The organism is Streptococcus sanguinis (assembly GCF_003943655.1).
GTDB classification, from domain to species: Bacteria; Bacillota; Bacilli; order Lactobacillales; family Streptococcaceae; genus Streptococcus; species Streptococcus sanguinis_F.
This window is the reverse complement of the sequence record NZ_RJMM01000007.1, coordinates 1-57209: the sequence shown is the minus strand read 5'-3', so window position 1 is coordinate 57209 and position 57209 is coordinate 1. Positions and strand designations below refer to the sequence as shown.

Genomic DNA, 57209 nt, shown 5'->3' with positions numbered 1-57209 from the left:
AAAATCGAAGCAGAAAAACGGGTAATTCCGACAGGGATTGAGCTGGCGAAGTTTGAGCGGCCGGAAATTTCGCGTGAGGATATCAAGAAGCTTCGTTTCAAGTTAGGTCTTGCTGAAGACGAGATTATGCTGCTCAGTCTGTCCCGTATTTCTTATGAAAAGAATATCCAGGCTATCGTTGAGGCGATGCCTGCCGTCCTTGAAGAAAATGACAAAGTCAAGCTAGTCATTGTCGGCGACGGTCCTTATGCAGAAGACTTGAAAGAATTGGTTGCCAAGCTTCAGATTGAAGAAGCTGTCATCTTTACGGGGATGATTGCTCCAAGTGATACGGCCCTTTACTATAAAGCTGCGGATTTCTTTATCTCTGCCTCAACCAGTGAGACTCAAGGTCTGACTTATCTGGAAAGCTTAGCCAGCGGCACACCGATTATTGCCCATGGAAATCCTTATCTGGATAATGTTATCAGTGACAAGATTTTTGGGACCCTTTATTACCAAGAGCGGGATTTATCAGGCGCTATTTTAGAGGCGATTATTGCGACGCCTGACATGGATGAGCAAAAGCTAGCAGACAAGCTTTACGAGATTTCAGCGGAGAATTTTGGTCGCAGAGTCTATGAGTTTTATCTAGATTTGACTATTTCCAAAGACTTCCATAACGAGCTCAGCCCAGAGGAAAGTGCTGCCAAGCGTCTGGCCAAGACAGTGGCCTATCTGCCTGGAAAAGTCATTTCTCTTCCAATCAATGGCTCCGTTCGTATCCTCAAAGCTTCGAGTAAGCAAGTGAAAAAAATCAGGAATATTACTAAATTATTAGAATAGAAACATGCCTTGCATCATTGTGGCAATAGCTATTTATGCAAGGTTTTGTTTAGAAATAGAGGAGAAATCTTATGAAAAAATATCTCAAACAGTTGCCGTGGTTGCTTTTGTTCTATGGCATTTTCATTGCTTCAGATTGGATTTGGCAAGAGCTTTGGAGATATCTTATAGACAATACAGAAAGTGTAGAAAGTGTTTTGAACTGGCTTTCAAACTTTAATATTTTGTATTATCTTTTACTGCTGCCCTTGGTTGGTGCAGGGATTTCTTATATAAATACTCGGAAGAATGGCTTCGTTTTGCCCTTCCTCCTTCTGATTCCTGGTGTCCATTATTATTATCTATTCAAAAACTTTTTTGACGGCCTTTTTTACTCAGGAGACAAGATTTATAATCCAATCACTTCCACGCTTTATAATGATAGGGATATTCATGTCTTGTTATTCCTTTCTTTGGGAGGAATGCTGTTGGCAGAGCAACACCGTAAAAAACGTCAAGCAGCTACTTTGAGTCAAGAGTCTCTCAATCGTTTTTCCGGTTTTGATGGCCAATAGCTCTTGCAAATTTTTCCAATCGTGCTATAATGTTTTCTAGAGACAAATCACCTGCAGGAAATCTTTTAGAGAGCGCGTGGAGCTGGAAATCGCGTAGAGGATGCAGTTGGGACTACTCTATTATCTTTTATGCAAACATAAAACGGTGGCTACGTTAGAGCCGATTCGAGGTGTAGGTCTTTTGACTTGCATAAATGAAGGTGGAACCACGTTGCGACGTCCTTTTGAGGATGTCGTTTTTCTTTTGTCAGAAGGAGGGAGAATGGTGCTTTATATGATTGGCGGATCGCCTTGTAGTGGGAAGTCAACAATTGCTTCACTTCTTGCTAGACAGTATCAGCTGCTTCATATCAAACTGGATGATTTGGTAGACGAGATGATGAGTCAAGCAAGTGTAGACTCACAGCCGATTTGCCTTCTTAGACAGGACAGAAATCCGGAACAAATCTTGATGAGAAATCCAGAAGAGATGGCAGATGAAGAATGGCGCTTTTACGAAGAGATTTTTCCTTATGTAAAATCTTACTTGATAAAAAATCAAGATAGACCTCTCTTGGTGGAGGGGGCAGGACTTTTGCCTCACCTGATAAAAAGTCTTGAAGAACCAGCGGTTTCCTATCTATGCTTGACTCCGACAGCTGATTTTCAGAAAAAGCATTATAAACAGAGAGAATGGGTTCCTTATGTCTTAGAGGGAACATCCAATCCTGAGCAAGCTTTTGAAAACTGGATGCAGCGGGACATTCTGTTTGCCCAAATGGTGCGGAAGGAAGCGATGAAATTAGGTTATTCTAGTCTCATGACAGATGGTCGTCAATCAGAAAAGCAGACTGCGGAAGAGATTGCTCGAATCTTTAAATTGTCCAATATAAATAGAATAGATATTAAAGGAGAAAACACATGATTAAGATTACTTTCCCAGATGGCGCTGTTCGTGAATTCGATTCTGGCGTGACAACTTTTGAAATTGCTCAATCTATCAGCAATTCCCTGGCTAAAAAAGCCTTGGCTGGTAAATTCAATGGCAAACTGATTGATACAACTCGTGCTATCACTGAAGATGGCAGCATTGAGATTGTGACACCTGACCATGAGGACGCTTTGGATATCTTGCGTCACTCTGCGGCTCACCTCTTTGCCCAAGCTGCTCGCCGTCTTTTCCCAGATATTCACTTGGGTGTTGGACCAGCTATTCAGGATGGTTTCTACTACGATACAGATAATGAAGCAGGGCAAATTTCAAATGAAGATCTGCCTCGTATCGAAGAAGAAATGAAGAAAATCGTCAAAGAAAACTTTCCATCCATCCGTGAAGAAGTGACCAAGGATGAGGCGCGTGACATTTTCAAAAACGATCCTTACAAGTTGGAATTGATTGAGGAGCATTCAGAAGATGAAGGTGGTTTGACCATCTACCGTCAGGGCGAATACGTGGACCTCTGCCGTGGCCCGCACGTTCCATCGACAGGTCGCATCCAAATCTTCCACCTTTTAAACGTGGCTGGCGCTTACTGGCGTGGGAACAGCGACAACGCAATGATGCAGCGGGTTTATGGTACTGCTTGGTTTGACAAGAAAGACCTGAAGAAATATCTGCAAATGCGGGAAGAAGCTAAAGAACGCGACCACCGTAAACTTGGTCGTGAGCTTGATCTCTTCATGATTTCACAAGAAGTGGGACAAGGTTTGCCATTCTGGCTGCCAAATGGTGCTACTGTCCGTCGCGAGTTGGAGCGCTACATCGTTGACAAGGAGTTGGCTTCAGGCTACCAACACGTCTACACTCCACCACTTGCTTCTGTAGAGCTTTATAAGACTTCTGGTCACTGGGAGCACTACCAAGAGGATATGTTCCCAACCATGGATATGGGTGACGGGGAAGAATTTGTCCTTCGTCCCATGAACTGCCCTCACCACATCCAAGTCTACAAACACCATGTTCACTCTTACCGCGAGCTGCCAATCCGGATTGCTGAGATTGGAATGATGCACCGCTATGAAAAATCTGGTGCCCTGACTGGTTTACAGCGGGTGCGTGAAATGTCCTTGAACGATGGCCACCTCTTTGTAACGCCAGAGCAAATTCAAGAAGAATTCCAGCGTGCGCTGCAGTTGATTATTGATGTTTACGCTGACTTCAACTTGACAGAATATCGTTTCCGTCTGTCTCTTCGTGACCCTCAGGATACGCATAAGTATTTTGATAACGATGAGATGTGGGAAAATGCCCAAACCATGCTGCGAGCAGCCTTGGACGAAATGGGTGTGGACTACTTTGAGGCAGAAGGAGAAGCAGCCTTCTATGGTCCGAAACTTGATATCCAGGTTAAAACAGCCCTAGGAAATGAGGAAACTCTGTCAACTATCCAGCTGGACTTCCTCTTGCCAGAGCGCTTTGACCTCAAGTATGTCGGAGCTGACGGTGAAGAGCATCGCCCAGTTATGATTCACCGTGGAGTTATCTCAACCATGGAGCGCTTTACAGCCATCTTGATTGAAAATTACAAGGGAGCCTTCCCGACCTGGCTGGCTCCGCATCAAGTGACTTTGATTCCTGTTTCTAACGAAGCCCATATCGACTATGCTTGGCAAGTGGCTAAGAAGCTGCGTGACAAGGGTGTTCGTGCTGATGTTGATGAGCGTAATGAAAAGATGCAGTACAAGATTCGTGCCTCACAAACTAGCAAGATTCCTTATCAACTCATCGTTGGTGACAAGGAAGTAGAAGACGGTACTGTTAATGTCCGCCGCTACGGTCAAAAAGAAACACATACAATACGAGTAGACGAATTTGTAGAGCAAATCTTAGCAGACATTGCTAGCAAATCACGCCTTGAAAAGTAGAATTCATTGGATAACGATTAAACCCGAGCAATTAGCTCGGGTTTAATTTTCTATCTGTAAGTAAAAATTTCTTTACTAATTATGTTAGCAAATTTGATCTTAATTCAAGTATTTATCCACATAATCATCAAAATCAGGATACTCATTTCGGTTCATAGCATAGAGCATTTCCCCATAGAGAGGGTCGCTAGACGGGTCATCAGGTTCTAGAAGAGTAGCTATTTTCATATCATCATCTGGGAAAAGGATGGTGTAGTGATAGGTGTCGCTGACAGTAATACTGTAATATTTGGTGTTATCTTGATAGCCTGACTTATCTATCTTATAGTGAAATTCTTTATCGCCTAGCTTGCCTGTTTTGCCATTAAAGACAATGTCAATGTCCTCGCCGTTTGCTTTCTGAGCCTTCCATTTTCCTTGAAAGCTAGCGTGCTGACCGCAGGCGCTGAGAAAGATTAGTGATAAGAAAGTGATGAAAAGCCATGTTAGTTTTTTCATATCGTTCTCCTTGTCTATCCTTTGATATTATTCTACCACAAATATTAAAAATAAAAAAGCTGAGTTGGTAAACTCAACTTTTAGAAAGTAGTTCTGTATTTGAGCTATCTATTCCGCAGCTTGGGCCCAGNGTTGGGATAGCTTGCGCGAGAAGCTGGAAATGGCGAAGTTAATCAGGAAATAGATGACTGCTACTAGTAGGTAGAGAGCGAAGACTTGTTCAGCTTCAAAATAGCGTCCCATCAGAATTTGAGCAGAACCAAAAAGTTCTTGGAGCGCAATAACAGAATAGAGCAGGCTGGTATCCTTAATCACTGTGACAAACTGAGAAATGATGGCTGGCAGCATTTTCCGAATAGCCTGAGGTAGAATGATATAACGCAGAATCTGAAACTGAGTAAATCCTTGAGATAAGCCAGCTTCAGTCTGACCTGGGTCAATGGCATTGAGACCGCCCCGGATAATTTCTGCCAAAGCAGCAGAAGTAAAGACAGTGAAGCTGATGATACCGGCTGGCGTTGACTTAATCTGAAAGACTAAAAAGATAGTGAAAATCCAGAGCAGATTGGGTACATTACGGACAAATTCGATATAAATGCTGGCAATCAGCTTGAGCAGTTTATTTTTTCCATTGCGCATGACTGCTAGAATAGTTCCAAAAATCGTGGATAGGACAATGGAAATGAAAGAAATTTGCAGCGTCAGCCAAAGCCCCTTAAGGATAAAGAGGAGGTTGTTTGCGGTTAAGACTTTTAAAATATTTTCCATAGAGACCTCCTTAGATGCTGTAAGCTTGTTTATTGGCTTCCTCTACCCTACGTCCCCAGCTAGCGATTGGGAAGCAAAGGAGGAAGTAGAGCAGAGCTGCTCCGGCAAAGGCTGGGATGTAGTTGGAGTTTAGAGCAGACCAAGACTTGGTCACGAACATCAGATCCATACCAGAGATAATAGCGACGGTAGATGTATTTTTTATCAGATTGACGACCTGATTGATTAGCGGTGGCAGGATAATCCGAAAAGCTTGGGGCAGGATGATGTATCGCATGGTTTCGACATAGGTAAAGCCCTGAGATAGTGCAGCTTCAGTCTGTCCGCGAGGAATGGACTGGATACCTGAGCGGATAACTTCGGCGATATAAGCACCGTGATACAGTCCTACACAGAGAACAGCAGTCCAATAGATTGAGGGCATGATGGTGTAATTGCTGACTAGCGGAAGACCGTAAAAGACAATTACAAATTGAACTAAGAGTGGTGTATTCTGATAAAACTCAACAAAAACACGAGCAAGACCACGTAGAACTTTATGCTTACCTGTGCTGATAGCTCCGAAGAAAATCCCTAGTAGAAGAGCCAAGGTCAGGGCACCGATAGAAATGGATAAGGTAAAGAGGAATCCTTGGAAAAACTTGCCAAAGTCCGCAAAGTAGGCCTGCCAAGAAGAAATACTAAAACTCATGGGGTCTCCTTTCTAATCATCTGTTGAAGTAGATGGTTTTAAATCATATTTGTCATAAATTTTCTGCAGACTGCCGTTTTCCTTCCATTTAGAGATTAGGCCATCTACATAGTCATTCAATTGAGTATTGGATTTTTTTGTTACCACACCATAATCAGCTTTTTTGAAGCTGTAATCCAGAATGTTTGACTTGGAACTTACATAGCCGGTCAGAATGGACTTGTCAACAGAAATAGCATCAATACGGTGAGCCCGCAAAGAAACAGCAAGTTCAGGGTAGGAGCCTAATTCCACATATTTAAAGTTGAGTTTTTTCTCTTGAGCGATTTCTTCCAACAAGGTTTGGGTGATAGAGCCTTGGACGACGCCGATAGTCTTGTTATTCAAGTCTTTGACGTCTGTAATTTTACTGGATTTATTAACCAAAAAACCAGAAGCATCGGTGTAGTAAGGGGTTGTGAAATTATAGATTTCCTTACGCTCTTCTGTGATGGTAAAGGTCGCAATGACCATATCAACTTGTCCGTTATCCAGAAGTGGTCCGCGGGTTTGTGCGGTAACTGGGACGTAGTTGATTTTGACGCCTAGTTCCTTGGCAATCTTCTTTGCAATATCGATTTCTAGACCGCTATATGTATTGCTATCAGGATTGAGATAACCAAAGTTAGGTACATCCTGCTTGACACCGACATTGAGGACTCCACGTTTCTGGATGGCCTTGACCTGTTGGCTGGTACTGGAATCGGCTTGTGCAGGAGCGGCGTGAATCAAGCCTAGAGTCAGAAGGAGTAAGAGTAGGCTAATGAGTATTTTTTGTAGTTTCATAGGTCTTCTCCTTTTTAAGAAAGCACGTTATCACTCTCATGGTTGATAATTTTACTGAGAAACTGCTTAGCGCGAGGTTCGGTAGGATTGTCAAAGAAAGCATCAACATCAGTAGTATCCACTAGCACCTCACCGTCTGCCATGAAGATAATACGGTCAGCTACCTCACGGGCAAAGCCCATTTCGTGTGTGACCACAATCATATTCATGCCGTCTTTGGCTAATTTTTGCATAACAGCTAGAACATCCCCGATTGTTTCAGGGTCCAGAGCAGAAGTCGGTTCATCAAAGAGCAGGAGCTCAGGGTGCATGGCTAAACCACGGGCAATGGCAATCCTTTGCTTTTGTCCACCGGACAGCATGCCTGGGTAGGAGTCTTTCTTATCCCACATGTTGACAAATTCTAGATATTTTTGAGCGATTTTTTTAGCTTCTTGTTTATCCATTCCTAGGACTTTAATAGGCGCCAAGGTAACATTTTCTAACACCGTTTTGTGGGGGTAAAGATTAAAATGTTGAAAGACCATTCCGACTTCTTTACGTAAGTTGACCAAATCTTTGGCAGCAGTGTTCGCGACCTCGTGGCCATTGACGATCAAGCTTCCCTGATCAATGCCTTCTAAAGCGTTGATTGTACGGATAAGAGTTGATTTTCCAGAGCCGGATGGTCCCAGCAGTACAACCACTTGCCCTTTTTCAAAACTGAGATTGATATTGCGCAGAGCATGGTAATCTCCGTAATACTTTTCGACATTTTTAAATTCAACTAAAGCCATATCTTTCTCCTTTGTGTTAGATAATATGACATAGATTTTACCATAGAATAAATAAACTGTCAAATTGAATAAAAATGAGTATTTTCATTTAGAAAAAATTTTTTTGGATGATAATTGTCCATTTTCTACGAATGTCTCATAAAAATGGCTTGAATTAGTGTTTTTTAAGAAAACTTTGGTATAATAAGACTATATAAATAAATAAAATTGGATTGGGAGTCTAGCTAGGCAAACTAGATTGCCTTTTGCACGTTTTGATGCAGGACGACTTAGCTGACTATGTCACAACTTTTCTATCGTGGAGTTGATTCAATCCCAATCTTATGTTAAGGTGAACATATGAAGAAAATATTAGTTGTAGATGATGAGAAACCAATCTCAGATATTATTAAGTTTAATATGGCCAAGGAAGGCTATGAGGTTTTGACTGCTTTTGATGGTAAGGAAGCCTTGGAAATGTTTGAGGCAGAACAGCCAGACATCTTGATTCTGGACTTGATGCTGCCAGAAGTGGACGGACTGGAAGTTGCTAGGACTATTCGCAAGACTAGTAATGTGCCGATTATTGTATTGTCTGCTAAGGACAGTGAGTTTGACAAGGTTATCGGCCTTGAAATCGGTGCAGATGACTATGTGACTAAGCCTTTCTCAAATCGTGAGCTGCAGGCGCGTGTCAAGGCACTTCTTCGTCGGGCAGACCTTGTTGTGGAAAACCAAGTGGAAGAAAGTGGCCCGAACGAGCTGACCATTGGGGAACTGCAGATTTTGCCAGATGCTTTTGTTGCTAAGAAGCATGGCAAGGAGCTGGAGCTGACCCACCGTGAGTTTGAGTTGCTTCACCATTTGGCGACACATATCGGTCAGGTGATGACACGTGAGCACTTGCTGGAAACGGTATGGGGCTATGACTATTTTGGTGATGTCCGCACAGTGGATGTGACTATCCGCCGCCTGCGTGAAAAGATTGAAGATACGCCAAGCCGACCTGAGTATATCTTGACTCGCCGCGGGGTTGGCTACTATATGAGAAATAATGATTGAAGCAATTAAACAATTTGTGATTTCTGCGGATTTTGTCTTTGCTATCATTATTATCGGCTTCATTGTAGTTGTGGCCCTGCTTTTACTGGAAAATCGCCGTGATAACCAAAAGCTTGTACAGCTTAATCAAAAGGTTAAAGATTTGATTGCAGGTGACTATTCTGAAGTGCTGGACATGCAAGGGAGTCCAGAAATCACAGATATGACCAACAGTATCAATGACCTTTCAGAGGTCATTCGACTGACACATGAAAACCTTGAGCAAGAAACAAAACGCCTTTCCAGTATCCTGTCCTATATGACAGATGGCGTGCTTGCGACCAACCGCCGGGGGCAGATTATCACTATCAACGATATGGCAACCAAGCAGTTGGGAGTTAAGAGAGATGAGGTCCAAAATATGAGTATTTTGGATCTGCTTTCGATTTCAGACGAGTATGATTTGCGTGACTTGATTACCAATGTTCCTGAGCTGACGATTGACTCTCAGGATGAAAATGGTGAGTACTTGAGCTTGCGGGTTCGCTTTGCCTTGGTAAGGCGGGAGTCGGGCTTCATTTCTGGTTTGGTAGCTGTCTTGCATGATACGACAGAGCAGGACAAGGAAGAGCGGGAGCGTCGGCTCTTTGTCTCCAACGTCAGCCATGAGTTGCGGACTCCGCTGACCAGTGTCAAGTCCTATCTGGAAGCCCTGGATGAGGGAGCCTTGTCTGAGCCAGTAGCACCGGACTTTGTCAAGGTATCACTCAATGAAACCAACCGCATGATGCGGATGGTGACGGACCTGCTTAGTTTGTCTCGTATTGATAATGAGACTAGCCATCTGGAAGTAGAGTTGACGAATTTCACCGCCTTTATCACCTTTATCCTCAATCGCTTTGACAAGATAAAAAATCAAGACGAAACCAAAAAATACGAGATTATCCGTGATTATCCGATAACACCGATTTGGGTGGAGATTGATACAGATAAGCTGACTCAGGTGATTGATAATATCATGAACAATGCCATCAAGTATTCGCCGGATGGTGGAACCATTACTGTTTCCATCAAGACAACTGATGAGCAGTTGATCCTCTCGATTGCGGATGAAGGTCTGGGAATTCCCAAGCAGGACTTGCCTAAGATCTTTGACCGCTTTTATCGAGTGGACAAGGCACGTAGCCGTGCACAGGGCGGAACAGGTCTGGGGCTGGCTATTGCTAAAGAAATTATCAAGCAGCATCAGGGCTTTATCTGGGCTAAGAGTGAGTATGGTGTGGGCTCGACCTTTACCATTGTCTTACCTTATGAGAATGATGGCGTCCGCGATGACGACTGGGATAATGAAGATATATAGAAAGTAAACATGACTAAAGGATTTCAATACAGTATTCTGGCGTCGGGATCAAGCGGTAATTGTTTCTATCTGGAAACAGACCAAAAGCGGATTCTGGTTGACGCTGGCTTATCAGGCAAGAAAATTACGAGCTTGCTGGGCGAAATTGACCGCAAGCCTGAGGATTTGGATGCTATTTTAGTGACTCATGAGCACAAGGACCACATTCATGGTGTTGGGGTATTGGCCCGCAAGTATCATTTAGATATTTATGCTAATGAGTCCACTTGGAAGGCTATGGAAAAGGACTTGGGCAAGTTGGATGCTAGTCAAAAGCATATCTTTGAATTGGGCAAGACCAAGACCTTTGGAGACCTAGATATAGAAAGCTTTGGTGTCAGTCATGACGCAGCCTGTCCGCAATTTTACCGCTTCATGAAGGACGATAAGAGTTTTGTCATGCTAACTGATACGGGCTATGTCAGTGACCGGATGGCTGGGATTATCGAAAATGCCGACGGGTACCTGATTGAGAGCAACCATGATATTGAAATTCTTCGCAGCGGTGCCTACCCTTGGAGCCTCAAGCAGCGGATTCTGTCGGATATGGGTCACCTATCCAATGAAGACGGAGCGGAGACCATGATTCGGACTCTGGGCAATCGCACCAAGCGAATCTATCTGGGCCATCTCAGTAAGGAAAATAATATCAAGGAATTGGCTCACATGACCATGGTCAATCAACTGGCTCAGGCCGATATGGCAGTTGGTCACGATTTCCAGGTCTATGATACCTCGCCTGATACCGCGACGCCTTTGACGAGTATTTAAACACTAGACCGCAAGGTTTGGTTTTCTTGCTCTAGTGCGGTATCCATTAAATATTTAAAAAGCAACGGTTTTATTTTGCAAAGGAGCTTGTATGCGGCCAATTTACTTTGTGGTAGGTCTATTATCTTTAGGGTTGGGAGTTTTGGGGATTTTTCTGCCTCTCCTGCCGACGACGCCATTTCTTCTCTTGTCCATTGCCTGCTTTTCGCGCAGTTCCAAGCGTTTTGAGAATTGGCTCTATCATACAAAGATGTACCAGACCTATGTGGCGGATTTTCGAGAGACGGGAACGATTGCCAAGGAGCGTAAGAAAAAGATTATCGTTTCCATCTATATCTTGATGGGTATTTCCATTTTTCTAGCGCCTATTATTTGGGTTAAAATTGGACTGTTGGGTCTGACCGTTTTTATCACCTATTATTTGTTTAAAGTAATTCCGGATAAGGAATAGAAATCACTGTCAGCAGGTGCGTTTGCGCCTGTTTTTTGTTATAATAGAGACTGTATATCTTTGGAAAGGAAAAGGTATCATGCTGTTTATCCGACTGAAGTCAGCATGATGTAAAATAGTAATGGAAAATTTGAAAAAAGCATTGCTGGGTCAGTTTGACTTGGTTTTCTCTGATGAGACCTTGTTGGAAACGGCTTTTACCCATACGAGCTATGCCAATGAGCACCGCCTCTTAAAAATTTCACACAATGAGCGCTTGGAATTTTTAGGAGACGCTGTTCTACAACTGATTATTTCGGAGTATCTTTATACCAAGTATCCTAAGAGACCAGAGGGCGATCTGTCTAAGCTGCGTTCCATGATTGTTCGGGAGGAGAGCTTGGCGGGCTTTGCCCGTGATTGTCAGTTTGATCAGTTTATCAAGCTGGGACGCGGTGAGGAGAAGTCTGGCGGCCGGAATCGTGATACAATTTTAGGAGATTTGTTTGAGGCCTTTTTAGGCGCCTTGCTCTTAGATAAGGGTGTGGAAGCAGTCAAAAGCTTTCTCTATCAAGTCATGATTCCCAAGGTGGAAGCGGGAGATTTTGAGCGGGTGACGGACTATAAGACAAAGCTGCAGGAGTTGCTGCAGATTAATGGCGATGTGGAAATTGCCTATCAGGTCGTCTCCGAGACAGGACCTGCTCATGCCAAAAATTTCGAGGTGGCCGTTCTTATCAATGGCCGCAAGTCCGGTCAAGGTCAGGGGCGTTCTAAAAAGCTGGCCGAGCAGGAAGCTGCTAAAAACGCATTTGAAAAGGAAAGTTCTTCATGTTTTTAAAGGAAATTGAAATTCAGGGCTTCAAGTCATTTGCTGATAAGACTAAAGTTGTTTTTGATCAGGGAGTGACAGCGGTTGTTGGGCCAAATGGTTCCGGCAAGTCCAATATTACGGAGAGCCTGCGCTGGGCCTTGGGAGAGTCCAGTGTGAAAAGTCTGCGGGGCGGCAAGATGCCCGATGTGATTTTTGCGGGAACAGAAACCCGCAAGCCACTAAATTACGCATCAGTGGTAGTGGTTCTGGATAACAGTGACCAATTTATCAAGGATGCTGCCAATGAGATTCGGGTGGAGCGTCACATTTACCGCAGCGGTGACAGTGAGTATAAGATTGACGGTAAAAAAGTCCGTCTGCGCGATGTCCATGATCTCTTCATGGATACTGGGCTGGGACGAGATTCCTTCTCCATCATTTCCCAAGGGAAAGTTGAAGAAATCTTTAATAGCAAGCCCGAGGAACGCCGGGCAATCTTTGAAGAGGCGGCTGGAGTGCTTAAGTATAAGACACGTCGCAAAGAAACGGAAAGCAAGCTTAGTCAAACCCAGGATAATCTGGACCGTCTGGAAGATATTATCTACGAGCTGGAGAGCCAGGTCAAGCCCTTGGAGAAGCAGGCTGAAACTGCTAAGCGCTTCTTGAGTCTGGATGGCCAGCGCCGAGAGCTTTACTTGGATGTTTTGGTCGCACAGCTGACAGCTAACAAGGAAAGGCTGACCCAGGCTGAAGAAGATTTAAGGAATATCCAGCAAGAGCTGGCAACCTACTATAGCAAGCGAGATGAGCTGGAAGTTGAAAACCAAACCTTGAAGGCCAAACGCCATGAGCTCAATCAAACTTTGTCTGATGATCAAGCTAGTTTGCTGGAATTGACCCGCTTAATCAGTGATTTGGAGCGTCAGATTGATCTTTCTAAGTTGGAGTCCAGCCAAGCAGCGACGAGCCGTCGGGAAAATGAAGAACGTTTGGCCGCTTTGTCAGAAAAACTGGCTCAGATAGAAAGCAACATAGAAGACAAGCAGGCTGAATTGAGCCAAATAGCTGCCAAACTGAGTGACAATGAGCAGTCTATCGCTGCTTTGGAAGCAGAATTAGCAGACTTTTCAGATGATCCAGACCAGCTGATTGAACATCTACGTGAGCAGTATGTCAAGCTCATGCAGGAAGAGGCAAATCTTTCTAATGACTTGACCTCTCTGGAGAGCCAGCTGGCTAGCGAGCTTAAATTGGCTGAGAGCAAGAAAGCAGACTATGCTAAATTGCAAGCTGATTTGGAGGCTAGTCAGATTCAGGAGCAGGCTGGTTTGGAGGAGTTGGAAATTGCTCGCCAAGCCCTCAAGACTCTACTAGCAGAGTACCAGAGTCAGGTTCAGTTGGTAGAGAAGCTAGAGGCTGACTATAAGCATCAGCAGACTAAGATGTTTGAGCTTTTGGACGACCTCAAAAACAAGCAGGCGCGTTCAAATAGCTTGGAAGCCATTCTCAAAAATCACAGTAATTTCTATGCTGGAGTTAAGAGTGTGCTACAGGAAGCAGGTCGACTGGGTGGTATTGTAGGAGCAGTCAGTGAAAAACTTAGCTTCGATCCCCACTATCAGGCAGCGTTGGAAATTGCGCTGGGAGCCAGCAGTCAGAACATTATCGTGGAAGATGAGGCGGCTGCGACTCGGGCTATCGAATTTCTGAAGAAAAATCGGGCTGGCCGGGCAACCTTCCTGCCTTTAACAACTATCAAGCCGCGTCAGCTGCCTGACCATAACCGTGCTACGATTGAAAAAAGTGCTGGTTTTCTGGGACTGGCTTCTTCCTTGGTCAGCTATGAGTCGTCTTTAGACAGCATTTTTAAAAATCTGCTGGGAACAACCGCTATTTTTGATACAGTGGAGCATGCCCGAGCAGCAGCTCGCCAAGTACGCTATCAGGTTCGCATGGTGACTTTGGATGGAACAGAGCTTCGGACTGGCGGTTCTTATGCTGGTGGTGTAAATCGCAATAACAATACTATCTTTATCAAGCCGGAGTTGGATGCTCTGCTCGAAGAGATTAAGCAGAAAAATGTCAGCTTGAAAGAGCAGGAAGAAGCAGTGCAAATTCTGCAAAACCAGCTAAGTCAGGCTAAGCAGGTATTGGAACAAATCAAGACAGACGGTGAGCAGGCTCGCTTGGCTGAGCAAAAGGCTAATCTAGCCTATGAACAGTTGGCCAAGCGTGTAGAAGAACTCACAAGTCTGAAAAATCTACAGGAACAGGAGTTAGCTGGTCAATCTGCTTTGGATATTTCAGAAGAGAAAGATCGACTGCAGACTCGCTTGACCGAGATTGAGCAAGAAAAAACGGACATAACTGCAGAAATAGAGCAGGTTAAGTCGAACAAAGATGCAGTTCAGGCTCGCTTTGACAAGCTTTCCTCTCGTCTGGCTGAACTCAAGCTCCAGCGGACAGAATTGACCTCCAACCAACGCTTTGAAAAGAATGACTTGGAGCGACTGTCCGAGGAAAAAGCCAATCTTGAAAAAGAGCAGGCAACCTTGGAGCTTTTGATGGAGCAAAAGGAACAGTCCAGCCTGCAGAAGGTCGATATTACAATCCTGGAAGAGCAATTAGAGGCCGCCAAGCAAGAAAAGACTGAGCTGGATCAAAGACTGATTCGTCTGAAATTTGAGCTTGAAGATTTAGAAGGTCAGTCTGACGATATTGCCAGTCGTTTGGAGCAAGCCCGCCATCAAAATGAAGAATTGATTCGCCGGCAGGCTAAAGCAGAGGCGGAAAAGGATAAGCTCATGGATGTCATGCGCCGTCTGGCAAGCAATCTGACAGATGACTATCAGATGAGCTTCGAAGAAGCAAGCAGCCAGGCTCGTCCTTTAGAAAGTTTGCCAGCTGCTGAAAGCCAGGTGAAGGATCTGGAAAAAGCCATTCGAGCTTTAGGTCCAGTCAATCTGGAAGCAGTCGAGCAGTTTGAAGAAGTCAGCAACCGTTTGAACTTCCTCAACGAGCAGCGAGACGATGTTCTATCAGCTAAAAATCTGCTCTTAGAGACGATTGAAGAGATGAATGACGAAGTCAAGGAACGCTTTAAATCAACCTTTGAAGCCATTCGTGAAAGCTTTAAGGTGACTTTCCGTCAGATGTTTGGCGGTGGTTCGGCAGACCTGATATTGACGGAGGGAGACTTGCTGACAGCTGGTGTAGAAATCTCTGTGCAGCCACCAGGCAAGAAAATCCAGTCGCTTAATCTGATGAGCGGTGGCGAGAAGGCCTTGTCAGCTTTGGCTCTCCTTTTCTCTATCATCCGCGTTAAGACCATTCCTTTTGTCATCTTGGACGAGGTCGAAGCAGCACTGGACGAGGCTAATGTTAAACGCTTTGGGGATTACCTCAACCGCTTTGACAAGGACAGCCAGTTCATCGTGGTCACTCACCGTAAGGGAACCATGTCAGCTGCAGACTCTATTTACGGAGTTACCATGCAGGAGTCTGGTGTTTCCAAGATTGTCTCGGTCAAGTTAAAAGATTTAGAAAGTATGTAACATGAGTATAAAATTAGTAGCAACGGATATGGACGGCACCTTTTTAGACAGTAAAGGTCAGTTTGATATGGACCGTCTCAAGCAAGTTTTGGCTCGCTTCAAAGAAAAAGGCATGTATTTTGCTGTAGCCAGCGGGCGCGGCCTCTTGTCGCTGGAAAAGCTGTTTGAGGAAGTCCGCAATGAGATTATTTTTATTGCTGAAAACGGTAGTTTAGTGGAATTTCACGGTCAGGATCTCTATGAAGCAACCATGCCTCGGGACTTTTATCTCAAGGTTTTTGATAAGCTGCAGGAATCTCCCTATGTCAATGTCAATGAGCTGCTTTTGACAGGCAAACGTGCCTGCTATGTCTTGGAGACTGTGGATCCGACCTATCTTTCCTTCAGTGCTCATTATAATGAAAACATTCAAAAAGTAGCTAGCCTGACTGATATCGACGATGAAATTTTCAAGTTTACGACCAATTTTGCTGAGGACCAAGTCGTAGCTGGTGAAGCTTGGGTCAATGAGAATATTGATGGAGTCAAGGCCATGACAACTGGCTACAAGTCCATTGACATCGTTCTGGACCATGTGGATAAGGGGGTTGCCATTGTCGAGCTGGCCAAGAAGCTTGGCATAGATCTTTCTCAGGTTATGGTTTTTGGCGATAATCTCAACGATTTACACATGATGCAGGTGGCTGGCTATCCGATTGCGACTGAAAATGCTCGCCCTGAGATTTTAGAAGTGGCCAAGGAAGTCATCGGTCACCATGATGCTCAGTCGGTTATCACTTACATGGAGGGATTATAATGGCAGATATAAAACTGATTGCCCTTGACTTGGATGGAACTCTTCTGAATTCAGACAAGAAGATTTCTGAGCGCAATTTAGCAGCTTTAAAAGCAGCTCAGGATAAGGGAGTTAAGGTGGTTCTGACTACTGGTCGCCCCCTTAAGGCTATGGATTTTTTCCTGCATGAGCTGGGAACAGACGGTCGAGAGGATGAGTACACCATTACATTTAATGGTGGTCTTGTTCAGCGCAACACTGGAGAAATCCTCGATAAAACGGTCTTTTCTTATGATGATGTAGCGCGGATTTACGAGGAGACAGACAAGCTCCATATCCCGCTTGATGCTATCTGCGAAGGACTTGTCTATCAGATTCAATCCGATCAAGACTCGCTTTATGCCCAGTTCAATCCAGCTTTGACTTTTGAGCCCATTGATTTCAGTGATTTGTCCAGTCAGCAGACTTATAATAAATGTGTCACTGCTTATGCTCAACAACCACTGGATGCTGCTATTGAGCAAATCTCTCCAGAATTATTTGAGCGCTATGAGATTTTCAAATCTAGAGAAATGTTGCTGGAGTGGTCACCGAAAAATGTCCATAAGGCTAATGGTTTGGAGAAACTGATTGCCCATTTAGGCATTGAGAGAAGTCAGGTCATGGCTTGTGGTGATGAAGCCAATGATCTTTCTATGATTGAGTGGGCTGGCCTGGGAGTAGCCATGCAGAATGCAGTAGCCATCGTCAAAGAAGCAGCTAATGTGGTGACACCTATGACCAATGATGAGGATGCAGTGGCTTGGGTTATTGAAGAATATGTACTAAAGGAGGATTAGCCGATGGGATTATTTGACCGCCTTTTCGGCCGAAAAAAACAAGAACCGCCGATTGAAGAAGTTGTCAAGGAAGCATTGGAAAACATTGGCGAGCTTGAAGAAGAAACAGCGTCTGTTCCAGAAGCAGGAGAGAATCTTGAAGCGGAAGCTGCTCAGTCCTATCAGGGCGAGCAACAACTTGATGACCAAATTTCGGATACAAAAGATAGTTTGGCTGATGTTGAAGAGCTAGCATCTCAAGCCACCCAAGAAGAAAGCAAGGAGCCAGAGCATGAAAGAGAAATTATTGCAGAAAATCAAGAAGTGGCTCAAGGAGCAACTCAGACTGAAAAAACTCTAGAAGAGCACCAGCCTGAAAGCAGTGACGAAACGGTAGAAGAACTTGTTAAACAAACAAACCTATCGGTTGAAGCATTATCTCATACTGAGCATGAAGCTGTTTCTTATGACGAGGTGGCAACTGATTCAAATAATGAGATTGAACTAGGAACAGAAGATGTTCCACTAACAGAATCAGAAGCTACAGAAGAGTCTGCTGAACTTCCTCAAGAGGAATCCACTCAGGAAAAATATGACCGCAGCCTAAAGAAGACTCGGACAGGATTTGGAGCACGGCTCAATGCCTTCTTTGCTAATTTCCGCTCAGTAGATGAAGAGTTCTTCGAAGACTTGGAAGAGCTGCTCATCACTAGTGATGTAGGGGTTCAAGTGGCTTCCAGTCTGACTGAGGAACTACGCTATGAAGCCCGTCTGAAAAATGCTAAAAAACCAGCTGCTCTGCGCCAGCTGATTATTGAAAAATTGGTGGACATTTATGAGAAAGATGGCCGCTTTAATGAAAAAATCAATTTCCAAAACGGTCTGACTGTCATGCTCTTTGTTGGGGTCAACGGAGTCGGTAAGACCACCTCTATCGGTAAACTAGCCTATAAGTACAAACAACAAGGCAAGAAAGTCATGTTGGTAGCAGCAGATACATTCCGAGCTGGAGCGGTGGCTCAGTTGGCTGAATGGGGCCGGCGTGTAGACGTTCCTGTAGTGACAGGACCTGAGAAGAGCGATCCTGCCAGTGTCGTATATGACGGAATGGAGCGTGCTCAGGCGGAGCAGGTTGATGTTCTTATGATTGACACGGCTGGCCGCCTGCAAAATAAGGACAACCTCATGGCAGAGCTGGAGAAAATTGGCCGCATTATTAAGCGGGTGGATCCAGAAGCACCGCATGAAACTTTCCTAGCTCTCGATGCTTCAACTGGTCAGAATGCTCTAGTTCAGGCCAAGGAATTTTCTAAAATCACCCCAGTCACAGGAATTGTACTGACGAAGATTGATGGAACAGCTCGAGGCGGGGTTGTGTTAGCTATTCGTCAGGAATTGGATATTCCGGTCAAGCTGATTGGCTTTGGAGAAAAGATTGATGATATCGGTGAGTTCAACTCAGAGAACTTTATGAAAGGCCTGCTTGAAGGCTTAGTATAAAGCAAAAAAGCCAGTACATGTACTGGCTTTTTTATGAATATTTTTTAATCTTATTTTTTTGGAGACCACTGCCAGTCAGCTCCAAATTCTCTAAGGAGTTCAAAGGAAGCATCTGGTCCCATAGAACCAACAGGATACTCATGGAGTGGCACTTCATTGCTATGCCAGAGCTCTTCAATCTGATCAATCAGCTCCCAGCTGGAGCGGACTTCATCCCAGTGGCTGAAGTTGGTTGAGTCATTGTTAAGGACGTCAAAGATTAATTTTTCGTAAGGATCAGGGGAAGCACCACTAGCTGTTGCGTCTGTTCGATAGTCCAGAGAGAGAGGAGCCAAGCTGAAGCGCTCGCCGACCTCTTTGCCATTCATGCTGAGAGAGAAGCCCTCAGTCGGCTGGATATGAATGGTCAGAACATTTGGTGCTAACTCCTCACCAAAGATAGACTCTATCTGCTTAAAGACAATATTAACAAGAGTGCCTTTTTCAGTGAGACGTTTACCAGTTCGGAAGAAAAATGGAACATCAAGGAAACGTTCGCTATTTACGAAGAAAGCCCCTGAAGCAAAGGTTTCAGTCATGGAGTCAGGATTGACATTAGGCTCGCTCCGGTAGGAGATGTATTTCTTACCTTTGACCGTGCCAGACTTATACTGACCGCGTATAAAGAAGCGTTTCAAGTCTTCTTTATCGGGCTGTACCAAGCGTTCAAAAACTTTGACTTTCTCTGCCCGAATGTCCTCTTTGCTGAAGCTTTTCGGTTTGTCCATAGCTAAGAGTGACAGGAGCTGCAAGGTATGATTCTGCACCATATCCCGTAGAGCACCGGACTGGTCATAGTAACCACCTCGTTCTTCGACACCAAGCTTTTCGGCAAAGGTAATCTGGACATTGTCAATGTAGTCACGATTCCAGATATTTTCAAAGAGAAGGTTGGCAAAGCGGATAGCGAAGATGCTCTGAATCATTTCCTTACCTAGGTAATGGTCAATACGGAAAATCTGCTCTTCATCAAAGGCCGCCAAGAGTTCTTCGTTAAGTTTGCTGGCAGTTGCCAAATCTGTCCCGAAAGGCTTTTCGACAATCAGACGTTCAAAGCCTTTGCCATCTACGATATTTTCAGACTTGAGGTGTTTGGCAATGGTACCGAAAAATTGCGGAGCCATGGACAGGAAGAAGAGTTTATTGTGCTCAGCTTGGTACTGCTCATTGAGTCGGTTTTGAAGCTTGCGCAGCTCAATGTAGTGCTCGGTATCCTGCACATCATGACTTTGATAGTAGAAGTGGCTGGCAAACTCTTGGGCTTGCTCTGGACTGTCAGCTAAATCAGCGATTGCCTCGACAACGACAGACTCAAAATACTCTTTGCTCCAAGGCCGGCGGGCTGTTCCAATAACTGCAAAATGCTTGGAAAGATTACCAGACTTATAGAGCCTGAAGAGGGATGGGTAGAGTTTTCTTTTGGCCAAGTCACCGCTGGCTCCGAAAATTGTTACAATAACTTTTGAAGACATCCTGATACCTATTTTCTAAATGATGTCTCTATTTTATCACAATTTTTCTAAAGATTGTATTCAGAAATTCGGTTTCTGAAAAGGGAGATAAATAGAAAGAATTTGACCGCTGCTTGAAAAATATCCAAAGATAAAAAATGAGGCTAAGACACAATTGTGCCAGCCTCGTTTTCTTTATTCAAATACCCGATAAACGTAAGGATTTTCTGGTTTTTCTACCTTATCAAAGCTTTCAACTTCTAGAGTTGGAAGGCTTTGCCCCAGACTTTTATGGTAGTGCATGGTAATTTTTCCCTTGGCATGAATCCAGGTATTATTTTCGAAATGCTGCGTATTTCCAGTCGTCAATAGGCCATAGACACCTGAGTCGGCGATACAATGGATAATACCAAAGCGAAAGAGAAATTGACTCTTCTGGTCGCTTGGATCATTGTAGACAAAGCCGGTGAACTCCAGCGTTTTGCCTACAAACTCGTCAGGATAATCATAGATGACCTCCATGATTTCCATGTAGTTCTCAGTTGTGACCTGAATGGTATCTTGCTTAACATATTTCTTAGCGGCTGCCCGCATTTCTTTTTCGTAAGCTCCTTTGGTAAAGTAGGTGCTGGTATCCGGCTTTAGGTATTGGCTGGTTGTGCCTTCGTCCTGCTGAATAGCAGTTGAAGTTCCCTCAGCTAGCGGGAAATGAAATCCTTTGGCCGAAACTGTTGTCGAATCCAAGGTTACAGTTGGAAAGAAAATTCCTACGAAAAGTGGTATGACAAGCAGCAGCACGCTGCCTAACTTGGCCCAGCGAGTGCTTAAATGACTGTGAACCTCCATCTTCTTCATCCAGATAATGAGCTGCACGACTGCCAAGACAAAAGACAGAATCATAGAAAAGTATGCCAGATAGGAATAGTGGAGATTGATATATTGATTAAGCTTGCCTGTCAGCTGCAGATACATGGTAATCTCAAAGTAGCCGACTAAGATTAGAAATCGAATCATAGCACCACCCCCACAAGCCAAGAGTAAAGAAAGACGACGATGGTAACTAGGCTGATAAATTGCCAGATAAAGCGTGTCTTAAAGTAGTTTTTCATCATCAGCAGATTCTTGACATCTAGCATCGGCCCAATGACCAAGAAGGCTAAGACAGGTGATAAGCCGAAGCTAGCAATCAAGGAGCTCCCGATGAAAGCGTCAGCTTCACTGCAAAGTGAGAGCAGGAAGGACAGCAGCATGAGCAGGAGAATAGCAACAGCTGGTGTCGAGCTGATAGAGGTCAGGATTCTGGTTGGAACATAGACTTGGACTAGGCTGGCGAAGAGACAGCCAAAGACCAGATAGCGACCTGTATCGAAAAATTCGTCAATGGCCTGCACAAAGACCTGAAATAGCTTTTGTCCTTTGCTGAGATGTGAAAAGTCATGCTCATGAACCGCTTTGCGATTTTCTTTCTGAATATTGCTGTCTGCAAAGAAGCCCAGAAAAATCCCTAAAAGAACAGCCACGACCATAGAACCTAAAGCACGAAGCAGAGCCATTCGGAAGGAATTACCAAAGGCTGAATAGGTGGCAAAGAGCACGATAGGGTTGATGACTGGAGCCGTTACCAGAAAAGGCACAGCCGTGTAACTGGGAACTTTCTTTTCAAGAAACCGATTTATAATAGGGACGATTCCGCACTCGCAAGAAGGGAAGACAAAACCAACCAAGCTTCCAAAGAAAATCCGGGCCCATTTGTTCTTGGGCAAGAAACGATAAACCTTGTCCGGCGTGACATAAACCTCAATAAAGCCAGAAATAATACTTCCGATCAAGACAAAAGGCAGGGCCTCAATGATAATGGAGAGAAAGATGGCGCCGGCTTGCAGGACACTGGCCGGCAGCTGAGAGAAGAAGCTCATTCTTTCTTATCCTTCTCGTTTTTAGATTTTTTCTTGTCTTCCTCTTGAAATTCTACCTTTTCAATCTTGGGCAGGGTTGCAAACTCCTCGAACATCTTGTCCAAATCATCTGATCTGGTAAATTTAACAGCCATAAAGGCACCTCATTTCTAAAATAATAATTCTATTATACTACCAATTATCAAAAAATGAAATTTTGAAACATAGGAGACTCTTTGTCGCTGATTTACCCTAAATTTTTTGTACAAATAGTACTAAATAGTTCTAAAACTGCCTATCTTTCAAAGCACTTGTGATATAATAGGATTGTTATGGAAAATATAAATATTGAAAAAATTGCCCAGAAATTGGGCCTTAAAGAAAGCCAAGTATCACAAGTCCTAGACCTGACCGCTGAGGGAAATACAATTCCTTTTATTGCTCGTTACCGTAAGGAAATGACAGGAAATCTGGATGAGGTAGAGATTAAGGCAATCATTGACTTAGATAAGAGCAAGACTGCCTTGGCAGAGCGTAAAGCGACGGTCTTAGCTAAGATTGAGGAGCAGGGAAAATTAACGGATGCTCTTCGCTCTGAGATTGAGTCTGCTGAAAAGCTGGCTGATGTGGAAGAACTTTATCTTCCTTATAAGGAGAAACGCCGTACCAAGGCTACGATTGCGCGTGAAGCAGGTCTCTTTCCTTTGGCTCGCCTAATCTTACAAGATTCGTCTAATCTGAAGGAAGAGGCTGAGAAACTTACTAGTGAAGCCTTTCCAACAGTAGAAGCTGCTCTAGCTGGAGCAGTGGATATTCTGACTGAAGCGATTTCCGAAGATACCAAGCTGCGGGCTTGGACCTACCATGAGATGCAGACCAATTCTTCTATCGTATCCAGTCTTAAAGACGGTGATTTGGATGAAAAGCAGATCTTCCAAATTTATTATGATTTTTCTGAAAAAGTAGCGACCATGCAAGGCTACAGGACTCTGGCTCTTAACCGTGGTGAGAAGCTAGGTATTCTCAAGGTTGGTTTTGAGCACAATCTCGAGAAGATCCTGCGCTTCTTTGAAGTACGTTTCAAGGTGAAAAATGCCTATATTATCGAAGCTGTCCAGCAAGCTGTTAAAAAGAAAATCATTCCAGCCATGGAGCGTCGTATTCGGACCGAGCTGACTGAGGCTGCTGAGGATGGTGCGATTCAGCTCTTCTCAGATAATCTCCGCCATCTTCTCCTGATTGCCCCTCTCAAAGGTCGAGTAGTACTGGGCTTTGACCCAGCCTTCCGAACAGGAGCCAAGCTGGCTGCTGTTGATGCGACAGGTAAGATGCTGACGACTCATGTTATCTATCCAGTAGCGCCAGCAAAGCCAGCTCAGATTGAAGCTTCTAAGAAGGAGCTGTCAGAGCTGATTGAGCAGTTTGGCGTGGAAATCATCGCCATTGGAAATGGAACGGCCANCCGAGAAAGCGAAGCCTTTGTAGCTGAAGTTTTGAAATCCCATCCAAATGTCAGCTATGTTATCGTCAATGAAAGCGGAGCATCTGTCTACTCTGCTAGTGAACTGGCTCGTCATGAGTTTCCAGATTTGACTGTTGAAAAGCGCTCAGCTATTTCCATTGCCCGCCGTTTGCAAGATCCTTTAGCTGAGCTGGTTAAGATTGATCCTAAGTCTATCGGGGTTGGTCAGTACCAGCATGATGTCAGCCAGAAAAAGCTGTCTGAAAGCCTGGACTTTGTCGTTGATACCGTGGTTAACCAAGTTGGTGTTAATATCAACACCGCCAGTCCTGCCCTTCTAGCTCACGTAGCTGGTCTTAATAAATCTATCTCAGAAAATATTGTCAAGTACCGGGAAACGGAAGGCTTGATTCGGTCTCGCGAGGCCATCAAGAAAGTGCCGCGTCTGGGCGCAAAGGCTTTTGAACAGGCAGCTGGCTTTCTGCGTATTCCCGAAAGTGATAACCTGCTAGACAATACAGGCGTTCACCCAGAGTCTTATAAGGCGGTGGAGGAGCTCTTTAAGCGTCTGGAAATCAGCAGTTTGGATGAAGCAGCCCAAGCCAAATTAAAAGCTGTTCAGATTGCTAGTTTGGCTGCAGAGCTAGGCTTGGGAGAAGAAACCCTCAAAGATATTATTGCGGATCTGCTCAAGCCTGGCCGGGATTTGCGAGATTCCTTTGACGCACCAGTTCTGCGGCAGGATGTCTTGGATATAAAGGATCTGCGCATCGGTCAAAAGCTGGAAGGGGTCGTCCGGAATGTCGTCGATTTCGGAGCCTTTGTAGATATCGGTATCCATGAAGATGGACTCATTCATATCTCTAAGCTGAGCACAGACTATATCAAGCATCCTAGTCAGGTCCTATCTGTTGGTGATTTGGTCACTGTCTGGGTAGATAAACTGGATGTGGAGCGGGAGAAGGTCAACCTCTCTCTGATAGCACCAAATGAATCTAACTAACTATGTCAAGCGGGTTTCGTTTGAGGATTTTGGCTGGGAATTCCGACACCAAGCCTATTGGAACAAGCGTCTCCGTACTACAGGGGGACGCTTCTTTCCTAAAGATGGTCATCTGGATTTCAACCCAAAAATCTATGAAACTTTTGGTCTGGAAATTTTTCGAAAAATTGTCCGACATGAGCTGACTCACTATCACCTCTATTATCAGGGCAAAGGATACCGCCATGGGGATAGAGATTTTAAAGACCTGCTCAAGCGAGTTGATGGTCTGCGCTACGCTCCATCCTTGTCCGACTCGCAAACCTTTCTCATCTATGAATGCCTGAGCTGCGGAGCACTTATCCGTCGCAGACGCAGAGTCAATCTTCAAAAATACCGGTGCGGACGCTGTATGGGCAAGCTCTGTTTGTCGGAGGAAGCTTGAGAATTAGTAAGAGAGTTCATTGAAGAACTCTCTTTTTTAAAAGAATGAACTTTCTAAGGTATAATCAGCCTTTGGCCCGATTGTTTTTCTGTGAAATATGGTAGAATAAAGTAAATATGATCATTGAGGTCTCTATCATGAACGTGAAATTCTATAAGTTGAAAAAGAATCGACTGATTTCCGGTGTCTTGTCCGGTCTGTCTGATAAATTTGATTTTGATCTGAGCCTAGTGCGCTTCCTCTTTATTATCTTTACTGTGGTCAATTTCGGCTTGGGAATTCTCATCTATATCCTGCTGGCTATGGTTATGCCCTATAAAGAAGACATAGAAGAAGAAATGTACGGAACTGGTCCACGCAAACGAAAAGAAGCGGAAGCTATCAAAGATGATAAAGACGGTTGGTTTTGGTAATTCTTAATAAAATAGAAAATTTCGGGACGCACTCCCGATTTTTTACTTGAAGTAGGGAATATTTTAGTAAGACATTTCTATACTGTGATTTATTTTCTGCTTGCTTCTTTTAGATAAACTCTCAAAAAGAAGCAGGCTAGAAAACCAGGTAAATCGACACTTAAAAACTCCACCAAAATATAATTTATCCAAGGAGGAAATATGATAGAAGTTTGGAATGCTTATGACTTAAATCGAAATCAACTCCCTCATCTCCTGGTTCGAGGAGAAAAAATTCTTGAAGGACAGTTTCATCTCTGTGTCAATGTCTTGGTTCGCCATCAGGATGGTGATATTCTCTTTATGCGGCGGTCAGCAAATAAAAGTCTCTATCCTGGCTACTATGAGTTTGGAGCGGGAGGCAGTGTGCTGGCAGGAGAGGATAGTCAGACAGCCGCCCTGCGTGAGTTAAAAGAGGAAACTGGCCTGGTTCCTGACAGCATCAGACTTTTGGAGCAGGTGTGCTCTATCAAAGACCAGTGCCATTTCGATTATTATGAAGTGGTTGTGTCTGGCGATAAGAGTCAAGTCCGCTATCAGGCAGGTGAAACAGATGCTCATGTCTGGTTGCCTTTGAGAGAGGTTCCGGCCTTTGTAGAAAACCATCCTTGTTTTAAGAACCAAAAGAAGATTCTCAGCAGCCTGATCGATTGATGTTCCGGCTGTTTTCTATTTTCACTAAAAAGTTGATTTAAATCAAAATATTTTTTCGACCTAAAATCAATCTTAAGGATTCTTTTAAGGTAAAAATTTGCTATAATAGAGGAAGACAAATTTGAAGGGAGAAGACAATGTCGGTAAAGGTCAAAGACCTCTTAAAAATATCCCGCCTGTCTCAGGAGTACGGAGATAACGTTTTACTGGAGAAAGAAATAAAAACTTCAGATATTTCTCGGCCTGGACTTGAAATGACTGGATATTTTGATTTTTATACACCCGAGCGGATACAGCTGATTGGGATGAAAGAGTGGTCTTATCTGATGAAGATGAGCTCTCATAACCGCCATCAGGTGCTGCTAAAAATGTTCCAGCCTGAGACGCCTGTGATTATCATTGCTCGAAATTTAGAGATTCCTAAAGAAATGATTAGTGCTGCTGATGAGAAGCAGATTGCTATTCTTAGAAGCAAAACCTCTACCAGTCGCTTGTCTGGAGAAATTTCTAGCTATCTTGATTCACGGCTGGCTGAGAGAACTAGCGTTCATGGTGTTCTGATGGATATCTATGGCATGGGGGTTCTCATCCAGGGGGACAGCGGAATTGGTAAAAGTGAAACAGGGCTTGAGTTGGTTAAGCGTGGCCATCGGTTGGTTGCGGATGACCGAGTGGATATCTATGCTAAGGATGAAATGACCCTTTGGGGAGAGCCGGCTGAAATCCTGCGCCACTTGTTGGAAATTCGTGGTGTTGGTATCATTGATGTCATGAGCCTTTACGGAGCTAGTGCTGTCAAAGATTCTTCTCAGGTTCAGATAGCTGTCTATCTGGAAAACTTTGATGTCCATAAGACCTTTGATCGTCTGGGCAATGATACAGAAGAGCTGGAGGTTGCCGGCGTCAGAATTCCACGTATTCGGATTCCTGTGAAGACCGGACGCAATATCTCGGTTGTGATTGAGGCTGCAGCTATGAACTATCGCGCGAAGCAAATGGGCTATGATGCTACCAAGATCTTTGAAGAACGCCTCACTGATTTAATTAGCCGAAATGAGGTGAAATATGATTGATCCAGTAGCTATCCAACTTGGGCCTATCAGTATTCGCTGGTATGCCATCTGCATTGTCACAGGCTTAGTCTTGGCCGTCTATCTAGCCATGAAAGAGGCTCCGCGTCGGAAGATTATTCCTGATGATATTTTGGATTTTATCCTAGTGGCTTTTCCCGTGGCCATCGTCGGTGCCCGACTTTATTACGTGGCCTTCGAATGGGATTATTATGGTAAGAATCTGATAAAAATCATTGATTTTTGGAATGGCGGAATAGCCGGGATTGCCATTTATGGTGGACTGATAGCTGGTGCTATCGTTCTCTACTTTTTCTGTCGGAGAAGGCTGATTCATCCAGTTGATTTTCTGGATATCGCAGCACCGAGTGTGATGATTGCCCAGAGTATTGGTCGCTGGGGGAATTTTGCCAACCATGAGGCCTATGGTGCGGCAGTTAAGAGTTTGGATTATCTGCCTAGCTTTATTCGTGAGAATATGTATATCGAAGGCAGTTACAGACAGCCAACTTTCCTCTATGAATCTCTATGGAACCTACTTGGTTTTATCTTGATTATTGTTCTACGCCGTCGGCCTAAGTTGCTGAGACAGGGAGAAATCGCCGCCTTCTATCTAATTTGGTATGGATTTGGCCGGATGATTATTGAGGGTATGCGGACGGACAGTCTTATGTTTGCTGGTCTGCGTGTTTCCCAATGGCTGTCGCTGATTCTTATTTTTGTCGGAATCGGCATCATCATTTACCAAAGAAAAAAGCAAGCCCCTTATTATCAAGAATAAGAAATGCTTAGAGCCGCTGACTCTTGTAAGAGACGTCTGCAATGAAAGGAGAGAAATATGATAATTGAAATTGCTTATGCTTTACTGGCGGTAGCCCTCATTATCTTCGTGATTTACTTGACGATTACTGTCAAAAATCTGGGCGAGAAAGCTGGTAAGATGCTAGATGAAACAGAAAATACCATCAAGGTCTTGACTTCTGATGTCAACGTGACCCTTCACCAAACCAATGATTTGCTGGCCAAGGTCAATGTCTTAACTGATGACATCAATCAAAAGGTCGCAACTATTGATCCTTTGTTTACAGCTGTAGCAGACCTGTCTGAGTCTGTTTCAGATTTAAACGTTCAGGCGCGCACGCTGAGTAAAAAAGCTGTGTCTGTTGGCAAGGGATCTGTCAAGACAACAGCTGGTTTATCTGCTTTGCGTTTTGCTTCAAAATTGTTTAAAAAATAAGAAAGAAGGTCTATTATGGGAAAATTTTCATCACTGTTATTGGGCGCCGTTACTGGTGCAGCTGCTGCCTATTTTCTGACCNGTAAGAAAGGAAAGGAAACGACAGATAAGGTTCGAGACTTTGTTAAGGAATACCAAGAAAATCCTGATGATATTCACGAAGCTGTCGTTCAGTCTGCTAAAGACTTTTCAAATCAAGCTGTCAGCGCAATTCAACAAACCAAAGAAAAAGTTGAGAAAGGCGAGATTACAACTGAAACAGTCATCGAATCTGTCAAAGAAACGACCAAGTCAGTCGTGGACTACTCGCAAGATAAGTTTAACGAAATCAAAGAAAAATTTGAGAAAGAAGAAAGCAGCTTAGCTGAGGAAGAACCTGTGATCTTCGAAGAGGAAGAAGAACCTTCAGAAGAAATCATCATTGACTTCGGAGCAGAAGCGACAGAAGGACAAGAAGAAAAGGCTGTTGAAACAGACAGTCAAGAAGAAAAATAAAACAAAGAAGACTAGCAATTTTGCTAGTCTTCTTTGTTTACAAGAACGAAAAAAAGAACCGAGGACTTAAAGCGTCGTCGGTTTTTCTTATATTTTAAAATCGTAGAATCACAAGGTTGGTTTATTTGCTAGTTTGGCGTTTCTTTGCGAACAAGCGATAAGATTGAATGCTAATCAGGCTGGAAGCAATGGCCAAAGCGAAAGACATAAATGTATTCATTTTCAAGCTCAAAAATACAAAGCTAAACAAAACTGTCAAGACACAGAACACAGCAATATTTAAGAAGAAAAAGAGTTCACTTAATCTTGGTGATGTTTCTGCTTCAGGTAAGTACTCTTGATAGAGTGGTGTTTGTTCAGATTCAATTTCTTGGTAGTAGTAGTCAGTTGGGTCATCATATTGTTGGTATTTTCTTACGTGCATAATTCTCTCTCCTTACAGTACCCTATAATTCTACCATTTTTTTGCAGTTCAAAATATTACAAAAGAGTTACAAAACGAATAAATTCGAATGAAAAACCACTCCTTTATATTTTTTTGCTATAATGGTTTTATGAAAAAGATAATTATTACAGCAACAGCTGAAAGTATAGAACAAGTTGAGGAACTTTTGAAGGCGAATGTCGATCGAATTTATGTCGGAGAGAAAAATTATGGCCTTCGTTTGCCTCATAATTTTAGTTTAGACGAATTAACTCGAATTTCTGACTTGGTTCACCAAGCAGGAAAAGAGTTGACCGTTGCGGTGAACGCGCTCATGCATCAAGAAATGATGGATAAGATCAAGCCCTATCTTGATTTTCTGCAGGAGATTGGAGCAGATTATATTACCGTTGGTGATGCTGGTGTTTTCTATGTGCTGCAGCGAGATGGCTACAAATTAAAAACCATTTACGACGCATCGACCATGGTTACCAGCAGCCGTCAGATTAACTTTTGGGCTAAGAATGCTGGAGTCTCAGAAGCTGTCTTGGCGCGTGAGATTCCTTCTGCAGAGCTTTTTAAGATGCCTGAGATTCTGGAAATTCCTGCTGAAGTCTTGGTTTACGGGGCTAGTGTCATCCATCACTCCAAGCGTCCACTTTTGCAGAATTACTATAATTTTACTCATATCGATGATGAAAAGACACGGGAGCGAGACCTCTTTCTGGCGGAACCAAGCGATCCGCAGAGCCATTATTCGATTTTTGAGGACAATCATGGTACTCATATTTTTGCCAATAATGACTTGGATTTGATGACCAAGCTGATAGAGTTGGTTAATCATGGATTCTGCCACTGGAAGCTAGAAGGTCTCTACACACCTGGTCACAACTTTGTCGAGATTGCTAAGATTTTTGTAGAGGCGAGAGATTTGATTGAAGCAGGCAAGTTTAGCTCAGATCAAGCCTTTGTGCTGAATGAGGCGATTCACAAACTGCATCCGAAAAATCGTTTTCTGGATACAGGATTTTATGACTATGACCCTGATATGGTAAAATAAATATTTAAACTAGGGCTCCTTTTAGGAGTTCTTTTTTGAGGACAAAAATAAGATTTCTAAAACATGAGTAAAAAGTATATGTTCCTAACTATTTTTTTGAATTAATTCGAAAATTAGAATTGTGAAAATAATTCAAAGAACCTTGCTTTTGGGGGCAAATTACTATAAAATAATAAGGATTAGACATCAACACTTTTATATTGCAAATAGGAGAAAATGATGGCAAGAAAGTTGAAACGACCAGAGGTGTTATCACCTGCTGGTACTTTGGAAAAGCTAAAAGTAGCTGTTCGATATGGAGCGGATGCTGTTTTTATTGGCGGACAGGCCTATGGTCTGCGCAGTCGGGCTGGGAACTTTACCTTTGAACAGATGGAAGAAGGGGTTCAGTTTGCGGCTAGTTATGGTGCTAAGGTCTATGTCGCGGCCAATATGGTCATGCACGAGGGAAATGAAGAGGGAGCTGGTGAGTGGTTCCGCCGTTTGCGGGATATCGGGATTGCGGCTGTCATTGTTTCAGATCCGGCTTTGATTGCTATTGCAGCGTCAGAAGCACCTGGTCTAGAAATCCACCTATCGACTCAGGCTAGTGCGACCAACTATGAAACGCTGGAGTTCTGGAAAAATTTAGGACTGACTCGAGTTGTCCTAGCCCGCGAAGTTTCTATGGCTGAGCTGGCTGAAATTCGCCGACGGACTGACGTTGAAATAGAAGCCTTTGTTCATGGAGCGATGTGTATTTCCTACTCTGGACGCTGTACATTATCCAACCATATGAGTATGCGCGATGCCAATCGTGGAGGCTGCTCGCAATCCTGCCGTTGGAAATATGACCTCTACGACATGCCTTTTGGTCAAGAACGTAAGAGCTTGAAGGGTGAAGTTCCAGAAGAATTTTCCATGTCCGCAGTTGATATGTCCATGATTGACCGCATACCAGACATGATTGAAAATGGAGTGGATAGCTTGAAGATTGAGGGGCGGATGAAGTCCATTCATTACGTTTCTACGGTGACTAACTGCTATAAAGCAGCTGTGAATGCTTATCTAGAAAGTCCTGAAAAGTTCGAAGCTATCAAGCAGGATTTGGTCGATGAGATGTGGAAGGTTGCTCAACGTGAATTGGCCACAGGATTCTACTATCATACTCCAACTGAAAATGAGCAGCTTTTCGGAGCGCGACGCAAGATTCCAGAATACAAATTTGTAGCTGAAGTAGTAGCTTATGACGCAGACAGTCAGACAGCGACTATTCGTCAGCGAAATGTTATTCATGAAGGAGATCAGGTTGAGTTTTACGGACCGGGCTTCCGTCATTTTGAAACCTTTATCACAGACCTTCGAGATGCTGACGGTAACAAAATTGATCGGGCTCCTAATCCGATGGAACTCCTGACCATTCACTTGGAGCAGCCCGTAGAGGCTGGCGATATGGTGCGGGCTCGAAAGGAAGGCTTGATTAATCTTTACAAGGAAGATGGCACTAGCGTGACCGTCCGAGCTTAATCTTTTATTCATAGGTGGCTTTTTAATCTAAAAGCCATTTTTATGAATAGAGGTTTTCAGAGAGGAAATAGCATGATTCAGGTTTACGGAGATATTCTTGATGAGGAGACTCGCTGCCAGCATTATCACAGTGAGATAGATATCATAGCCCTTAAGTGCTTTGCTTGTCAGAAATACTATCCTTGCTTTTTCTGTCATGACCGCTACGAAGACCATGCTTTTCTGGCCTATCCCATGAGTCGGTCAGAAGATCGAGTAGTTCTTTGCGGACATTGCAGGACAGAGCTGACTATTTCTCAGTACCTTGGCTGTGAGGATGCCTGTCCTATCTGTAATCATCCTTTTAATCCAGGATGCAAGAAGCATCGATCAATTTATTTTCAGACAAACAAATAACTCTTCCATCCAGCTGGATGGAAGAGTTATCTTTTGAAACGACGGTTGGTGACGCGAATGTCTTTCTTTTGGGCTTCACGGATATTATTGGGTACGAGACTGATTCGCTTGATGTCCTGCACGCGGATAATAGTGGTCATACTTTTCTTGAAATTCTTGATAATCAGCTGCAGGCGCTCGCGATCGTATTTGACAATATCGCCGGTGAAGCTTTTATCCAAAAAGATAACGTGGACACCAGATTGTTTTCGCAGAGCTAGTTCAATGGTACGCAGAATGCGGCCGCTGTCCTCTGGTCCCTGTTCATTCTTTTTGCCACTGATAAATTCGTTGGCTCTTTGTAAAATCATTTCGAGATATTTTTTCATAGCTAAAATCTCCATAACTTGTTACAATATATTATATAACAAAATTCCCTAAATTGTAAATTCTTTTACGAATTATTAGTTGGAAAATAAAACAAGAGGTGAAATATGACTGAATTTACATTCGAAATCGAAGAAAAACTTCTGGTCCTGTCTGAAAATGACAAGGGCTGGACCAAGGAACTCAACCGAGTTAGCTTTAACGGAGCACCAGCTAAGTATGATATTCGGACTTGGAGTCCAGACCACAGCAAGATGGGCAAGGGAATTACACTTTCTAATGAAGAATTCCAAGTTCTCGTGGATGCATTTAAAAACTGATAGAGAAAGCTCTATCAGTTTTTTCTATTTCTCTGAAAAGTAGGAATGGAATTTCAGACTCTTAAAAATAGGGATGCTGATAATGGTAATGAAGACCATCTTCAGCAGATCAGGCAGGATAAAAGGAGTCAGACCAACCGCAATGGCTTTAGAGAAATCAAGACCTCCTAAGAAATGCAGTCCTAGGATACCGCCGACAAAGACGAGAGCGTCGCCCAAGACATTGGCTATAAAAATCATATAGAAGGGACTATCCTTATGTGTCAGACTGGATGTGACAAGCGAAAAGAGTAAGTAGAACCAGAGATAGCCGGCACTCGGACCAAAGAGTGCCTGAAATCCACCGCTTCCTCCAGCAAAGACCGGCAGGCCAATAGCTCCCAGCAGCAGATAAAGGAAAACCGACAATACAGCTTCGCGAGGTTTGAAAATCGTCGCAATCAAACCGACAGCAAAAGTCTGCAGCGTAATGGGAACGGGGCCGATGGAAATAGTTAATTGGGACAGGACAGCTAGGAAGGCAGCTCCGATAGCTGGGAGGGCAAGAAGAAATGCTTTGTTCTTGTTCATAAATAGTAAACCTCTTTTTATTTTTATGGTAACTATTTTAAAAGCTAAATAAAAAAAAGTCAAGTCCTTCTTAATCGGACGAGACAATTATTCAGACAGATTTTCATTTCTGTTTCTTGCTTCTGATAAGCAAGACGATAAAGGCGATAAGACCAAAAATATTAAAGAAAAGGATGCCCAAGGCTGCAAGAAGCTTTTTCGTTTTATTCATCTGTTTTCCCCGTTTCTGGATTGCTTTGTTCTATCATATCAAAATTTTAAATGTTTGAATAGGTTTCATTAGAAAAATTAGCTATAGCTTCAAACTATATTCTTATCAATAAAAAAGGATTATCTAAAAAAGCTATAAAGAATTGCAGCAGCACACTTTGATTGATATAATAATGCAAAAGTAAATAAGAGTTTTTGCTAGAGGTGTGGGTGCGTAATCAACATCTTTCCAAAGCAAGACAGACTAGATTGGAGAAGCATATGACAGATTTATTAAAAATTTATCAGGAACTACAGGAGAAAAAATGGGTCAACTTGTCCCATCAGATTAAGGAAGACAGTCCGCATTTTCCCGCTCTGCCTGCCTTGGAGAAAAAGGATATTTTCACTTTGAAAGATGGTTTTCATGTTCAGCAGTTTTCTGTAGTTGGCCAGTACGGGACTCATATTGATGCTCCGATTCATTTTGTGGAGGGTGGTCGCTGGTTGGAAGAGATTGAGCTAAAAGATCTTTTCCTGCCTTTGGTGGTTATTGATAAGTCTAAGGAAGTAGCAGAGAATCCAGACTTTATTCTGGGCAAGCAGGATATTTTAGATTTTGAAGCGGAGCACGGGCAGATTGAGCCAGGAACGTTTGTTGCCTTTCGCTCAGACTGGTCCAAGCGTTGGCCAAGTCAATCTGCCATGCGCAATCTGGATGATCAGGAGATTCAGCATACTCCTGGGTGGGGACAGGATGCTCTAGAGTTCCTTATCCATGAGCGTGGTGTTAAGGCTGTGGGTCATGAGACGTTTGACACTGATGCGGGAGTTTCAACTTCGGAGCATGGGCTGCTCAATGAATATTATCTTTTGGAGCAGGACATTTATCAGCTAGAAGTTATGACCAATCTGGATCAGCTGCCGGCTAAGGGTGCTCTCATTTCAATTAGTTTTCCCAACTGGCATCAAGCCAGCGGTTCACCAGTGAGGGCTGTAGCTATTTTACCATAAAGAAAAAGGAGTCTGAGGTTTCATTTCAGGCTCCTTGTCTCATATAATAACTAATAAATAGATCGCTTTTTATAATCTTTGGAATTTCTTGATGGATATTTGACAATTTAACCTTTAAAATAGTGATGCAGTAGTCTATGCTCTGAAAAAAATCTGAATTTCTTCCATTAGACTGATATTTGAAAGGAAAGTCAAATGAACCTGAAATAGCTAAAATTTACAATCTTACAAAAATGTAAGATTCGTCTGTAAAATGAAAGATTAAGTTATGGAATGGTCATGATCTTTATTATAAAATGGTAGCAGAAGTCAAAAAGAGGCTGGAATACCAAACCTCTTCTGATTTTGAATGTTTATCGCATAGTCACGAATTCTTCGGAGCCAGTCGGGTGAATAGCAACTGTAGCATCAAAGTCAGCTTTGGTAGCGCCCATCTTGACAGCAACAGCAAATCCTTGAATCATTTCGTCTACTCCGTAGCCAATGCCGTGCAGGCCAACGACCTTTTCATCTTCACCGGCAGTGATGAGCTTGAACTTGGCCTGTTGGCGGTGCTGGGTGACAGCTGAATACATGGATGTGAAGCTAGATGTGTAAACGTGAATATTTTCTGCTCCGTAAGTCTTGATAGCCTCTACCTCAGTCAGGCCGACTGTCCCAATAGCGGGATGGGAGAAGACAACAGTTGGAATAGTCGAGTAGTCCATCTTAGCATTGGTTTTACCATTGAAAAGACGTTCAGACAGAGTTCGTCCAGCCTTGATAGCAACAGGAGTTAATTCTTTTTCACCTGTTACATCGCCTAGAGCATAAATACCTGGAACCACAGTGTTTTGGTACTCATCTACAGCGATGAAGCCACGTTCATTGAGAGTGACGCCAGCTGCTTCCAGATTGAGGTCTTGAACATTTGGCTTACGGCCGATGGCCCAAATAACATGCTGGGCTGTGTGGCTGCTACCATCTTCAAAGTAGAGCTTGAGCTGGCCATCAGGAAGTTTTTCCAGCTTTTGTGGAATCTTATGGGTATGAAGCTGGAGTCCAGAGTTCTCCATTTCTTGGAGCAGACCGTCAATCAGATAGCTGTCAAAGTTGCGCAGTGGTCGATCCTTACGAACAAAAAGATCTGTTTTAACTCCCAGAGCATGGAGCACGCCGGCTAGCTCAACTGCTATATAGCCTGCTCCGACAATGGCAACAGATTCAGGTAACTCTTCCCAAGCGAAAACATCGTCGGAATTCTCGCCGTAGCCTGCGCCAGGGATATTGGGGACAGCTGCATGAGCACCCGTCGCGATGACAATGTGCTTGGCGCGTATAAGCTCGCCGTTGACTTGGACAGTGTTTGCATCCACAAAGCGGGCACGGCCTTCGATTAGCTCAACCCCATTCCGCTTGAAGCTACTATCGTAAGATGAACGTGCTCGGTCAATATAAGCTTCTCGATTTTTCCGAAGAGTAGCAAAATCAAAAGCATGATTATCAGAGGTAAATCCGTAGTCTGGTCCATAATGATGGATAGCTTCAGCTATTTGAGCTCCGTACCACATAATCTTCTTTGGGACACAGCCGACATTGACACAGGTGCCACCTAGTTTCTTTTCTTCAATAATGGCAACCTTGGCACCGTATTCGCCGGCCCGATTCATGGTAGCAATTCCCCCGCTGCCACCGCCAATAGCAATCATATCAAATTCTTTCATCTTGTTAGAATCTCCTTCTATTATATGAGGTAATTGTACCTTTTTTAGCAGGTGAATGCAAAAATCTGCTACGGATTTGAGTGGAGTGACTATCTGAGATAAAATAGCAACCATTTGTGAAAAACTGTAAATTTTTTTAGAAGAATTATGATAGCCTTGTGATATAATATAACAAAAGAAAATCGTTTTCATCAAGAGGAGGAAAAGAGATGAAAAAGTTAAAGAAATGGCAATTATTTAGCATTATTGGAGCTACGATTGCAGTTGTTGCAGGAGCAATTCTCTTCATGTTTCTAAACGGAGGGAATCCTTCTGAGATGCCTGTTGACACAACTCCGCTGGTTCAGAAAGCCAAGGAAGGATCAGTGGCTTCTTCAGTCTTGCTGACAGGAAATGTCACAGCCAGCAATGAGCAGTACATCTACTATGACAGCACCAAGGGTGACTTGGAAAATGTATTGGTCAATGTCGGTGACCAAGTGACTGCCGGTCAAGCATTGGTTACTTATAAAAGTGCAGAGGCTCAGGCTGCTTATGATGCAGCTGCTCGGGCGGTTAGCAAAGCCGATCGTCAATTGCATGACTTGCAAACCAATGGTGTGACTGTAAATACTACCGGCGACGAAGAAGCTGATGGGGCGTCTGAAGCTCAGGCTCAACGTTCAGTAGAGTCTCAGGCAGCTGACCTGCGCGATGCTCGAGCTGATGCAGTGGATAATATGAACAAAGCACAAGCTACTCTCAATGCCTTGACAGTGACCAGCATAGCAGATGGTACAGTCGTAGAAGTCAACCGCGATGTTTCAAAATCAACAACAGGTGCCACTCAAACCTTGGTTCACATCGTCAGCAATGGAAATCTGCAGATTAAGGGTGAATTATCTGAATACAACCTGGCTAACTTGTCTGTCGGCCAAGAAGTGACCATTACATCAAAGGTTTACCCAGACAAGAAATGGACTGGTAAAATCAGCTACATTTCCAACTATCCGAAAGACGGCCAGCAGGCAGCGGCTCAACCGTCTGGAACAGGTGGCAGCGGAACAGCTTCAGGTTCCAAATATCCATTTACAATTGACATTACCAGCGAGATTGGTGAGCTCAAGCAAGGCTTCTCTGTCAATATCGAAGTTAAAAACAATACTCAGGGACTCATTGTGCCAGTTAGCAGTGTGGTAATGGATGGAGACAAGAACTATGTTTGGGTTCTGGAAAAAGGAGTTGCCAAGAAGACAGAAGTGACGCTCGGAAATGCTGATGCTGAAAATCAAGAAATCTCATCTGGTTTGACAAAGGATAGTAAAGTTATCATCAATCCGACAGATAGCTTGAAAGATGGTCAAGAGGTGAAATCTTATGAAGAAGCTAATTGAGTTAAAAAATATTAATAAGAGCTATCGCAATGGAGACCAGGAATTGCAGGTATTAAAAGACATCAGTTTGGAGGTTGAAGAGGGCGAGTTTGTTGCCATCATGGGACCGTCTGGATCTGGTAAGTCTACTTTGATGAATATCATTGGGATGCTGGATCGTCCGACCACTGGTGAATACCATCTAGGAAGCGAAGAAGTAGCTAAGCTAGGTGATAAGAAGCTGGCCAAGGTTCGAAATAAGCAAATCGGCTTTGTCTTCCAGCAGTTCTTTCTCTTGTCTAAGCTTAATGCCTTGCAAAATGTGGAACTGCCCTTGATCTATGCAGGTGTCGGTCAGTCTAAACGTAAGTCCTTGGCCGAGCAGTTTCTGACCAAGGTGGAGCTGGACACGCGGATGCACCATCTGCCTTCAGAGCTCTCTGGAGGACAGAAGCAGCGGGTTGCCATTGCGCGTGCTTTGGTCAATAATCCTTCGCTGATTCTGGCTGACGAACCGACGGGGGCCCTGGATACCAAGACTGGCGAGCAGATTATGGAGCTCTTAACTGAGCTCAATCGAGAAGGGAAAACCATTATCATGGTAACCCATGAGCCTGAGATTGCTGCCTATGCCAAACGGCAGATTGTTATTCGTGACGGTGTCATCTCATCTGATAGCGCTAAGGAAGGAGGACTAGCCTAATGCAAAATTGGAAATTTGCCATTAGCTCCATTCTTGGACACAAGATGCGGTCTTTCCTGACCATGATTGGGATTATTATCGGAGTGGCTTCAGTTGTGGTTATCATGGCCTTAGGAGATTCCATTACCCGGCGGGTTAATGAAAGTTTTACCAAAAGTCAGAAAAACATGCGTCTCGTCTTTTCTCCTAAAAAGAGCAAGGACGGCTCCTATACACAAACAGCTGATCTCTATTCTGTAAATGTAGAAGATGAAAGCGAAGAAGTGGTGGAACCACCCAAGGCCCAGGAAGCCTGGGTTAAGGAATTGACCCATATCAAGGGAGTGGACGGCTACTATGTGACCAACTCAGCTATGGAAACCTTTAGCTACGAAAATAAGCAGGCTGAGCGCGTCAACTTTGTCGGTGCAAACATGACCTATATTCAGGTGAAAAAATACAAAATAATTGCTGGTCGTGCTCTGAGACAGCAAGACTATCAAGGCTTTGCCAGTGTTGTGCTGCTAGACGAAGGTCTGGCTGCGACCCTCTTTTCTTCCGCTGAAGAGGCAATCAATAAAATTGTAACAGTGGGTGCCAGTAACTATCGGGTGATTGGGGTTTATAGAGATCCTGAAACTGCTGCTGCATCTGGCTCTATGCAGGTCTATGGAGGTAATGCCATTACGACCAATACTCTCATAGCTGCTAACTTTGGAGTCGATGAAATTTCAGAGATTGTTCTTCGGGTGAATGATACTAGCTTGGTTCCAGAACTTGGCCCTAAGGTTGCCAAGAAATTAACAGAAATTGCGGGACTCCAACAGGGCGAATATCAAGTGACAGATGATAGTGCCCTTTATCAGGAAGTGCAAAATATTTATGGTGCCATGACAGGAGTTATCGGTGCCATCGCTGGAATCTCACTCTTTGTCGGTGGTATCGGTGTCATGAATATCATGCTGGTATCGGTCACTGAGCGGACTCGGGAAATCGGACTTCGGAAAGCTCTGGGAGCGACACGTGGCAATATTTTGATGCAATTTTTGATTGAGTCTATGATTTTGACACTGATTGGTGGTTTGATTGGCCTGCTTCTAGCTGCAGGACTTGCGTCTGTACTAGGCTCAGCCATGAGTCAAATGCTGGAAGGAACACCAGTAACGGTATCTCTACCAGTCAGCATCGTTAGCCTTCTCTTCTCAGCAACCATCGGTGTTCTCTTCGGAATCCTGCCGGCCAACAAGGCCTCCAAACTTGATCCAATTGAAGCACTAAGATATGAATAATATAATTAAAAGTCTGGGGAACCAGACTTTTTGTTGTGATGTAAAAAATCCTGCTGGAATTCCAGCAGGATTTGCATTCTTAATATCGTATAAAATACAGATTATTTCATCGTTGGGAAGAGCAGGACATCTCGAATGGTAGTCACGTCTGTTAGCAACATAACCAGACGGTCGATACCGATTCCTAGGCCTCCAGTTGGTGGCATACCGTATTCCAGAGCTTCGACAAAGTCATAGTCAATGCCTGTTGCTTCGTCATCACCCAGTTCTTTGGCTTTTGCCTGTGCTTCAAAACGAGATAATTGATCGATTGGATCGTTCAACTCTGTGAAGGCATTGGCATATTCTTTGGTCATGATGAAGAGCTCGAAACGGTCCGTGAAGCGTGGATCTTCTGGATTTTTCTTAGCCAGAGGGGATACTGCTACAGGATGACCGTAGACAAAGGTTGGCTGAATCAAGGTTTCTTCTACAAATTCTTCAAAGAAAGCATTGATAACATGGCCAACTTCGGTGAAGTGCTTTTCAAGCGGAACTTTCTTTTCCTTGGCTAAGGCAGCAGCTTCTTCAAAACTCATATCTTGCCAAAAATCCACACCAGTAATTTCCTTGATGGCGTCAACCATGTGAACGCGTTTAAATGGTTCGTTGATCTTGATTTCAGTTCCTTGGTAGTTGACTGGTCCATCTCCATTAACAGAAACAGCAGCGTGTTGGATAATGCCTTCAGTCAAGTCCATGATATCTTGGAAGTCAGCATAGGCTTGGTAAACCTCGATGGAAGTGAACTCTGGATTGTGAGTAGCATCCATTCCTTCGTTACGGAAGATACGCCCAATCTCATACACTCGCTCCATACCACCGACGATAAGTCGTTTAAGGTGAAGCTCGGTTGCAATCCGCAGTACCATGTCAATGTTTTGGGCATTGTGGTGGGTGATAAATGGACGGGCAGCAGCACCGCCTGCCTCATTATGGAGAACAGGAGTTTCAACTTCAAGGAAGCCTTGTCCATCTAGGTAACGGCGGATTTCTGAGATGATTTTTGAGCGAGTGACAAAGCGTTCAAAGCTTTCGCGGTTGGAAATCAAATCCAAATAACGCTTGCGGTAAATGGTTTCGACATCTGTCAGGCCGTGGAATTTTTCAGGCAGGGGACGCAGAGCCTTAGACAGATGAGTGAGGTGAGTCGCCTTGATAGAAAGCTCACCCATATCCGTCCGCATAATCTCACCTTCGATACCGAGGAAATCTCCTAAGTCAGCCTTTTTGAAGATTTCATAATTTTCTTCACCAACCGCATCTTTACGCACATAAATCTGGATTTGGCCTTCACGGTCTTGGATGTGGGCAAAGCCAACCTTTCCTTTGCCGCGCTTAGTCATAAGACGGCCAGCGATAATAGCTGTTTCATTGAGTTCGTTTAATTCTTCTTTATCTTTATCGTTGTATTTTTCTTTCAGTTGAGCAGAGTTAGCAGTTCGCTCAAAGCGTTTGCCAAAAGGGTCAATTCCCTGCTCAGCCAGCGCAGCCATTTTTTCACGGCGGATAATCTGCTGGTCGTTTAATTCCTCGATATGTTCAGTAGTCATGTTTTTCCTCCAAAAGTTTTCCTACCTATTTTATCACAAAAGATAGGGAAATTCATCTATATTTGGCTATAAAGTAAGAAAAAAAGCTAGAAATCCAGCTTTAATTTTCTGCCTTTTCAACTAAATAATCCGTATTATTCCAAGTGATCAGCTCAAAATTCTCAAAGTCTTCTGTTTCAAGAATGGTGATACTGGCATTGGTCAGACCGCCATTCTTGCGCAGGAGAGGTGTGTCATAGCCCAGCATGGTTCGAATGCTGGCGGTTAAGTTAGCTCCGTGCCCGACAATGAGCACTTGTTCATAGTCCTTGTCCTTTAAGGTCTTGATAAAGGAAATGGTCCGATGGGTCGTATGGTAGACTGACTCAGCGTCAAAAAACGTATGATTAAATTGAGAGAGGTTGTGGCGGAAGGCTGTCATCTGGTGTGGATAGATGGCTTCAATGGTAGAAATTTTTGCGCCTTCCAGTTTTCCCAACTGCCATTCTCGCAGTTCAGGTACTGATACGATTTCAGTCGGAAACTGGCTTTCTTCTTGGATAATCTCAGCAGAGCGAACGGCGCGAGGGAGGTCGCTGCTGTAAATCTTGCCAAATTGAGTCTGGGCCAGATGTTTTCCTAGGGTATGCAGTTCTTCAACGGAGGCTGGCAGCAGTGGCGAATCACCGCTGGCTCCCTGAAAGCGGCCTTCCTGATTCCATTCCGTTCTTCCGTGTCGGACAAAGTATAATTTCATAGTGGTTGATTGTTTCTTTCTTATTAGGGTTTATTGAGAATATTAGGTGCAATATTGAAGAATTATGAGCTAGAATTTTCCTTGAGGTCTGCAAAGTTAGCTTGAACAAAATCCGCCAAATCTTGAGCCTTGATTTCGATACTGCGGCCGACTTCGCCAGCAGACACGACGATGCTATCTCGCTCTAGAGCTGACTGGTCAATATAGATTGGAAAGTTGTGCTTTTGCCGGATACCGACAGGATTGTTGGCTCCGTGGATATAGCCCGTTGTCTTTTCCAAGTCTTTCTGGGGAATCATACTGACTTTTTTATTGCCGGAAATCTTGGCCATTTTCTTTTCAGATAGATGTTCTGTGATCGGTAAGATACCTATTAGTGTGCCAGTCTTGTCTCCTGTCAAGGCCAAAGTTTTATAAATCTGCGAACGATCCAAGTCATTGGCTGGCTGTTCAGCTAAGGCATTTAGCTGCAGACCTCGATGTTCAATCTTAGCCTTGCTTAAAATTTGCTCGACCAGTGTTTTTTTGATTTTTGTTTTTTTAGCCATTAGTATATCTCTCTTCTAATTGCGACATCCAGAGTCCCAGCCAGGTTCCCAGACCGAAGAAAAAGGCTGCAAGAACAAGTGTCAATATAGAAACTCCATGATAGCTGATGCTTTCACTGTTTCCTGCTTGAGGCACTACAATGAGAAGTGTACTGGATAGGACAATNCCAATGATAAAGTGATAGACACGAGAGTAGTAGTTTTTCAAAATATGATCCATGAGCTTAGAGAAAAGAATCAGTGCTAAGGCGCCTCCGATTCCGATAGGAAGAAAGGTACCCAAGAGATCCAGTTTGCGAAAGCCATTCAGCATAGGAGCGTAGAGCCCTAAAATCAAGAGAAGGTTGGACGGACTGAGTCCAGGAATCAAAATGCCCAGTGCAATCAGGGCTCCTGCTAAAATGAAAGAGAGAAAGTTGGCTGGCAAGGTGCCGACCATACCGTTTAGGGAATAAAGAAAAATTCCTGAGACGATGAGGCTGACCCAGAAAACGAGAATATCAACCCGATCACGCTCACTTTTAGCAACAGACTCTTTAATGAGGCTGGGAACAGTCCCGATGATGGCTCCGGCAAATCCCCAGAGGACAATCACTTTGTAGTTGTCTAGCAGCAGATTGACAGGATAGGAGAAAGCAGCAATTCCTAAAATCATTCCGATTCCAACTGGTATGAAATAGAGAACATTTTCGACGAAGTTTTCTTTTAAATGGGCTAAAAAATGAATCAAGCGTTCATAAATACCTAAGATAGCTGCTAAAACACCGCCTGAAACTCCTGGCAAAATAAATCCAAGCGCAATGACCATTCCTTTGAAAATTCTATTCAACCAAGAAATCATTGTATTTTCCTTTTCTAATTTCATTTATCAAATCATTATATCATAAAATATAGGCTTTATTAAGAGGGAACGGCTGGAAATTTCCTATTTTGTGACAATAAAAAACGACAGTAGTCTTTAAGACTTGAGCTGTCGTTCTGAGCTATTGATTTTCTTTAGGAACTGTAAATAGCTTTTGATAGGTAGCTGTCTGGTCTTTCAAGGTTGAAAGCTGGTTCAAATCAAGATAATGGGAGAAACCAGTCAGCTGACCTTGTGATGTGTACTGGTGCAAGTCGTAATCTTGCTCAGTATTTGGTGCGGCATTGTAGTAGCCATCGTCATTACCATAAGTCGGAATCCAAATTGCTGTGAACTTGTCAGTGGAGATACTGTGTTCCTCCATAAAATAGGTTCCAATATAGATACCAATATTTTTAACACCAAGTGACTCTAGCTTGGCTCGGAAAGCCTCAACTCCCGCATTCATGTCAGACATGGTCTTTTCTTCGACATCTAGCCAATAATAAGTTGGATGGTACTTGGCAGAAGCCTTGTAGAAACTTTCGGCTTCTTTTTCCATTTCCTTTTTGCTATTGGCGGCCACATAGGCATAGACAGCAACAGGGATGTTGCGCTTTTGAAATTCTTTGATATGTCTTTCATAAGACTTGTCCAGACCATTCAGATGGGTTGCTGCATTTTCTTTTTTTGCCTGCGCTCCACTATGAACACGGACAATTACTCCCGAAACATTCTGTGCGAGTAAGTCGTAATTAATCTCACTTGGCAGCTGCCAGCCAGAAATGTCAATGATTGGTCTGGAAATAAACTCTTCATCCAAGGACGAATCGTCAGATGTTTCCTCTTTTTTTGAGGAACTTGGAGTTTGTTTAGTTTGTGAAATTTTTGCCTGTGCTTGCTTTTCCTGAGAGTCAGTAATTTGCTTGCTTATCAAAATAAAAGTGATAAAAGAAGCAAAGAAAATTAGGATTGCAAGCGGTTTAATCCTCTTCCTCATACTGGTTTATTTTAACTTAAAACAAATAAAAAAGCAAAAAATATCCCCAGAATTGCTGGAAAATGAATAAAATGTAATATAATTGAAATATTATAAAGCAAAAACAAGAGCTTAGCCAAGCTGTGGAAGATGAATTGCCGTTGGCTAAATCGTTTTGCTTTTTCCTACTTTTTATAATAGCTTTTGAATGAGCTCTTCTATCTTTTTGGGAGAAGTTTGTGGAGAGAAGCGTTTGATGACTGTTCCGTCTCGGCTGACCAGAAACTTTGTGAAATTCCATTTAATCTTCTCACCCAGAAGGCCGCTTTTTTCTTTTTTGAGCCAGTCAAAGAGTGGAGCAGTATGAGGGCCATTGACCTCGATCTTAGCAAATCGGGGAAAGGTCGTTCCGTAGTTAAGGCTGCAAAAGCTATTGATTTCTGCAGCGTCTCCAGGAGCCTGCTGGCCAAACTGATTGCAGGGGAAATCCAGGATTTCAAATCCGTCTTTCTGATAGCGCTCATAGAGTTCCTGCAGTTCTTGATACTGAGGAGTTAAGCCGCAGCCGGTCGCTGTATTGACAATCAGCAGAATCTTTCCTTTATAATCACTCATTTTTTGCAGACTTCCGTCTTGTTTTTTAATTTCAATATCATAAATGTCTGTCATCTTATACTCCTTTGTTTGCCTCCTATCTTATCACAGTTTTATGTAAAAAGGCGAAAGCAAGTCCTTATTGTTCCAGTCTCTGCACTAATGCTTTTTTTTCAATCCAAAAGGTGGTATAATGAGAATTGAATTTTTAGAAGTTTAATGGTGAAATATGAAAATTGACAAGAAACACTTGTTGAATTATTCCATCTTGATTCCCTATTTGATTTTATCTGTTTTGGGATTGATTGTGGTCTATTCAACGACGAGTCCTACCTCGATTCAGGCCGGAGGAAATGGTTTTGNCATGGTCTTGAATCAGGGGATTTTTTGGGTAATAAGTCTCTTTATAATTGCGCTCCTATATAGAATCCGCTTGGGTTTCCTGAAAAAAGGAGGCATCCTGACTATAGTTATCTTTGCTGAGATTATCCTCTTACTCTTATCTCGTTTTATAACTGGTACTATTAACGGTGCCCATGGTTGGCTCAAGCTTGGAGCTTTCAGTATTCAGCCTGCGGAGTATTTGAAGATTATTCTGGTCTGGTATCTAGCTTTTCGCTTCACAAAGAGGCAGGAGGAGATAAAGGTCTATGATTATCAAGCTCTGACTCACAACCATTGGTTTCCTAAAGCTTTTAACGACTGGCGGACCATGGTGGCTATTCTGATTGGGATTGTAGCGATTATGCCAGACCTTGGAAATGCGACTATTCTATTTTTGACCGTCGTGATAATGATTGCTGTCAGCGGGATTGGCTATCGATGGTTTTCTACGATGCTGGGAGCCATTGTCAGTGTTTCGGGATTGGTTTTAACTAGCATTTGGATAATTGGGGTTGAGCGCGTGGCCAAGATTCCAGTCTTTGGGTATGTGGCCAAGCGTTTCAGCGCTTTCTTCAATCCCTTTAAAGATCTGTCTGGCTCAGGCCACCAATTGGCTAATTCCTATTATGCTATGAGTAATGGCGGCTGGTTTGGCCTAGGCTTGGGGAACTCTATTGAGAAGCGCGGTTATCTGCCGGAAGCTCATACGGACTTTGTATTTTCTATCGTGATAGAGGAGTTTGGTTTCTTTGGTGCCAGTTTGATTCTGGCCCTGCTCTTTTTCCTGATTCTGAGAATTATCTTGGTAGGGATTCGGGCAAAGAATCCATTTAACTCCATGATGGCTTTGGGAATTGGCGGTATGATACTTATGCAGACCTTCATCAATATCGGTGGAATTTCAGGTCTTATTCCGTCTACAGGAGTAACCTTCCCCTTCCTATCGCAAGGAGGGAACAGTCTTCTGGTCTTGTCAGTGGCCATCGCCTTGGTACTCAATATTGATGCCAACGAGCGCCGTGATGCCCTCTATGAGCAGATGGAAGCGGAGGCACAAGACCAGTCTGAGGAAGCTTAAACGCAGTTAGTGTGAACGGTTGTTGCAAAAATGAAAGGTGCAGATTATGTCATTTAACAAATTAGAAAGCTACAGCAATAAAGAAGTAATTCGAGAAGAAGTCGCTATTTTGACAGACTTGCTTGCCGATATTACTCGGAATCTTCTCAGCCCTGAGACCTTTGAAAAAATCTCCCTCATGGAGGAGCTGGCGGTTAACTCCAAATATCATGAGTTAAAAGCGATTGTAGAAGAAATGACGACAGATGAAATGGTTTATATTTCCCGTTATTTCTCTATTTTGCCGCTTTTGATTAATATCTCAGAAGACGTGGACCTAGCTTATGAAATCAACCATCAAAACAATATCAATCAGGATTATCTTGGAAAGCTGTCAACAACCATTGACCTGATTTCAACGCGGGAAAATGCTCAGGAAATTCTGGAAAACCTGAATGTTGTTCCAGTACTGACAGCTCACCCAACTCAGGTTCAGCGTAAGACCGTTCTGGACTTAACCAATCATATTCATAGTTTGCTGCGTCAGCATCGTGATGTTAAAGCAGGCCTGGTAAATGAGAAGAAGTGGCTAGGAAATCTCCGCCGCTATATTGAGCTTATGATGCAGACAGATATGATCCGTGAGAAGAAGCTGAAAGTGACCAATGAGATTACCAATGTCATGGAGTACTATAACAGCTCTTTCCTGCAAGCGATCACCAACTTTATGGTCGAATACAGACGCTTGGCAGAAGAGCGGGGCATCAAGCTGGATAATCCTAAGCCTATTACCATGGGAATGTGGATCGGCGGCGACCGGGATGGCAATCCTTTTGTAACAGCAGAAACCCTTAAACTATCAGCCACCCTCCAGAGTGAAGTCATCCTCAACTATTACATTGACAAGGTTTATACACTCTATCGCACCTTCTCACTCTCGACCAACCTCTCAGAAACCAGTCAGGCAGTAGCAGAAATGGCAGCTCTGTCTACAGACAAGTCTGTTTATCGGGAAAATGAGCCTTACCGCCGTGCTTTCCACTATATCCAGTCCAAGCTGATTCAAACCTTGCTTTACCTTAAAGAAGGTAATTTCTCAAATGACGGTCAGCGATTGACTGACCGAGCTGAGGGAAAATTGTCTGCGAAAGCCAACCTTTCTGTCAGCAATAAAGGAAGAGAAATCATCCCTAATTATATCCAGTCTCGTATCAGCGAGACCTTGACTGAACTGAAGAAAGAGGAGACACCTTCTTACAAAACAGCTCAGGAATTTAAAAAAGACTTGCAGGTCATTTATGATTCTCTTATCGAACATCATGGAGAAGCCTTGGTAAGTGGCGACTTGACTGAGCTTCTCCAAGCGGTTGATGTTTTTGGCTTCTTCTTGGCCAGTATTGATATGCGGCAGGATTCCAGTGTTCATGAAGCCTGTGTGGCTGAGCTCTTGGCTTCGGCTAATATTGTTCAGGATTATAGTAGCCTGTCGGAAGAAGAAAAATGCCAGGTCCTCCTTAAACAGCTGCTTGAAGATCCTCGTATCCTGTCAGCTACTCATGAGTCTAAATCCGAACTCCTGCAAAAAGAACTGGAGATTTTCAAAACAGCCCGTCAGCTAAAAGATGCCATCGGTGAGGAAGTCATTAAGCAGAATATTATCTCTCACTCGACCAGTGTATCAGATCTACTTGAGTTAGCTATTATGCTTAAAGAAGTGGGGCTGATTGATGAAAATGGTGCTCGTGTCCAAATTGTTCCGCTCTTTGAAACCATTGAGGATTTGGACAATTCCTGTGATACCATGGAGAAATACCTGTCTCTGCCAATTGCTCAGAAGTGGATTGCCTCTAAGGATAATTATCAGGAAATCATGCTGGGCTATTCAGACAGTAATAAGGACGGTGGCTACCTGTCTTCTTGTTGGACTCTCTACAAGGCTCAGCAGCAGCTGACAGCCATCGGTGATAAGTTTGGCGTGAAAATCACCTTCTTCCATGGCCGGGGAGGTACAGTAGGACGTGGTGGTGGTCCAACTTATGAAGCCATCACTTCTCAGCCACTCCGCAGTATCAATGACCGAATTCGTCTGACTGAGCAAGGGGAAGTCATTGGTAATAAATATGGAAACAAAGACGCAGCCTACTATAACTTGGAAATGCTAGTGTCTGCTGCCATTAACCGCATGGTAACTCATAAGAAGAGCGATAGCCATACTTCTGATAAATATGAGCGGATCATGGACCAAGTAGTCAATCGCAGTTATCAGATTTACCGTGATTTGGTCTTTGGCGACGAGCGTTTTTACGATTACTTCTTCGAATCCAGTCCGATCAAGGCTATCTCTAGCTTTAATATCGGTTCTCGTCCTGCTGCCCGTAAAACCATCACTGAAATCGGCGGTCTCAGAGCTATTCCATGGGTCTTTTCATGGTCTCAAAGTCGAGTTATGTTCCCAGGCTGGTATGGTGTCGGATCAAGTTTCAAGGAATTCATTGATGAAGACCCAGAAAACAATCTAGCCTTCCTGCAATTTATGTATAAGAGATGGCCGTTCTTCAAGTCGCTCTTATCAAATGTAGACATGGTTCTGTCTAAGTCAAATATGAATATCGCTTTTGAGTACGCGCAGCTTTGTGAAGATCAGAATGTGCGAGATATTTTCAATATTATCTTGGATGAGTGGCAGCTGACTAAGGATGTCATTCTAGAGATTGAAGGGCACGATGAGCTCCTTGCAGAAAATACCTATCTGAGGGATAGCTTGCACTATCGTATGCCTTACTTTAATGTTTTGAACTATATCCAGCTAGAACTAATCAAGCGTCAGCGCAACGGTCAGCTTACACCAGATCAAGAAAAGCTGATTCACATCACCATCAACGGAATTGCTACAGGACTTCGGAATTCTGGCTGATACAAAGAGAAAATCGGAATTGTTCCGGTTTTTTCTATTTTTGTAACCAAAAGGCTTCTTAATTCGTTATATTATTGAGGAGGGGGGGTGAGCTTATTAGACTGGATGAATATGAAACAATCTTGATAGGTTTTGCTCGTGAGATTATCTCCTATCTGCAGAAATCAGGCGCGTCTAAAGTAGAAGCAGAAGACGTGGTTCAAGATGTTTTTGTTAAGATGTTGGAAACAGAAATTATTATCCCGGCAGAGAAGATGCGAGCTTGGATGTATCGGGTCTCTATCCGGCGCTACATAGACAGATATAGGAGAGATAAGCGATATTTGCAGATTTTAAAAAAGGAATTTTTTAAAAATCACTCAGTTATTCCCTTTGAAAATAAAGATTATGAGCTGCTACGAAGTGCAATAGAGGAACTTCCGTCTAAGGAAGTTACACTTTTAGAACTCTATTATTTTCAGGGTTTTACAGTCAAGGAGATTGCCCGAATCATGTCTTACTCAGTAAGTAAGGTCAAGATTCAGTTGATGCGCTGTCGTGCTAAACTCCGAAAGAAACTGGAAAAGAAAGGATACCTAAATGGAAACATTTGAAATTCTTGCAAAGAAAAGCAGAAGAAAAAGACTCTGGAAGACAGTAGCTATTAGCACCTTTGTTTCTTTAGTGATTTTAGGTCTCTTAGGAAAGGGACTAATAGAATTAGCCTCCAAGAATGGACAAAACTTGCAGAAACAGTACGAAATTATGTCCGAAATCGCCTACCCTAATGTTGACTATGATAGTCTTTATTACACACAAACTTCTTATTTCTCAGGAACCTTACGTTCCGATCGTTTTAAAGACTTGAATGGAGTGAGAGTGGTTTATCCAGCTTATGAGGGTAACTATTCACTAACAGGCTCTTATAAAAATCCGACTTCGGAAGGGACTTATTACACTAAATCAGGGACCTATACGCGAGAACTTCGCCAGAAATATCCGGTTTTTTACAATGTTAATGCCAAAGTAACAAAGGATAGTAATTCCATACCTAAGGAGTTGGCTTCTGTCAAAGAAATGCCTGATCAATTGGTTGAAGTAGCCGTGACCTTTGATAGACCCTATACCTATAAGGAAATCCAGCAGATGATACCGAATAATCTCAAGATTAATTGGTATTGGATTGGTAGTCAATCGAAGGACGGTGAAAATGGCATGGTACTGAGTTCTGATCCTAAGACGACCTATGGAGCTGGTGCTGAATTATTAGCTATGGATCCAACAACTAGCAGTAAAGAGGGACAGAAGACCTTCTTGGACTATCTAAAAGAAGTTGATAAAACCTTTTTCCCAACTGTTAACAATTACAATATGTACAATGACATTGAAACCTATCTCAAGAAATTTGGTCAGCTAGATATTCGTGAAGCAGAAAATCGGGATCAATTGACCTTTTCTGGTATTATTCTGACTGGGAAAGCTGAGAATTTCAGCCAATTAGAAGGGAAAGAATGGATTGCTGCTTCGAGTATTGGTGCTTCCGTTTCCAATCAACCTTACTATAAATTAGACAAGGAATAATTCACAAAAAAATGCTAAAAGACTTGCATTTTCATTTAAATTTGATAAAATAGTAAGGAAAGTTAGACTGTATTGCCTACTGTCTATCTATAAAATATATTTTATTGGAGGCTTTTACTCAAATGGCAAAAGAAAAATACGATCGTAGTAAACCACACGTTAACATTGGTACTATCGGACACGTTGACCACGGTAAAACTACTTTGACAGCAGCTATCACAACTGTATTGGCACGTCGCTTGCCTTCAGCAGTTAACCAACCTAAAGACTATGCGTCTATCGATGCTGCTCCAGAAGAACGCGAACGCGGAATCACTATCAACACTGCGCACGTTGAGTATGAAACTGCTAAGCGTCACTACGCTCACATCGACGCTCCAGGACACGCGGACTACGTTAAAAACATGATCACTGGTGCCGCTCAAATGGACGGAGCGATCCTCGTAGTAGCTTCAACTGACGGACCAATGCCACAAACTCGTGAGCACATCTTGCTTTCACGTCAGGTTGGTGTTAAACACTTGATCGTCTTCATGAATAAAGTTGACTTGGTTGACGATGAAGAATTGCTTGAATTGGTTGAAATGGAAATCCGTGACCTCTTGTCAGAATACGACTTCCCAGGTGACGATCTTCCAGTTATCCAAGGTTCAGCTCTTAAAGCTCTTGAAGGTGACTCTAAATATGAAGACATCATCATGGAATTGATGGACACTGTTGATGAGTACATCCCAGAACCAGAACGCGATACTGACAAGCCATTGCTTCTTCCAGTCGAAGACGTATTCTCAATCACTGGTCGTGGTACAGTTGCTTCAGGACGTATCGACCGTGGTATCGTTAAAGTCAACGACGAAATCGAAATCGTTGGTATCAAAGAAGAAATCCAAAAAGCAGTTGTTACTGGTGTTGAAATGTTCCGTAAACAGCTTGACGAAGGTCTTGCAGGGGACAACGTAGGTGTGCTTCTCCGTGGTATCCAACGTGATGAAATCGAACGTGGACAAGTTATCGCTAAACCAGGTTCAATCAACCCACACACTAAATTCAAGGGTGAAGTTTATATCCTTACTAAAGAAGAAGGCGGACGTCACACTCCATTCTTCAACAACTACCGTCCACAGTTCTACTTCCGTACAACTGACGTTACAGGTTCAATCGAACTTCCAGCAGGTACTGAAATGGTAATGCCTGGTGATAACGTAACAATCGACGTTGAGTTGATCCACCCAATCGCTGTTGAACAAGGTACTACTTTCTCTATCCGTGAAGGTGGACGTACCGTTGGTTCAGGTATGGTTACAGAAATCGAAGCTTAATTCGATTCCGTTCCCAGATAACAATTATAGTCAGACACTAAACCCCGTGAAAACGGGGTTTTTGTATGCTTTCTGTATTTAAGGAGATAGTTTTTTAGTCCGAGTAGGATAGTTGTAGGTTGTACTGGCGTAGATATAGCGAATTAGTATAAGATAAAATAAACGACTATGTTTGAAAGTAATCTAAATAAATCTACAATGGATAGATTTATTTAAAAACAAAGTGACTTTCATATTTTTTTGTAAGGGTAATAATGGATTTTTTGATTCTGGTTATACAAACACACTAGAAAGTGGTATAATAGAATGGATTGTAAAATCTTGAATTGAGGGAAATCATGAAACATGTCTTCATCATCGGGAGTCGGGGACTTCCTGCCAAATATGGAGGATTTGAAACTTTTGTCGAGAAATTGACAGAGCATCAAATCTCTTCTCAAATCCAGTATCATGTGGCTTGCTTATCGGATGATGAAGCTTTTCATCATTTTGACTACAAGGGAGTAAACTGCTTTACAGTCAAGCCACCCAAGCTTGGTCCGGCCCGAGTAATTGCCTATGATATGATGGCTGTTTCCTATGCCCTCAAGTTTGCTAAGAAAGAGCAGATTGAGCAGCCAATTTTTTACATTCTTGGAAATACTGTTGGTGCTTTTATCTTTCCCTTTGCTCGTCGTATCCATCAGGCAGGCGGTAAATTCTTTATCAATCCTGACGGGTTGGAGTGGAAGCGGGCCAAGTGGTCTAAGCCAGTCCAATCCTATCTCAAGTATTCTGAAAAGGTCATGACCAAGCATGCTGACTTGGTTATTGCGGACAATCAAGGCATCGAAAGCTATATTCAAAAAGCTTATCCTTGGTCTAAAACAACCTGTATCGCTTATGGAACCGACCTTTATCTGTCTAATCTGACGGAAAACGAAGGCAAGGTCAGGGTCTTCTTTGAAAAGTGGGCCAGTAAGGAAAAAGACTATTACCTCATTGTCGGACGCTTCGTTCCGGAGAACAACTATGAAACCATCATTCAAGAGTTCATGAAATCCAAAACCCAACGTGACTTGCTGATTATCTGCAATCATGAGGGAAATCCCTATTTTGAAGAGCTTAAGCAGAAAACGAGCTTTGACCGTGATTCTCGCATTAAATTTGCTGGGACGGTCTATGATCAGAATCTGCTCAAATATATCCGTAATCATGCTTTTGCGTACATACATGGCCACGAGGTTGGCGGGACCAATCCGGGACTCTTGGAAGCTCTGGCTCAGACAGATGCCAATCTGGTATTGGATGTGGACTTCAATCGGAAGGTAGCAAAAGAAACGGCTCTCTACTGGGAAAAAGAAAAAGGCCAGCTGGCCCAGCTGATTGACCGAGTAGATGCGCAAACAGATTTTACGGAGCTAGGTCAAGCCGCCAAAGAAAATATGAAAGAAAACTACACCTGGGAAAAAATTGTGGGTGAATACGAGGATTTATTTTTATCATGAAAGTGACCATTCTTCTGTCCGCCTATAATGGGGAACAGTTTCTGGCCGAGCAGATTAAGAGTATCCAAGAGCAGACATATAGGGACTGGCAGCTGCTGATTCGTGATGATGGCTCTACAGATGGGACGCGGGCTGTCATCGAAGACTTTTGCCGCAAGGATGACCGTATTTCCTTTATCAATCGGGAAAATCCACAAAATCTGGGTGTCATTCAGAGTTTTCATAGCCTGCTTCAATACCAAGATTCGGATTTCTATCTCTTTAGCGACCAAGATGACGTTTGGCTGCCAGACAAGATTGCCATGCAGTTGGCTGAGGCAGACAAATATGATAGCAGTCAGCCCTTGCTGGTTTATACTGACTTGAAAGTCGTAGATCAAGAGCTACAGGTTGTTCACGAAAGTATGATTCGCACTCAGTCAGATCACGCTAATACAGAACTAATCCAAGAGTTGACGGAGAATACGGTGACGGGCGGCGTTTCTATGATAAATCGCGCCTTGGCCCAACTTTGGACTGGGAAGGAAGAGCATGAACTGCTCATGCACGATTGGTATCTGGGCTTGCTGGCTGCGGCTTTTGGCAATCTAGTCTATATTGACAAGCCAGGTGAGCTCTATCGCCAGCATTCAAACAATGTTCTAGGAGCTCGAACGCTCAGAAAACGCGTAAAAAACTGGGTGCGTCCCCATGTTCTTTTTGCCAAATATTGGAAATTGATAAAAGACAGTCAGACCCAGGCTAGAAATTTGCTGGTCCTGCCGCTGACTGCTGAAAATAGAGAGTTAATTGAGAATTTTGTGACCATTATGGAGGTGCCTTTTAAGGAGCGCTGGCGCAGGATTCGTCAGTATGGCTACCGTAAAAACCGTACTTTCCATACCCTTGTTTTTACGAGCCTCATTCTCACAAAGTTTGCTTATAAGGAGTAATATTCATGGATTTTTTTAGTAAAAAAAATCGAATTCTTTTGAAAGAATTAATCAAGACGGATTTTAAGTTGCGTTATCAAGGGTCCTTGGTCGGCTATCTCTGGTCGATTTTGANGCCGTTGATGATGTTTACTATCATGTATCTGGTCTTTGTCCGCTTTTTGCGCTTGGGAGGAAATGTACCACATTTTGAAGTAGCTCNGCTCTTAGCCAACGTCATTTGGGGCTTCTTCTCAGAAGCGACGGCTATGGGGATGGTCTCTATTGTGACACGTGGGGATTTGCTACGAAAGTTGAATTTTTCTAAGCATATTATTGTTATTTCGGCTGTAGCAGGAGCGGCTATCAATTTCTCAATCAACTTGTTTGTTGTTTTGGTGTTTGCTATTTTGAATGGTGTCCAATTTACTCTATCTGCTTTGTGGATTTTTCCTTTGTTTTTGGAACTCTTTTTAATCTCGACTGGCCTAGCTTTCATTTTAGCAACGCTTTTTGTTCGTTTTCGTGACTTATCCCAAATTTGGGAAGTGTTTATGCAGGCAGGACTTTATGCAACTCCTATTATCTATCCTATCAGTTTCATTGTAGATAAAAATCCTTTAGCTGCTAAGCTAGTTATGATGAATCCTTTGGCTCAGATTATCCAAGATATGCGCTATTTCCTGATTGATAAAGCTAATACACCAGTCTGGCAAATGGTAAATAATAAGCTAATTCTTGCTATTCCATATTGCCTTCCTTGGCTTATCTTTATATTTGGATTTTGGATTTTTAACAAAAATGCTAAGAAATTTGCGGAGATTCTCTAATGACAGAAAATAATATTGCAGTAAAAGTTGAACATGTTAGTAAGTTCTTTAAATTACCGACAGAAGCAACCAACAGTTTGCGGACAGCTGTAGTCAATCGTTTTCGAGGTATCAAAGGTTACAAAGAACAGTATGTATTGAAAGATATTTCCTTTAATGTTGAAAAAGGTGATTTTTTTGGAATTTTGGGAAGAAATGGCTCTGGGAAGTCTACCCTTTTAAAAATTATTTCACAGATTTATGTGCCGGAACGGGGCTGCGTGACGGTTGATGGTAAATTAGTTTCTTTTATAGAATTGGGAGTTGGTTTTAATCCTGAACTTACTGGACGCGAAAATGTGTATATGAATGGGGCTATGTTGGGATTTTCAACAGAAGAAGTTGATGCCATGTATAGAGATATTGTTGAGTTTGCAGAATTGGAAGAATTTATGAACCAAAAACTCAAAAATTATTCTAGTGGAATGCAAGTTCGACTGGCTTTCTCGGTTGCTATTAAGGCACAGGGGGATATTTTGATTCTAGATGAGGTGCTGGCTGTAGGAGATGAAGCTTTTCAACGTAAGTGTAATGATTACTTTATGGAGCGTAAGGCTTCTGGTAAGACCACTATATTAGTTACTCATGATATGGGAGCAGCAAAAAAATACTGCAACAAGGCTGTTTTGATTGAAAATGGCTTGGTAAAGGCTATGGGGTCGCCAGAAGATGTAGCTAATCAATACAGTTTCGATAATGCTGTTCAGAAAATCAGTCATGATGAAAGTGAAGATAATTTAGATGCATCAGAAGTGAATAAGGGGAAGGTTCTTGTAGAAAATTTGCAGGTAGAACTGCTTTCAAATCCCAGAATAACTCAGCATGAAGATGTGGAGTTTAGAATTTCGTACGATGTTTTAGAAGATATTTCGACTCATGCTGTATTTTCCATGACTGATATAGACCGGAACATCTGGATTTATAATGATAATTCTTTTGACTCTCCCACTGAGACTAAAGGGCATAAAAGTTTGATTTATAGATGTAGTCTAGCTGCCATCAATAATATAAAATTAAAACTACAGGTAACGATTTTAGGTGATTCTAGAGAAATGCTAGCCTTTGCAAGCGAGAGTAATGCTCCTATTATAATGATAAACCGAGATGACATTGCTAGTGACGATTTTTCAGCTGTTGATTCAGCTGCTGGATTGATTCATAGAAATGGTGAGTGGAAGATTGAGGGATAATTTGATTCCCAAACGATAAGAAAACATATGGGTAATTAGATATTCAAAAGCTTTAAGATTGGATGATAGTTTGCAAAGAAGCGTCAAGAGTACTTGAGAACTTCAGTATTTTCTATTGCTTCAAAATTTAAGGAAGTGTGAATTTTAATTTGAAAGAATTGTGAAGAAAGGATGAAAATATGACTGAACCAGTTGTATCTGTGATTTGTACGGTTTACAATAAAGAAAATTTCTTACCGAAGACCTTAGATAGTTTACTAGAACAAAAAACCTCCTTTTCTTTTGAGGTAATTATTATTGATGATGCTTCTAC

General features: G+C 43.0%; 58 protein-coding genes (1 of these 58 running past the window's edge). 39 read left to right on the top strand and 19 right to left on the bottom strand.

Features of this window, described 5'->3' with window-relative positions; all coding sequences use genetic code 11:
• From D8886_RS04810 to thrS, 4 genes are all read left to right on the top strand, one after another.
• Nucleotides 1–825 carry the 3' portion of a glycosyltransferase family 4 protein gene (locus D8886_RS04810; protein WP_002894916.1) on the top strand. The gene continues 498 nt to the left of window position 1, outside the view, so only the last 825 of its 1323 coding nucleotides appear in the window; the start codon falls outside the window, past its left edge; its stop codon occupies nt 823–825.
• A gap of 71 nt (nt 826–896) precedes the next feature.
• Complete coding sequence (locus D8886_RS04805) at nt 897–1379, top strand: hypothetical protein (RefSeq protein WP_125434392.1); 483 nt, start codon at nt 897–899, stop codon at nt 1377–1379.
• A gap of 211 nt (nt 1380–1590) precedes the next feature.
• Nucleotides 1591–2283 (top strand): adenylate kinase family protein, encoded by a 693-nt coding sequence (locus tag D8886_RS04800; protein WP_185761253.1) that lies wholly within the window; start codon nt 1591–1593, stop codon nt 2281–2283.
• A complete protein-coding gene (gene thrS, locus D8886_RS04795; protein WP_125434390.1) occupies nt 2280–4223 on the top strand; it encodes a threonine--tRNA ligase in 1944 nt (647 codons plus the stop codon). Before D8886_RS04800 ends, thrS begins: the two co-directional genes overlap by 4 nt.
• A 99-nt stretch (nt 4224–4322) precedes the next feature.
• Here the strand turns inward: thrS and D8886_RS04790 are convergent, their stop codons facing one another.
• The 5 genes from D8886_RS04790 to D8886_RS04770 all read right to left on the bottom strand — a co-directional run bounded on the left by D8886_RS04790 (nt 4323) and on the right by D8886_RS04770 (nt 7781).
• Nucleotides 4323–4721: a hypothetical protein gene (locus D8886_RS04790; RefSeq protein ID WP_002899932.1), complete on the bottom strand. Its 399-nt coding sequence runs from the start codon at nt 4719–4721 to the stop codon at nt 4323–4325.
• A gap of 108 nt (nt 4722–4829) precedes the next feature.
• Nucleotides 4830–5489 carry an amino acid ABC transporter permease gene (locus tag D8886_RS04785; protein ID WP_125434389.1) on the bottom strand — a complete coding sequence of 220 codons (660 nt, stop codon included), beginning with the start codon at nt 5487–5489 and terminating at the stop codon, nt 4830–4832.
• 10 nt (nt 5490–5499) lie between these two features.
• Complete coding sequence (locus tag D8886_RS04780) at nt 5500–6180, bottom strand: amino acid ABC transporter permease (protein WP_002913378.1); 681 nt, start codon at nt 6178–6180, stop codon at nt 5500–5502.
• Between the two features lie 12 nt (nt 6181–6192).
• Nucleotides 6193–7005, bottom strand: a complete 813-nt coding sequence (locus D8886_RS04775) for a transporter substrate-binding domain-containing protein (RefSeq protein WP_125434388.1) — start codon at nt 7003–7005, stop codon at nt 6193–6195.
• Between the two features lie 14 nt (nt 7006–7019).
• A complete protein-coding gene (locus D8886_RS04770; protein WP_002913381.1) occupies nt 7020–7781 on the bottom strand; it encodes an amino acid ABC transporter ATP-binding protein in 762 nt (253 codons plus the stop codon).
• Between the two features lie 339 nt (nt 7782–8120).
• Here D8886_RS04770 and yycF point away from each other — a divergent pair, with 339 nt between their 5' ends.
• The 9 genes from yycF (at nt 8121) to ftsY (ending at nt 18862) form a co-directional block, all read left to right on the top strand.
• Nucleotides 8121–8822: a response regulator YycF gene (gene yycF / locus D8886_RS04765; RefSeq protein WP_002894937.1), complete on the top strand. Its 702-nt coding sequence runs from the start codon at nt 8121–8123 to the stop codon at nt 8820–8822.
• Entirely contained in the window at nt 8815–10161 is a 1347-nt protein-coding gene (gene vicK, locus D8886_RS04760; RefSeq protein ID WP_002894938.1) for a cell wall metabolism sensor histidine kinase VicK, read from the top strand. The genes yycF and vicK overlap by 8 nt, the downstream gene beginning before the upstream one ends.
• A 9-nt stretch (nt 10162–10170) precedes the next feature.
• Nucleotides 10171–10971 (top strand): exodeoxyribonuclease WalJ, encoded by an 801-nt coding sequence (walJ, locus tag D8886_RS04755; protein WP_125434387.1) that lies wholly within the window; start codon nt 10171–10173, stop codon nt 10969–10971.
• A 91-nt stretch (nt 10972–11062) separates the two neighbouring features.
• Complete coding sequence (locus tag D8886_RS04750; RefSeq protein WP_002903152.1) at nt 11063–11422, top strand: YbaN family protein; 360 nt, start codon at nt 11063–11065, stop codon at nt 11420–11422.
• 121 nt (nt 11423–11543) lie between these two features.
• Nucleotides 11544–12242, top strand: coding sequence for a ribonuclease III (gene rnc, locus D8886_RS04745; RefSeq protein ID WP_125434386.1), 699 nt, complete (start codon nt 11544–11546; stop codon nt 12240–12242).
• On the top strand, nt 12233–15769 hold the full coding sequence (gene smc, locus D8886_RS04740; protein WP_125434385.1) for a chromosome segregation protein SMC: 3537 nt from the start codon (nt 12233–12235) through the stop codon (nt 15767–15769). The genes rnc and smc overlap by 10 nt, the downstream gene beginning before the upstream one ends.
• A 1-nt stretch (nt 15770) precedes the next feature.
• Nucleotides 15771–16565 (top strand): Cof-type HAD-IIB family hydrolase, encoded by a 795-nt coding sequence (locus D8886_RS04735; RefSeq protein WP_125434384.1) that lies wholly within the window; start codon nt 15771–15773, stop codon nt 16563–16565.
• The gene (locus D8886_RS04730) at nt 16565–17383 is read left to right on the top strand and encodes a Cof-type HAD-IIB family hydrolase (protein WP_125434383.1); all 819 of its coding nucleotides are present in this window, start codon (nt 16565–16567) and stop codon (nt 17381–17383) included. Before D8886_RS04735 ends, D8886_RS04730 begins: the two co-directional genes overlap by 1 nt.
• Before the next feature lie 3 nt (nt 17384–17386).
• Complete coding sequence (gene ftsY, locus D8886_RS04725) at nt 17387–18862, top strand: signal recognition particle-docking protein FtsY (RefSeq protein ID WP_125434382.1); 1476 nt, start codon at nt 17387–17389, stop codon at nt 18860–18862.
• A gap of 50 nt (nt 18863–18912) precedes the next feature.
• Here the strand turns inward: ftsY and zwf are convergent, their stop codons facing one another.
• From zwf to D8886_RS04705, 4 genes are all read right to left on the bottom strand, one after another.
• Entirely contained in the window at nt 18913–20373 is a 1461-nt protein-coding gene (gene zwf, locus D8886_RS04720) for a glucose-6-phosphate dehydrogenase (protein ID WP_125434381.1), read from the bottom strand.
• 174 nt (nt 20374–20547) lie between these two features.
• Nucleotides 20548–21366, bottom strand: a complete 819-nt coding sequence (locus tag D8886_RS04715) for a TIGR03943 family putative permease subunit (RefSeq protein ID WP_125434380.1) — start codon at nt 21364–21366, stop codon at nt 20548–20550.
• The gene (locus D8886_RS04710) at nt 21363–22268 is read right to left on the bottom strand and encodes a permease (RefSeq protein WP_125434379.1); all 906 of its coding nucleotides are present in this window, start codon (nt 22266–22268) and stop codon (nt 21363–21365) included. The genes D8886_RS04715 and D8886_RS04710 overlap by 4 nt, the downstream gene beginning before the upstream one ends.
• Nucleotides 22265–22402 carry an SPJ_0845 family protein gene (locus tag D8886_RS04705; protein WP_125434378.1) on the bottom strand — a complete coding sequence of 46 codons (138 nt, stop codon included), beginning with the start codon at nt 22400–22402 and terminating at the stop codon, nt 22265–22267. The genes D8886_RS04710 and D8886_RS04705 overlap by 4 nt, the downstream gene beginning before the upstream one ends.
• A 177-nt stretch (nt 22403–22579) precedes the next feature.
• Here D8886_RS04705 and D8886_RS04700 point away from each other — a divergent pair, with 177 nt between their 5' ends.
• The 8 genes from D8886_RS04700 (at nt 22580) to D8886_RS04665 (ending at nt 29044) form a co-directional block, all read left to right on the top strand.
• Nucleotides 22580–24712, top strand: coding sequence for a Tex family protein (locus tag D8886_RS04700; RefSeq protein WP_125434377.1), 2133 nt, complete (start codon nt 22580–22582; stop codon nt 24710–24712).
• Nucleotides 24699–25136 carry a SprT family protein gene (locus D8886_RS04695; protein WP_125434376.1) on the top strand — a complete coding sequence of 146 codons (438 nt, stop codon included), beginning with the start codon at nt 24699–24701 and terminating at the stop codon, nt 25134–25136. The genes D8886_RS04700 and D8886_RS04695 overlap by 14 nt, the downstream gene beginning before the upstream one ends.
• Nucleotides 25137–25273: 137 nt before the next feature.
• Nucleotides 25274–25549, top strand: a complete 276-nt coding sequence (locus D8886_RS04690; protein WP_032906743.1) for a PspC domain-containing protein — start codon at nt 25274–25276, stop codon at nt 25547–25549.
• 201 nt (nt 25550–25750) lie between these two features.
• Nucleotides 25751–26242 carry an NUDIX hydrolase gene (locus tag D8886_RS04685; RefSeq protein WP_125434375.1) on the top strand — a complete coding sequence of 164 codons (492 nt, stop codon included), beginning with the start codon at nt 25751–25753 and terminating at the stop codon, nt 26240–26242.
• A gap of 137 nt (nt 26243–26379) precedes the next feature.
• Nucleotides 26380–27315, top strand: coding sequence for an HPr(Ser) kinase/phosphatase (gene hprK / locus D8886_RS04680; RefSeq protein WP_125434374.1), 936 nt, complete (start codon nt 26380–26382; stop codon nt 27313–27315).
• Nucleotides 27308–28093 (top strand): prolipoprotein diacylglyceryl transferase, encoded by a 786-nt coding sequence (lgt, locus tag D8886_RS04675; protein WP_125434373.1) that lies wholly within the window; start codon nt 27308–27310, stop codon nt 28091–28093. Before hprK ends, lgt begins: the two co-directional genes overlap by 8 nt.
• A 57-nt stretch (nt 28094–28150) precedes the next feature.
• Nucleotides 28151–28549 carry a DUF948 domain-containing protein gene (locus tag D8886_RS04670; protein ID WP_002894975.1) on the top strand — a complete coding sequence of 133 codons (399 nt, stop codon included), beginning with the start codon at nt 28151–28153 and terminating at the stop codon, nt 28547–28549.
• A 15-nt stretch (nt 28550–28564) separates the two neighbouring features.
• A complete protein-coding gene (locus D8886_RS04665) occupies nt 28565–29044 on the top strand; it encodes a YtxH domain-containing protein (protein WP_125434372.1) in 480 nt (159 codons plus the stop codon).
• Between the two features lie 121 nt (nt 29045–29165).
• Here the strand turns inward: D8886_RS04665 and D8886_RS04660 are convergent, their stop codons facing one another.
• On the bottom strand, nt 29166–29468 hold the full coding sequence (locus D8886_RS04660; protein WP_002897221.1) for a DUF3270 family protein: 303 nt from the start codon (nt 29466–29468) through the stop codon (nt 29166–29168).
• A 130-nt stretch (nt 29469–29598) separates the two neighbouring features.
• On the opposite strand from D8886_RS04660, the gene D8886_RS04655 reads away from it, so the two are divergent.
• The 3 genes from D8886_RS04655 (at nt 29599) to D8886_RS04645 (ending at nt 32430) form a co-directional block, all read left to right on the top strand.
• Nucleotides 29599–30528, top strand: a complete 930-nt coding sequence (locus D8886_RS04655; protein ID WP_185761252.1) for a peptidase U32 family protein — start codon at nt 29599–29601, stop codon at nt 30526–30528.
• A gap of 219 nt (nt 30529–30747) precedes the next feature.
• Nucleotides 30748–32034: a peptidase U32 family protein gene (locus tag D8886_RS04650; RefSeq protein WP_032906623.1), complete on the top strand. Its 1287-nt coding sequence runs from the start codon at nt 30748–30750 to the stop codon at nt 32032–32034.
• Nucleotides 32035–32106: 72 nt separating this feature from the next.
• The gene (locus D8886_RS04645; RefSeq protein WP_185761251.1) at nt 32107–32430 is read left to right on the top strand and encodes a CHY zinc finger protein; all 324 of its coding nucleotides are present in this window, start codon (nt 32107–32109) and stop codon (nt 32428–32430) included.
• A gap of 26 nt (nt 32431–32456) precedes the next feature.
• Here the strand turns inward: D8886_RS04645 and D8886_RS04640 are convergent, their stop codons facing one another.
• Complete coding sequence (locus tag D8886_RS04640) at nt 32457–32813, bottom strand: hypothetical protein (RefSeq protein WP_002894981.1); 357 nt, start codon at nt 32811–32813, stop codon at nt 32457–32459.
• A gap of 90 nt (nt 32814–32903) precedes the next feature.
• Between D8886_RS04640 and D8886_RS04635 the strand changes: the two genes are divergently transcribed.
• The gene (locus tag D8886_RS04635) at nt 32904–33116 is read left to right on the top strand and encodes a YdbC family protein (RefSeq protein WP_002894983.1); all 213 of its coding nucleotides are present in this window, start codon (nt 32904–32906) and stop codon (nt 33114–33116) included.
• A 24-nt stretch (nt 33117–33140) separates the two neighbouring features.
• On the opposite strand, the gene D8886_RS04630 is transcribed toward D8886_RS04635, so the two are convergent.
• Entirely contained in the window at nt 33141–33686 is a 546-nt protein-coding gene (locus D8886_RS04630; RefSeq protein ID WP_125331430.1) for a biotin transporter BioY, read from the bottom strand.
• Nucleotides 33687–34157: 471 nt separating this feature from the next.
• On the opposite strand from D8886_RS04630, the gene D8886_RS04625 reads away from it, so the two are divergent.
• Nucleotides 34158–34889, top strand: coding sequence for a cyclase family protein (locus D8886_RS04625; protein ID WP_125434369.1), 732 nt, complete (start codon nt 34158–34160; stop codon nt 34887–34889).
• 353 nt (nt 34890–35242) lie between these two features.
• Here the strand turns inward: D8886_RS04625 and gorA are convergent, their stop codons facing one another.
• Entirely contained in the window at nt 35243–36592 is a 1350-nt protein-coding gene (gene gorA / locus D8886_RS04620) for a glutathione-disulfide reductase (RefSeq protein ID WP_185761250.1), read from the bottom strand.
• Nucleotides 36593–36801: 209 nt separating this feature from the next.
• Between gorA and D8886_RS04615 the strand changes: the two genes are divergently transcribed.
• The 3 genes from D8886_RS04615 to D8886_RS04605 are packed head-to-tail and all read left to right on the top strand — an operon-like array spanning nt 36802 to nt 39915.
• A complete protein-coding gene (locus D8886_RS04615) occupies nt 36802–37965 on the top strand; it encodes an efflux RND transporter periplasmic adaptor subunit (protein ID WP_125434367.1) in 1164 nt (387 codons plus the stop codon).
• Nucleotides 37949–38647, top strand: a complete 699-nt coding sequence (locus D8886_RS04610; protein ID WP_002899969.1) for an ABC transporter ATP-binding protein — start codon at nt 37949–37951, stop codon at nt 38645–38647. The genes D8886_RS04615 and D8886_RS04610 overlap by 17 nt, the downstream gene beginning before the upstream one ends.
• Entirely contained in the window at nt 38647–39915 is a 1269-nt protein-coding gene (locus D8886_RS04605) for an ABC transporter permease (protein WP_125331433.1), read from the top strand. Before D8886_RS04610 ends, D8886_RS04605 begins: the two co-directional genes overlap by 1 nt.
• A 101-nt stretch (nt 39916–40016) precedes the next feature.
• Here D8886_RS04605 and lysS read toward each other — a convergent pair whose 3' ends face one another.
• From lysS to D8886_RS04575, 6 genes are all read right to left on the bottom strand, one after another.
• A complete protein-coding gene (gene lysS / locus D8886_RS04600) occupies nt 40017–41507 on the bottom strand; it encodes a lysine--tRNA ligase (protein WP_002914784.1) in 1491 nt (496 codons plus the stop codon).
• A 100-nt stretch (nt 41508–41607) separates the two neighbouring features.
• Nucleotides 41608–42243 (bottom strand): histidine phosphatase family protein, encoded by a 636-nt coding sequence (locus D8886_RS04595; RefSeq protein WP_004186178.1) that lies wholly within the window; start codon nt 42241–42243, stop codon nt 41608–41610.
• 62 nt (nt 42244–42305) lie between these two features.
• Nucleotides 42306–42791: an aminoacyl-tRNA deacylase gene (locus D8886_RS04590; RefSeq protein WP_004186181.1), complete on the bottom strand. Its 486-nt coding sequence runs from the start codon at nt 42789–42791 to the stop codon at nt 42306–42308.
• Nucleotides 42784–43632 (bottom strand): DUF368 domain-containing protein, encoded by an 849-nt coding sequence (locus D8886_RS04585; protein ID WP_032914778.1) that lies wholly within the window; start codon nt 43630–43632, stop codon nt 42784–42786. Before D8886_RS04585 ends, D8886_RS04590 begins: the two co-directional genes overlap by 8 nt.
• A gap of 142 nt (nt 43633–43774) precedes the next feature.
• Entirely contained in the window at nt 43775–44632 is an 858-nt protein-coding gene (locus D8886_RS04580) for a glycoside hydrolase family 25 protein (RefSeq protein WP_004186188.1), read from the bottom strand.
• Nucleotides 44633–44803: 171 nt separating this feature from the next.
• A complete protein-coding gene (locus D8886_RS04575) occupies nt 44804–45280 on the bottom strand; it encodes a glutathione peroxidase (protein ID WP_004186192.1) in 477 nt (158 codons plus the stop codon).
• 154 nt (nt 45281–45434) lie between these two features.
• Between D8886_RS04575 and ftsW the strand changes: the two genes are divergently transcribed.
• The 10 genes from ftsW to D8886_RS04525 form a co-directional block, all read left to right on the top strand.
• The gene (gene ftsW / locus D8886_RS04570) at nt 45435–46667 is read left to right on the top strand and encodes a cell division peptidoglycan polymerase FtsW (protein WP_125434366.1); all 1233 of its coding nucleotides are present in this window, start codon (nt 45435–45437) and stop codon (nt 46665–46667) included.
• Between the two features lie 46 nt (nt 46668–46713).
• Nucleotides 46714–49560, top strand: a complete 2847-nt coding sequence (ppc, locus tag D8886_RS04565; RefSeq protein WP_125434365.1) for a phosphoenolpyruvate carboxylase — start codon at nt 46714–46716, stop codon at nt 49558–49560.
• Between the two features lie 122 nt (nt 49561–49682).
• Entirely contained in the window at nt 49683–50153 is a 471-nt protein-coding gene (locus D8886_RS04560) for an RNA polymerase sigma factor (RefSeq protein WP_125434364.1), read from the top strand.
• Nucleotides 50140–51120, top strand: a complete 981-nt coding sequence (locus D8886_RS04555) for an anti sigma factor C-terminal domain-containing protein (protein WP_125434363.1) — start codon at nt 50140–50142, stop codon at nt 51118–51120. The genes D8886_RS04560 and D8886_RS04555 overlap by 14 nt, the downstream gene beginning before the upstream one ends.
• A 122-nt stretch (nt 51121–51242) precedes the next feature.
• On the top strand, nt 51243–52439 hold the full coding sequence (gene tuf, locus D8886_RS04550; protein ID WP_002895003.1) for an elongation factor Tu: 1197 nt from the start codon (nt 51243–51245) through the stop codon (nt 52437–52439).
• 338 nt (nt 52440–52777) lie between these two features.
• Nucleotides 52778–53926 carry a beta 1-4 rhamnosyltransferase Cps2T gene (cps2T, locus tag D8886_RS04545; RefSeq protein WP_125434362.1) on the top strand — a complete coding sequence of 383 codons (1149 nt, stop codon included), beginning with the start codon at nt 52778–52780 and terminating at the stop codon, nt 53924–53926.
• Nucleotides 53923–54858 (top strand): glycosyltransferase family 2 protein, encoded by a 936-nt coding sequence (locus D8886_RS04540; protein WP_125434361.1) that lies wholly within the window; start codon nt 53923–53925, stop codon nt 54856–54858. Before cps2T ends, D8886_RS04540 begins: the two co-directional genes overlap by 4 nt.
• 5 nt (nt 54859–54863) lie before the next feature.
• The gene (locus D8886_RS04535; protein ID WP_125434360.1) at nt 54864–55667 is read left to right on the top strand and encodes an ABC transporter permease; all 804 of its coding nucleotides are present in this window, start codon (nt 54864–54866) and stop codon (nt 55665–55667) included.
• Complete coding sequence (locus tag D8886_RS04530) at nt 55667–56896, top strand: ABC transporter ATP-binding protein (protein WP_125352845.1); 1230 nt, start codon at nt 55667–55669, stop codon at nt 56894–56896. The genes D8886_RS04535 and D8886_RS04530 overlap by 1 nt, the downstream gene beginning before the upstream one ends.
• A 179-nt stretch (nt 56897–57075) precedes the next feature.
• Nucleotides 57076–57209 (top strand): glycosyltransferase family 2 protein (locus D8886_RS04525; protein ID WP_125434359.1); only part of this gene is annotated, 134 nt, incomplete at its 3' end.

Excerpts from the sequence above, each read along its gene's own strand:
- D8886_RS04805 (WP_125434392.1), top strand. The coding sequence starts at position 897 with ATGAAAAAATATCTCAAACAGTTGCCGTGGTTGCTTTTGTTCTATGGC.
- thrS (WP_125434390.1), top strand. The coding sequence starts at position 2,280 with ATGATTAAGATTACTTTCCCAGATGGCGCTGTTCGTGAATTCGATTCT.
- D8886_RS04790 (WP_002899932.1), bottom strand. The coding sequence starts at position 4,721 with ATGAAAAAACTAACATGGCTTTTCATCACTTTCTTATCACTAATCTTT.
- D8886_RS04780 (WP_002913378.1), bottom strand. The coding sequence starts at position 6,180 with ATGAGTTTTAGTATTTCTTCTTGGCAGGCCTACTTTGCGGACTTTGGC.
- D8886_RS04775 (WP_125434388.1), bottom strand. The coding sequence starts at position 7,005 with ATGAAACTACAAAAAATACTCATTAGCCTACTCTTACTCCTTCTGACT.
- D8886_RS04770 (WP_002913381.1), bottom strand. The coding sequence starts at position 7,781 with ATGGCTTTAGTTGAATTTAAAAATGTCGAAAAGTATTACGGAGATTAC.
- yycF (WP_002894937.1), top strand. The coding sequence starts at position 8,121 with ATGAAGAAAATATTAGTTGTAGATGATGAGAAACCAATCTCAGATATT.
- vicK (WP_002894938.1), top strand. The coding sequence starts at position 8,815 with ATGATTGAAGCAATTAAACAATTTGTGATTTCTGCGGATTTTGTCTTT.
- walJ (WP_125434387.1), top strand. The coding sequence starts at position 10,171 with ATGACTAAAGGATTTCAATACAGTATTCTGGCGTCGGGATCAAGCGGT.
- D8886_RS04750 (WP_002903152.1), top strand. The coding sequence starts at position 11,063 with ATGCGGCCAATTTACTTTGTGGTAGGTCTATTATCTTTAGGGTTGGGA.
- rnc (WP_125434386.1), top strand. The coding sequence starts at position 11,544 with ATGGAAAATTTGAAAAAAGCATTGCTGGGTCAGTTTGACTTGGTTTTC.
- smc (WP_125434385.1), top strand. The coding sequence starts at position 12,233 with ATGTTTTTAAAGGAAATTGAAATTCAGGGCTTCAAGTCATTTGCTGAT.
- D8886_RS04735 (WP_125434384.1), top strand. The coding sequence starts at position 15,771 with ATGAGTATAAAATTAGTAGCAACGGATATGGACGGCACCTTTTTAGAC.
- D8886_RS04730 (WP_125434383.1), top strand. The coding sequence starts at position 16,565 with ATGGCAGATATAAAACTGATTGCCCTTGACTTGGATGGAACTCTTCTG.
- ftsY (WP_125434382.1), top strand. The coding sequence starts at position 17,387 with ATGGGATTATTTGACCGCCTTTTCGGCCGAAAAAAACAAGAACCGCCG.
- zwf (WP_125434381.1), bottom strand. The coding sequence starts at position 20,373 with ATGTCTTCAAAAGTTATTGTAACAATTTTCGGAGCCAGCGGTGACTTG.
- D8886_RS04715 (WP_125434380.1), bottom strand. The coding sequence starts at position 21,366 with ATGATTCGATTTCTAATCTTAGTCGGCTACTTTGAGATTACCATGTAT.
- D8886_RS04710 (WP_125434379.1), bottom strand. The coding sequence starts at position 22,268 with ATGAGCTTCTTCTCTCAGCTGCCGGCCAGTGTCCTGCAAGCCGGCGCC.
- D8886_RS04705 (WP_125434378.1), bottom strand. The coding sequence starts at position 22,402 with ATGGCTGTTAAATTTACCAGATCAGATGATTTGGACAAGATGTTCGAG.
- D8886_RS04695 (WP_125434376.1), top strand. The coding sequence starts at position 24,699 with ATGAATCTAACTAACTATGTCAAGCGGGTTTCGTTTGAGGATTTTGGC.
- D8886_RS04690 (WP_032906743.1), top strand. The coding sequence starts at position 25,274 with ATGAACGTGAAATTCTATAAGTTGAAAAAGAATCGACTGATTTCCGGT.
- D8886_RS04685 (WP_125434375.1), top strand. The coding sequence starts at position 25,751 with ATGATAGAAGTTTGGAATGCTTATGACTTAAATCGAAATCAACTCCCT.
- hprK (WP_125434374.1), top strand. The coding sequence starts at position 26,380 with ATGTCGGTAAAGGTCAAAGACCTCTTAAAAATATCCCGCCTGTCTCAG.
- lgt (WP_125434373.1), top strand. The coding sequence starts at position 27,308 with ATGATTGATCCAGTAGCTATCCAACTTGGGCCTATCAGTATTCGCTGG.
- D8886_RS04670 (WP_002894975.1), top strand. The coding sequence starts at position 28,151 with ATGATAATTGAAATTGCTTATGCTTTACTGGCGGTAGCCCTCATTATC.
- D8886_RS04660 (WP_002897221.1), bottom strand. The coding sequence starts at position 29,468 with ATGCACGTAAGAAAATACCAACAATATGATGACCCAACTGACTACTAC.
- D8886_RS04655 (WP_185761252.1), top strand. The coding sequence starts at position 29,599 with ATGAAAAAGATAATTATTACAGCAACAGCTGAAAGTATAGAACAAGTT.
- D8886_RS04650 (WP_032906623.1), top strand. The coding sequence starts at position 30,748 with ATGGCAAGAAAGTTGAAACGACCAGAGGTGTTATCACCTGCTGGTACT.
- D8886_RS04645 (WP_185761251.1), top strand. The coding sequence starts at position 32,107 with ATGATTCAGGTTTACGGAGATATTCTTGATGAGGAGACTCGCTGCCAG.
- D8886_RS04640 (WP_002894981.1), bottom strand. The coding sequence starts at position 32,813 with ATGGAGATTTTAGCTATGAAAAAATATCTCGAAATGATTTTACAAAGA.
- D8886_RS04635 (WP_002894983.1), top strand. The coding sequence starts at position 32,904 with ATGACTGAATTTACATTCGAAATCGAAGAAAAACTTCTGGTCCTGTCT.
- D8886_RS04630 (WP_125331430.1), bottom strand. The coding sequence starts at position 33,686 with ATGAACAAGAACAAAGCATTTCTTCTTGCCCTCCCAGCTATCGGAGCT.
- D8886_RS04625 (WP_125434369.1), top strand. The coding sequence starts at position 34,158 with ATGACAGATTTATTAAAAATTTATCAGGAACTACAGGAGAAAAAATGG.
- gorA (WP_185761250.1), bottom strand. The coding sequence starts at position 36,592 with ATGAAAGAATTTGATATGATTGCTATTGGCGGTGGCAGCGGGGGAATT.
- D8886_RS04615 (WP_125434367.1), top strand. The coding sequence starts at position 36,802 with ATGAAAAAGTTAAAGAAATGGCAATTATTTAGCATTATTGGAGCTACG.
- D8886_RS04610 (WP_002899969.1), top strand. The coding sequence starts at position 37,949 with ATGAAGAAGCTAATTGAGTTAAAAAATATTAATAAGAGCTATCGCAAT.
- D8886_RS04605 (WP_125331433.1), top strand. The coding sequence starts at position 38,647 with ATGCAAAATTGGAAATTTGCCATTAGCTCCATTCTTGGACACAAGATG.
- lysS (WP_002914784.1), bottom strand. The coding sequence starts at position 41,507 with ATGACTACTGAACATATCGAGGAATTAAACGACCAGCAGATTATCCGC.
- D8886_RS04595 (WP_004186178.1), bottom strand. The coding sequence starts at position 42,243 with ATGAAATTATACTTTGTCCGACACGGAAGAACGGAATGGAATCAGGAA.
- D8886_RS04590 (WP_004186181.1), bottom strand. The coding sequence starts at position 42,791 with ATGGCTAAAAAAACAAAAATCAAAAAAACACTGGTCGAGCAAATTTTA.
- D8886_RS04580 (WP_004186188.1), bottom strand. The coding sequence starts at position 44,632 with ATGAGGAAGAGGATTAAACCGCTTGCAATCCTAATTTTCTTTGCTTCT.
- D8886_RS04575 (WP_004186192.1), bottom strand. The coding sequence starts at position 45,280 with ATGACAGACATTTATGATATTGAAATTAAAAAACAAGACGGAAGTCTG.
- ppc (WP_125434365.1), top strand. The coding sequence starts at position 46,714 with ATGTCATTTAACAAATTAGAAAGCTACAGCAATAAAGAAGTAATTCGA.
- D8886_RS04555 (WP_125434363.1), top strand. The coding sequence starts at position 50,140 with ATGGAAACATTTGAAATTCTTGCAAAGAAAAGCAGAAGAAAAAGACTC.
- tuf (WP_002895003.1), top strand. The coding sequence starts at position 51,243 with ATGGCAAAAGAAAAATACGATCGTAGTAAACCACACGTTAACATTGGT.
- cps2T (WP_125434362.1), top strand. The coding sequence starts at position 52,778 with ATGAAACATGTCTTCATCATCGGGAGTCGGGGACTTCCTGCCAAATAT.
- D8886_RS04540 (WP_125434361.1), top strand. The coding sequence starts at position 53,923 with ATGAAAGTGACCATTCTTCTGTCCGCCTATAATGGGGAACAGTTTCTG.
- D8886_RS04530 (WP_125352845.1), top strand. The coding sequence starts at position 55,667 with ATGACAGAAAATAATATTGCAGTAAAAGTTGAACATGTTAGTAAGTTC.